The 57,671-nt window shown below is 64.1% G+C and carries 44 protein-coding genes and 1 pseudogene (2 of these 45 only partly in view); 32 read left to right on the forward strand and 13 right to left on the reverse strand.

The window, feature by feature from the left end:
* The 3 genes from LDO22_RS19160 to LDO22_RS19170 form a co-directional block, all read right to left on the reverse strand.
* On the reverse strand, nucleotides 1-218 hold the start of the coding sequence (locus LDO22_RS19160) for an NAD(P)H-binding protein (protein WP_224025297.1). It extends 532 nt beyond the left edge of the window; 218 of the gene's 750 nt are visible here — the first part of the coding sequence; its start codon is at nucleotides 216-218; its stop codon lies beyond the left edge, outside the window.
* A 78-nt stretch (nucleotides 219-296) separates the two neighbouring features.
* Nucleotides 297-1,643 (reverse strand): DnaJ domain-containing protein, encoded by a 1,347-nt coding sequence (locus LDO22_RS19165; protein ID WP_224025298.1) that lies wholly within the window; start codon nucleotides 1,641-1,643, stop codon nucleotides 297-299.
* Nucleotides 1,644-1,853: 210 nt separating this feature from the next.
* A complete protein-coding gene (locus LDO22_RS19170; protein WP_224025299.1) occupies nucleotides 1,854-2,606 on the reverse strand; it encodes an FCD domain-containing protein in 753 nt (250 codons plus the stop codon).
* Between the two features lie 96 nt (nucleotides 2,607-2,702).
* Here LDO22_RS19170 and LDO22_RS19175 point away from each other — a divergent pair, with 96 nt between their 5' ends.
* The 3 genes from LDO22_RS19175 to LDO22_RS19185 are packed head-to-tail and all read left to right on the forward strand — an operon-like array spanning nucleotide 2,703 to nucleotide 5,758.
* Nucleotides 2,703-3,581 carry a carbon-nitrogen hydrolase family protein gene (locus tag LDO22_RS19175; protein ID WP_224025300.1) on the forward strand — a complete coding sequence of 293 codons (879 nt, stop codon included), beginning with the start codon at nucleotides 2,703-2,705 and terminating at the stop codon, nucleotides 3,579-3,581.
* A gap of 9 nt (nucleotides 3,582-3,590) precedes the next feature.
* The gene (locus LDO22_RS19180) at nucleotides 3,591-4,940 is read left to right on the forward strand and encodes an APC family permease (protein ID WP_224025301.1); all 1,350 of its coding nucleotides are present in this window, start codon (nucleotides 3,591-3,593) and stop codon (nucleotides 4,938-4,940) included.
* A 38-nt stretch (nucleotides 4,941-4,978) separates the two neighbouring features.
* Nucleotides 4,979-5,758: a carbon-nitrogen hydrolase family protein gene (locus LDO22_RS19185; protein ID WP_224025302.1), complete on the forward strand. Its 780-nt coding sequence runs from the start codon at nucleotides 4,979-4,981 to the stop codon at nucleotides 5,756-5,758.
* A gap of 198 nt (nucleotides 5,759-5,956) precedes the next feature.
* On the opposite strand, the gene LDO22_RS19190 is transcribed toward LDO22_RS19185, so the two are convergent.
* Nucleotides 5,957-6,106, reverse strand: coding sequence for a hypothetical protein (locus LDO22_RS19190; protein WP_224025303.1), 150 nt, complete (start codon nucleotides 6,104-6,106; stop codon nucleotides 5,957-5,959).
* 339 nt (nucleotides 6,107-6,445) lie between these two features.
* Here LDO22_RS19190 and LDO22_RS19195 point away from each other — a divergent pair, with 339 nt between their 5' ends.
* The 8 genes from LDO22_RS19195 to LDO22_RS19230 all read left to right on the forward strand — a co-directional run bounded on the left by LDO22_RS19195 (nucleotide 6,446) and on the right by LDO22_RS19230 (nucleotide 28,930).
* On the forward strand, nucleotides 6,446-7,147 hold the full coding sequence (locus tag LDO22_RS19195; RefSeq protein WP_224025304.1) for a hypothetical protein: 702 nt from the start codon (nucleotides 6,446-6,448) through the stop codon (nucleotides 7,145-7,147).
* A gap of 229 nt (nucleotides 7,148-7,376) precedes the next feature.
* Nucleotides 7,377-8,027: a hypothetical protein gene (locus LDO22_RS19200; RefSeq protein ID WP_224025305.1), complete on the forward strand. Its 651-nt coding sequence runs from the start codon at nucleotides 7,377-7,379 to the stop codon at nucleotides 8,025-8,027.
* A 103-nt stretch (nucleotides 8,028-8,130) separates the two neighbouring features.
* Nucleotides 8,131-11,286, forward strand: coding sequence for a DEAD/DEAH box helicase (locus LDO22_RS19205; RefSeq protein ID WP_224025306.1), 3,156 nt, complete (start codon nucleotides 8,131-8,133; stop codon nucleotides 11,284-11,286).
* Between the two features lie 133 nt (nucleotides 11,287-11,419).
* On the forward strand, nucleotides 11,420-14,341 hold the full coding sequence (locus tag LDO22_RS19210) for a helicase-related protein (protein WP_224025307.1): 2,922 nt from the start codon (nucleotides 11,420-11,422) through the stop codon (nucleotides 14,339-14,341).
* A 1-nt stretch (nucleotide 14,342) separates the two neighbouring features.
* Complete coding sequence (locus LDO22_RS19215; protein WP_224025308.1) at nucleotides 14,343-18,926, forward strand: DNA methyltransferase; 4,584 nt, start codon at nucleotides 14,343-14,345, stop codon at nucleotides 18,924-18,926.
* Entirely contained in the window at nucleotides 18,926-25,288 is a 6,363-nt protein-coding gene (locus LDO22_RS19220; protein ID WP_224025309.1) for a DEAD/DEAH box helicase, read from the forward strand. The genes LDO22_RS19215 and LDO22_RS19220 overlap by 1 nt, the downstream gene beginning before the upstream one ends.
* Nucleotides 25,288-27,501, forward strand: a complete 2,214-nt coding sequence (locus LDO22_RS19225) for a 3'-5' exonuclease (protein WP_224025310.1) — start codon at nucleotides 25,288-25,290, stop codon at nucleotides 27,499-27,501. Before LDO22_RS19220 ends, LDO22_RS19225 begins: the two co-directional genes overlap by 1 nt.
* A gap of 271 nt (nucleotides 27,502-27,772) precedes the next feature.
* The gene (locus LDO22_RS19230) at nucleotides 27,773-28,930 is read left to right on the forward strand and encodes a hypothetical protein (protein WP_224025311.1); all 1,158 of its coding nucleotides are present in this window, start codon (nucleotides 27,773-27,775) and stop codon (nucleotides 28,928-28,930) included.
* 159 nt (nucleotides 28,931-29,089) lie between these two features.
* Here LDO22_RS19230 and LDO22_RS19235 read toward each other — a convergent pair whose 3' ends face one another.
* The 3 genes and pseudogenes from LDO22_RS19235 to LDO22_RS19245 all read right to left on the reverse strand — a co-directional run bounded on the left by LDO22_RS19235 (nucleotide 29,090) and on the right by LDO22_RS19245 (nucleotide 31,008).
* Nucleotides 29,090-29,419, reverse strand: a complete 330-nt coding sequence (locus tag LDO22_RS19235; RefSeq protein WP_346347076.1) for a hypothetical protein — start codon at nucleotides 29,417-29,419, stop codon at nucleotides 29,090-29,092.
* 49 nt (nucleotides 29,420-29,468) lie between these two features.
* Nucleotides 29,469-29,711, reverse strand: a pseudogene (locus LDO22_RS19240) (DeoR/GlpR transcriptional regulator); the annotation flags it as partial.
* Nucleotides 29,712-29,940: 229 nt separating this feature from the next.
* Nucleotides 29,941-31,008, reverse strand: a complete 1,068-nt coding sequence (locus LDO22_RS19245; RefSeq protein ID WP_224025312.1) for a LacI family DNA-binding transcriptional regulator — start codon at nucleotides 31,006-31,008, stop codon at nucleotides 29,941-29,943.
* Between the two features lie 220 nt (nucleotides 31,009-31,228).
* Here LDO22_RS19245 and LDO22_RS19250 point away from each other — a divergent pair, with 220 nt between their 5' ends.
* From LDO22_RS19250 to LDO22_RS19305, 12 genes are all read left to right on the forward strand, one after another.
* Nucleotides 31,229-31,711: a hypothetical protein gene (locus LDO22_RS19250; protein ID WP_224025313.1), complete on the forward strand. Its 483-nt coding sequence runs from the start codon at nucleotides 31,229-31,231 to the stop codon at nucleotides 31,709-31,711.
* Between the two features lie 54 nt (nucleotides 31,712-31,765).
* Nucleotides 31,766-32,926, forward strand: coding sequence for a substrate-binding domain-containing protein (locus LDO22_RS19255; protein ID WP_224025314.1), 1,161 nt, complete (start codon nucleotides 31,766-31,768; stop codon nucleotides 32,924-32,926).
* Between the two features lie 54 nt (nucleotides 32,927-32,980).
* Nucleotides 32,981-34,489: a sugar ABC transporter ATP-binding protein gene (locus LDO22_RS19260; RefSeq protein ID WP_224025315.1), complete on the forward strand. Its 1,509-nt coding sequence runs from the start codon at nucleotides 32,981-32,983 to the stop codon at nucleotides 34,487-34,489.
* Between the two features lie 2 nt (nucleotides 34,490-34,491).
* On the forward strand, nucleotides 34,492-35,478 hold the full coding sequence (locus LDO22_RS19265) for an ABC transporter permease (RefSeq protein WP_224025316.1): 987 nt from the start codon (nucleotides 34,492-34,494) through the stop codon (nucleotides 35,476-35,478).
* Nucleotides 35,479-35,483: 5 nt separating this feature from the next.
* The gene (locus LDO22_RS19270) at nucleotides 35,484-36,638 is read left to right on the forward strand and encodes a Gfo/Idh/MocA family oxidoreductase (protein ID WP_224025317.1); all 1,155 of its coding nucleotides are present in this window, start codon (nucleotides 35,484-35,486) and stop codon (nucleotides 36,636-36,638) included.
* Nucleotides 36,635-37,456, forward strand: coding sequence for a sugar phosphate isomerase/epimerase (locus LDO22_RS19275; RefSeq protein ID WP_224025318.1), 822 nt, complete (start codon nucleotides 36,635-36,637; stop codon nucleotides 37,454-37,456). The genes LDO22_RS19270 and LDO22_RS19275 overlap by 4 nt, the downstream gene beginning before the upstream one ends.
* Before the next feature lie 65 nt (nucleotides 37,457-37,521).
* Nucleotides 37,522-38,694, forward strand: coding sequence for a Gfo/Idh/MocA family oxidoreductase (locus LDO22_RS19280; protein ID WP_224025319.1), 1,173 nt, complete (start codon nucleotides 37,522-37,524; stop codon nucleotides 38,692-38,694).
* 110 nt (nucleotides 38,695-38,804) lie between these two features.
* Entirely contained in the window at nucleotides 38,805-39,080 is a 276-nt protein-coding gene (locus LDO22_RS19285; RefSeq protein ID WP_224027285.1) for an antibiotic biosynthesis monooxygenase, read from the forward strand.
* 95 nt (nucleotides 39,081-39,175) lie between these two features.
* A complete protein-coding gene (locus LDO22_RS19290) occupies nucleotides 39,176-40,030 on the forward strand; it encodes a class I SAM-dependent methyltransferase (RefSeq protein ID WP_224025320.1) in 855 nt (284 codons plus the stop codon).
* Nucleotides 40,031-40,134: 104 nt separating this feature from the next.
* Complete coding sequence (locus tag LDO22_RS19295; protein ID WP_224025321.1) at nucleotides 40,135-40,872, forward strand: hypothetical protein; 738 nt, start codon at nucleotides 40,135-40,137, stop codon at nucleotides 40,870-40,872.
* Nucleotides 40,873-40,892: 20 nt separating this feature from the next.
* A complete protein-coding gene (locus tag LDO22_RS19300) occupies nucleotides 40,893-41,390 on the forward strand; it encodes an SRPBCC family protein (protein WP_224025322.1) in 498 nt (165 codons plus the stop codon).
* Between the two features lie 157 nt (nucleotides 41,391-41,547).
* Nucleotides 41,548-41,838: a hypothetical protein gene (locus LDO22_RS19305; protein ID WP_224025323.1), complete on the forward strand. Its 291-nt coding sequence runs from the start codon at nucleotides 41,548-41,550 to the stop codon at nucleotides 41,836-41,838.
* Nucleotides 41,839-41,872: 34 nt separating this feature from the next.
* On the opposite strand, the gene LDO22_RS19310 is transcribed toward LDO22_RS19305, so the two are convergent.
* From LDO22_RS19310 to LDO22_RS19330, 5 genes are all read right to left on the reverse strand, one after another.
* Entirely contained in the window at nucleotides 41,873-42,637 is a 765-nt protein-coding gene (locus tag LDO22_RS19310) for an SDR family NAD(P)-dependent oxidoreductase (protein WP_224025324.1), read from the reverse strand.
* Complete coding sequence (locus tag LDO22_RS19315; protein WP_224025325.1) at nucleotides 42,634-44,334, reverse strand: FAD-dependent oxidoreductase; 1,701 nt, start codon at nucleotides 44,332-44,334, stop codon at nucleotides 42,634-42,636. The genes LDO22_RS19310 and LDO22_RS19315 overlap by 4 nt, the downstream gene beginning before the upstream one ends.
* A complete protein-coding gene (locus LDO22_RS19320; RefSeq protein ID WP_224025326.1) occupies nucleotides 44,331-45,413 on the reverse strand; it encodes an alcohol dehydrogenase catalytic domain-containing protein in 1,083 nt (360 codons plus the stop codon). Before LDO22_RS19320 ends, LDO22_RS19315 begins: the two co-directional genes overlap by 4 nt.
* A 6-nt stretch (nucleotides 45,414-45,419) precedes the next feature.
* On the reverse strand, nucleotides 45,420-45,710 hold the full coding sequence (locus LDO22_RS19325; RefSeq protein ID WP_224025327.1) for a YciI family protein: 291 nt from the start codon (nucleotides 45,708-45,710) through the stop codon (nucleotides 45,420-45,422).
* A gap of 177 nt (nucleotides 45,711-45,887) precedes the next feature.
* Nucleotides 45,888-46,784, reverse strand: a complete 897-nt coding sequence (locus LDO22_RS19330; RefSeq protein WP_224025328.1) for a LysR family transcriptional regulator — start codon at nucleotides 46,782-46,784, stop codon at nucleotides 45,888-45,890.
* Between the two features lie 144 nt (nucleotides 46,785-46,928).
* Here LDO22_RS19330 and LDO22_RS19335 point away from each other — a divergent pair, with 144 nt between their 5' ends.
* The 9 genes from LDO22_RS19335 (at nucleotide 46,929) to LDO22_RS19375 (ending at nucleotide 57,483) form a co-directional block, all read left to right on the forward strand.
* On the forward strand, nucleotides 46,929-47,831 hold the full coding sequence (locus tag LDO22_RS19335; protein WP_224025329.1) for a LysR substrate-binding domain-containing protein: 903 nt from the start codon (nucleotides 46,929-46,931) through the stop codon (nucleotides 47,829-47,831).
* Between the two features lie 157 nt (nucleotides 47,832-47,988).
* Nucleotides 47,989-49,350, forward strand: a complete 1,362-nt coding sequence (locus LDO22_RS19340) for an MFS transporter (protein WP_224025330.1) — start codon at nucleotides 47,989-47,991, stop codon at nucleotides 49,348-49,350.
* On the forward strand, nucleotides 49,350-50,291 hold the full coding sequence (locus LDO22_RS19345; RefSeq protein ID WP_224027286.1) for a shikimate dehydrogenase: 942 nt from the start codon (nucleotides 49,350-49,352) through the stop codon (nucleotides 50,289-50,291). Before LDO22_RS19340 ends, LDO22_RS19345 begins: the two co-directional genes overlap by 1 nt.
* Complete coding sequence (locus tag LDO22_RS19350; protein WP_224025331.1) at nucleotides 50,288-51,412, forward strand: Gfo/Idh/MocA family oxidoreductase; 1,125 nt, start codon at nucleotides 50,288-50,290, stop codon at nucleotides 51,410-51,412. Before LDO22_RS19345 ends, LDO22_RS19350 begins: the two co-directional genes overlap by 4 nt.
* A gap of 9 nt (nucleotides 51,413-51,421) precedes the next feature.
* Nucleotides 51,422-53,506 (forward strand): FAD-dependent oxidoreductase, encoded by a 2,085-nt coding sequence (locus LDO22_RS19355; RefSeq protein ID WP_224025332.1) that lies wholly within the window; start codon nucleotides 51,422-51,424, stop codon nucleotides 53,504-53,506.
* Complete coding sequence (locus LDO22_RS19360) at nucleotides 53,503-54,372, forward strand: TIM barrel protein (RefSeq protein ID WP_224025333.1); 870 nt, start codon at nucleotides 53,503-53,505, stop codon at nucleotides 54,370-54,372. Before LDO22_RS19355 ends, LDO22_RS19360 begins: the two co-directional genes overlap by 4 nt.
* Complete coding sequence (locus LDO22_RS19365) at nucleotides 54,369-55,208, forward strand: aldo/keto reductase (protein WP_224025334.1); 840 nt, start codon at nucleotides 54,369-54,371, stop codon at nucleotides 55,206-55,208. The genes LDO22_RS19360 and LDO22_RS19365 overlap by 4 nt, the downstream gene beginning before the upstream one ends.
* Nucleotides 55,209-55,220: 12 nt before the next feature.
* Entirely contained in the window at nucleotides 55,221-56,999 is a 1,779-nt protein-coding gene (locus LDO22_RS19370; protein WP_224025335.1) for an FAD-dependent oxidoreductase, read from the forward strand.
* Nucleotides 57,000-57,003: 4 nt separating this feature from the next.
* Nucleotides 57,004-57,483 (forward strand): nucleoside deaminase, encoded by a 480-nt coding sequence (locus LDO22_RS19375; protein WP_224025336.1) that lies wholly within the window; start codon nucleotides 57,004-57,006, stop codon nucleotides 57,481-57,483.
* 27 nt (nucleotides 57,484-57,510) lie between these two features.
* Here the strand turns inward: LDO22_RS19375 and LDO22_RS19380 are convergent, their stop codons facing one another.
* A protein-coding gene (locus LDO22_RS19380) for a YciI-like protein (RefSeq protein ID WP_224025337.1) crosses the window boundary here: on the reverse strand, nucleotides 57,511-57,671 show its 3' portion. 142 nt of this gene lie beyond the right edge of the window; 161 of the gene's 303 nt are visible here — the last part of the coding sequence; its start codon lies off the right edge, out of view; its stop codon occupies nucleotides 57,511-57,513.

The raw sequence follows: 57,671 nt of genomic DNA on the forward strand, positions 1-57,671 counted from the left end.
GTGAAGAAATCCACGGCTTTCTTGGTGGACGTGGCCTGGATGCCGGAGACGTCGATGACGGTTTCAACATTCTGGAGTGCCTGATCGAGGCCCCGCCCGTTGACCAGGTCCACCCCCTCCGCGCGGCTGAGGCTGACCACTTCGTGCCCGCGTTCTCTGGCGATGGCCACAACGTGGCGGCCCACTGTACCGGTTCCCCCTGCAACGGCAATCCTCATGGAAGAAATCCTAAGCCGGTTCCCCGGCAACTCGGTCCGGGGCTCTCAGCTCGTGAAGGACTTCGTGCCGGTCATGATCTACAACATGGAGCGTAGGAGTCCGGCCAGTCCGGGAACATGGACGACATTGGGTTCATGGGCCTGTAGGAGGAAGGCATGGACCTCGGATGCGAGTTCTAACGGAGTAACGAGCCGGATGGGTGCTCGGCCGGGAAGCGGGAACATGCCCGCACGCTCCACCAATGGCATGGAGAGCCTTCCCGTCCCCGAGTGCAGTACCACCCAACCCTCAACGACGTATCCGGGGTACGCAGCGCGAACGGCCTCCACACCTGCTCCAAGGCCAAAGGCTTTAAGCTCCCGGCCGTTGCGGAAGAGCTGTTTGTTGTCCCACCAATACACGCCGTCCGCCCACATCTTGGAGTCGATCAGGGCGATTCTGTTTCCAGCGACAACTGCATGATCGAGGTCGGCGTGTTCCGATCCCGGCCAACGCAGCCCGTTGATGAGACGGGCCGACGGAATTGCGTGGAGGATGGACGCAGTAATCAGCCGCGCTGTTCGCCGTTCGCCCTCAGCTCCGATCTCTGCTTTGTCCCCGAAGCGCCCCACGGACAAGCTGCGGCCGGGTACGCCGTGGACTCGGCGGTTGAGGACTTCTTCAACCAGAAAAGCGTCAGCGAGGACCTCTGGTGGTGCAGGCCGCTTCCTCGTTGTCCACCACTTTGGGAGCTTTGCCACCACATACCAGAAGCAGACAGTCAGCGCCGTGAGGAGAAGGCCTGGCAACCACTTGGACAGCCAGGTCGGACTGGATTGAGCGGTGAAGAAGTACCACACGGTGGCGAAAAGCGGCAGGAAGGTGAAAACGCTGCCGATTACGAAAAAGACAGTGCGCCAAGTACGTGTCCACGCTGGTGCGGGGCGTCGGATCTTCTCAGGGTCACGGGTTGCCGGTTTAAGCGGAGGCCGGTACTCCACAGGTGGTCCGGTCCAAGGACTTAAGACGGGCGGATCTTCCATTTCAGCAAAAGTTTGTTTTGTCCTTTGCTGAGATGAACTGGAACGGGAATGCCCTTGTTCCTGGTTTCGACTCTGATTGCCGCTATTTGCGGCTCTCCCAAAGTCACTTTCGTTTCCAGCACGGTCATAGACCGCTCTGCGGGCCGGGTCGGACAGGACCTCGTAGGCTTCCTGAACGAGTCTAAAGAGTCCTGTGCTGCCACCCACGTCTGGGTGCGACATTTTGAGTCTGCGTTGGTAGGCCTTTTTGATCTCAGCTGTGTCTGCTGTGGTTGGTACTCCAAGCACCTCATAATGACTGACCGCTGCTTGTGCCATCAGGACTGTTCCTCTCGTTCCCCTCAGGCAGCCTACCTGCGACAATGCCGTATCTGCAGAATTGTTGATGTGAACAATATTCATTCCAGATCTTTTTGTACCGCTCTTCGGAGCCAGCCTGACCGTGTTGATCGCATTGTTGACCTTCAGATGTCAGCAAAAGGCAACCGAAAGGGGCGAGTTGAGCGTTCTATATAACGACTTGGGACGTGTCTGCTTGAAAGATACGACGACATGGCGCAAGCGCTCGTGCAACCCGTATCTCAGGCGGACACTTTGCAGCCGATTCTCGATTTATGACTTGTTTGCAAGGCCGCCGGAATTTTTTAGCCCCATGAACATCGTCCGGTGCAGGATGTCCACGTGCTTCCGCGACACCTCCACAGCTTCCTCAACCTTGCCGGCCCGCAGGGCTGCCACCAGCGCGATGTGGTCAAGGTTCGACTTGTGCAGCTTCTCGATGGGGTAAGGGATGAAGTAGTCGTAGAGCTCCGCCAGGGTCTCGTGGTAAACCTCGACGGCGGTGTCCATGCATGACGCGGTGCCCACCAGTTGGTGGAACTGCTCGTCCATCCGGTGGTAGTAGGACCAGTCGCTCGACTCCGCCATCTCACGGGTCAGCCGTTCCAGCTCGTCCAGCTGCTCCGTGGTGGCATTCACTGCCGCGTAGTGCGTCACCGCGCATTCAAACAAGAGACGCCGGTCCACCAGCCGGTTCACGGCCTGCGACTCGGCGGGGGAGGCCGAAAGTGACGCCAAAACCTCAGCAGGCGGCGCATCCGCGACAAACGTTCCGCCGGCCCGGCCACGCCGGCGCACCACCACGCCCTGTTCCGCCAGGCTCGCCAGTGCGCGGCGCGCGGTGATCGGGCTGACCGACAGGCCCAGGGCCACGTCCTCCTGGTCCGGCAGCCGCTCGCCCGGCTTCAAGAGTCCCAGGGAAATCGCCATGCCGATCCGCATCCGGACCGCGTCCATGGCGCTGCGCCGCTCCATGCCGGTACCCAGGCGTGAGGGCTCGGCGGTGTCCTCCAGCTGATCCGTCATAACCGCTACTTTACGGCGCACACCGGCCCTCTTCCCTTTATTGGATCATTCTGATCTAATATAACCCGGATCACACCCCACAGCGGAGAAAAACCCATGCAACGCATCCTTCCCCTTGTCGCCGCCCAGGCTCGGCCACGGCTCATCGGCGAACCCGTCTCGGCCTTCGCGGACGAGGTCAAAGCAGCCCTCGAAGCCCAGCCGCACAGCAAGCTGGTGGTCTTCCCCGAGCTGCACCTGTTCGGCGACGAAGACCCGGACCTGCAGCGCGCCGAAATGCTTCAGGCAAGTGCCGAGCCGCTGGACGGACCCCGGGTCAAAGAACTCAAGCAGCTCGCGAAAGACCTGAACATCTGGCTGGTCCCCGGCAGCGTCTGCGAGCGCGGTCCGGAAGGGCAGCTGTTCAACACCCAGCTGGTCCTGTCGCCTGAAGGGGAGCTCGCCGGCTACTACCGGAAGATCTTCCCCTGGCGCCCGTTCGAGCCCTACGATCCCGGCGACCGGTTCACCACCGTGGACCTGCCCGGCATCGGCAGTGTGGGCCTGAACATCTGCTACGACGCCTGGTACCCCGAGGTGTCCCGCCAGCTCGCCTGGATGGGCGCGGAGGTGATCCTCAACGTCGTCAAAACCACGACCCCGGACCGCAGGCAGGAACTGATCCTCGCCAAGGCCAACGCCATCGTCAACCAGGTGTTCATGGTCAGTGTCAACTGCGCCGGGCCCAGCGGCAAGGGCCAAAGCATCATCGTGGACCCGGAGGGCAACACCCTCACCGAAGCAACGGACGAGAAACCCCAGCTGCTCACCGCGGAACTGGACCTGGCCGCCGTCGAGCATGTCCGCACGCACGGCACGGAGAACCTCAACCGCCCCTGGTCGCAGTTCCGCGAGGGGGAGCCCGCCGTCGAACTTTCCGTCTACCAAGGCCGGATCAATCCGGCCACCTGGACACCGCCGTCCTACAAGCCGTAAGGAAACCCCGTGACAACAACCCTCACCCGCACGCTGAAGCTGCCCTCGCTGGTCCTGTTCGGGCTGGCGTACCTCACCCCGCTGATCGTCCTGGGGATCTTCGGGATCATCGCCGAAGCCACCGGCGGCGCCTCGCCGGCCGCCTACCTGGTGGCGCTGGTGGCCATGCTGTTCACCGCGCACAGCTACGGCCGGATGGCCATCGCCTACCCCGTGGCCGGTTCCGCCTACACCTACGTCCGCCGCTCCATCGACCCCCGGGTGGGCTTCCTGGTGGGCTGGGCCATCCTGCTGGACTACCTGTTCCTGCCCATGGTCATCTGGCTGATCGGCGGCTCGTACCTGAGCGCTCAGTTCCCCGGCATCCCCATCGGGCTCTGGATCGTGGGCTTCATCGTGATCACCACGCTGCTGAACATCCTGGGCATCAAGGTGGCGGACAAGGCCAACTACGTGCTGATGGCGTTCCAGCTGCTGGTCATCGTGTTCTTCGTGGCGCTGTCCATCGGCAACGTGGTGTCCACCGCCGGCGCCGGGGGACTGGTGAGCAGCCAGCCGTTCGTCAACGACACCTCCAGCTTCGCCACCATCTCCGCCGGCGCGGCCATCGCCGCCTACTCCTTCCTGGGGTTCGACGCCGTCACCACCCTCACCGAGGAAACCGTCAACCCGCGCAAGACCATGCCGCGCGCCATCATGCTCGTGGCCCTGATCGGCGGCGGCATCTTCGTGGCCGTCTCCTACGTGACCCAGCTGGTCCACCCGGGCGGCGTGTTCGAGGACTCGGCCTCCGCGGCCAGCTCCATCGCCCTGCAGATCGGCGGGCAGCTGTTCGGCGCCGTGTTCCTGGCCGGCCTGGTGGTGGCGCAGTTCGCCTCCGGCCTCGCCGCGCAGGCCAGCGCGTCCCGGCTGATGTACGCGATGGGCCGCGACTCCGTCCTGCCCAAGGCCGTCTTCGGCAAGCTCAGCGAGAAGTTCCACACCCCGGTGGTGAACCTGGTGATCACGGGCATCATCGGCCTGATCGCGATCTTCCTGGACGTGGCGACGTCGACGTCGTTCATCAACTTCGGTGCCTTCACCGCCTTCACGCTGGTGAACGCCTCGGTGGTGTTCCACTATGTGCGCCAGCGCCGGGCCGGGCAGCAGCTGAACCCGGTGTCCTACGTGGTGGTCCCGGTGATCGGCGCGATCATCTGCGCGTACCTGCTCTCCCAGCTGGACAGCAACGCCATTACGCTGGGGGTGTCCTGGCTGGTGCTGGGCGTGCTGGTTCTGGCCTTGATCACGCGGGGCTTCAAGGCGGCGCCGCCGGAGATGACGGCCACGGAGAAGGCCACGGTCGAGGCCGCCGCCTGAGCCTGTCTTGTGGCTCTTGGGCCAAGGGAAGGAACATCGTGAGGATAGCGCTGGGGCAGCTGGAGTCGGGCGCCGACATCCAGGCCAACCTCGCCGCGATCGACAGGTTCGCCGCCGAGGCAGCGCGCGACGGCGCCGCGCTGGTCGCCTTCCCGGAGTATGCCACCTACGAGAAGAAGAAGGTGGACGCCACGTTCCCCCAGGTGGCCGAGCCGCTGGACGGGGCCGTCTGCCGGGAGCTTGCCGCCATAGCCCGCCGCCACCGCATCGCGCTGGTGGCGGGCGTGGTGGAAACCTCCGACGAGCTGGGCCGGGCGTACAACACGCTGGTGGCGTTCAGGCCCGACGGCGGCCGGCTGGCCTCCTACCGGAAGATCCACCTGTTCGACGCACAGGGGTTCGGGGAATCGGAGTTCATCAAGCCCGGCCCGTCCACGGCGCCCGTGGTGTTCGAGCATGGGGGAGTGCGGTTCGGGCTGATGACCTGCTACGACCTGCGGTTCCCCGAGCTGGCAAGGTCACTGGCCGACGCCGGCGCGCAGGTTTTGTTGGTCTGCTCGTCGTGGGTGCCGGGCGAGCACAAGACGAAACAGTGGCTGGCGCTTAACACGGCACGGGCCATCGAGAACAGCGTCTACGTGGCCGGGGTATGCCAGGCGCCGCCGGTGTCTGTCGGGCGGAGCGTGCTGGTGGACCCGATGGGGGTGGTTGAGGCTGACCTTGGGCTGTTGCCGGGGGTGCACGCAGTTGAGGTATCGCTGGACACGGTAGACCGGGTGCGGGAGTCGTTCCCTATGTTCCGGCAGCGGCGGTTGTAGGGGCAACTCGGCGGCCGAGAGCAAGCCTGAGGGACACTGATCCAGAACCTAGGGAATTTGATTTGGGTCTGGGAGAGCTCCGCCAGGCGTCGGGGACGTAGAGGAGCTCGGGATTGCGGGAAGCGGCGGATGCTGTTTCGATGCACCTGGCGGCCAGGATTGGTCGTCGTATCCGACTATGACCGAGCTGTCCTCCGATCAGTGAATTTCCGACTTGAGGGCGGTCAGGCTCAGCGCCAGTGGGTCCAGAAGGCCGCCCGGATACATCGGTGCTTCGCCGCGGCAGCCAAGTAGCTTCAACGCGGAGGCAGCGGAACCGGCAGCGTTGCGACGGTGTTTCAGCTCCATTCTCTGGGCTCCCTTGCGGCTGGGCCTGCCATGCAGACGCGGCGGCGGCCAGGATTGTGCGGATGGGAGGTTCCCCCCACTGGCAAACGGCGGCCGGTGGACGGGGTACCTGTTCATTCATGCTGGGACAGGTTCGTTGCTCATCGGGGTTGACACAAAGTCCAAATTGACTTCGGCTTGCTCATGTGGATAGTGCTGGCCATCTGGCGCGCCCATAATTTAACTTTATGGAGGATGTATATAGAATTTTGACAGGCGAATTTCTTGACAGTCGATAACATATAATAGTTTTATGCGCGGAGGATAGCTCCGGCATTGTATGATCCAGGGGGAAGTGTCATGAATCGAATCAGTAATAACAAACGCAGCCAGAGGGTTAAGCGACCACGCCGGTACCAACAGCTGACGCTATTCGCTTTTATGGCCCTTCTGATACTCACCATCCCGGCGATACTCATTTTTACCGGCAACCCTGATGCTGCCCTTGGCGTCCTGCTGCTCTTCCCGTCGTTGGCTTACACAAGTCAACTCGCGTCAGCCAGTATGCGATCAGCGCGCTTCCGACACTGGTTCCGATGGCTCTGCTTACTCGGAGGAATTGGCTACTTGTTTCTATGGGTGATTGGTCTCCAAGGAACGAAGTACTTCACTGACGCTTTGCTTGCTGCAACGCTTGGTGGGGTCGGTCTGCTCTATTGCTTCATCGTTGACCTTCTAACGCCCTCTTCGAATGAAGGGAGAGTACAGGAAGCGGACCGCCCCGACTGGATTGCCTCACACGAAACAGGAAAGTTACCCCAAGGTGTGCAATTTGATCCCCTGTACGGAATTTCGGGTATGCCGGCTTCCCCGGGCATCGTCACTGTCATCTTTCACGAGGCCAAGACAGGGATGCGGGTGAGGAAGCTCATCTACAGCGTTTACGACCTGTCGAAGCAGGCTCCACAAGATACAACACTGAGCCTCTCAACCTCTGCTTCTAATGCAGCCGCTGCTGTAGAGCCTTCCCAAGATGACGAATCGCTATCAAACCTGCGTTAAATGCTATTCGCCACACATCTCTTGGATCAGCAGACCAGCCTGAGATGGTCCGAGTGACTCCCGCGCCGGTGGTTGCCCACCTCGGGAAATGGGCAAACAGCGGAGAAGAGGTGGAACGAACTGACTTCAAGTTCGGTGGACACGCATACCCGTGGATCGGACACTGTTCCAAGTTCCCGGAGGGCGATGGCATTTTGCTTGTCTGCTGGACTTGTATCAGAGTTGTTCTGTGCCGCAAACAAAGGGAAAAGTACCCCAAGCAACCCAACAAGGTAACTCCACGAAACAATGGATTGGCAATTTGTCCAATCCTTTGCTAATTGCCCTAATCAGCGCCCTTGTCGGTGCGTCCAGTGCTCTACTTGTTGCTGGCATCGGGGCGGTTGTGACAACGCAGACGGTTCAGCAACAGCTTCAGGCAGAAAAGGAGAAAGAGCATCGGGAGAAAACGCCGGCGGTCTACACTTCCTACCTTGACTCCGCGAAACGCTACCGTGCGGCCCAAATGAACCTTGCTACCTATTCACGTTCAAGGGGCATTCAGAACCCTGACTCTACACAAGGGAGAGCCATGTCGCTCTCGGACCCAGCAGTTAAGGACCTACTTCTGGCGCGCGATGCTGCCGCAACAGATTACGAGTCTGCGATCGACAATCTCGCCGTGTATGGCTCTGATGAGGCGTGGAATATCCACAAGAAAATTGCTGCCGGGTTAACCCCAAGTAAAGTTATTGATGCTGATGGGGATGGCGTAGACGAAACAGGCTTTGGTAACTATATGGACGATTTGCGCATTGAGTTTTGTGAAACTGTCTCATTGAAAGGCGAGGCATGCCATACACGTCGTCTGGCCCCGGAATTTGTGCAGGCCTTTCGGTAAGTTAGCTACCGGCCGAAGTCACTCCTCTCACATCCAGGCTGGGTTCAGCAGCTTCTCCTCGTCGTTGACCGCAAGCTCGCTTAGGTTGCCGTACTCTAGCGCAGTGATCAACTTCATTGGGGGTAAAGCACCAGAATCCTTTCCAGAGGGGCTCTATGAGCTGCTCCGCACGGAGGAACTCGACAAGAAGCTTCGAGAGAGGCCGGATATTACGGCGCAGTTCGCGTCGACTGAAGCAGACAATGTGCCAGCCTTTCTGGCGCGGCATGTGGCACGTGCGGTTGAAATAGCTGTCTCAGACGCAAGCCCTGAGGATCGTGTTGGGCTGGTAAATAGGGTCTTGCGGCAACTAAACGTCACGGACACGGTCGCACCGGGCCCCACTGTGCTCCACTCGCTCCACCGCCCGGACGCACTCAAGCGGCGCCAACTTCGCCGCCCCACCACTAGGCTGAGCGATTCGGCACTCCTCACCAACAGCAAAGACGACCCGAACCTCGCGGCAGAGCTCCGGGCCGAGATGGAGTCCGCTGACACCGTCGATCTCCTTTGCGCCTTCGTTCGCTGGACCGGCCTGAGGCTCCTGCAGCCCGCGCTTGAGCAGCTCAAGGAGCGGGGCGCGAAGCTCCGAGTGATCACCACCACTTACATGGGCGCCACCGAACGCCGCGCCGTTGACGAGCTCGTCAACAGGTATGAGGCCGAGGTGAAGATCAGCTACGAAACGCAGGCAACCCGGCTCCACGCCAAAGCCTGGCTGTTCCGTCGCAACACCGGCTTCGACACCGCATATGTCGGCAGCTCCAACCTGAGCCAAGCTGCGCTCCTGGACGGACTGGAATGGAACGTCCGGCTCAGTTCCGTAGCCACGCCCGCCCTCCTGCAAAAGTTCGAGGTTACCTTCGACAGCTACTGGGAGCAGCGTGCCTTCCAGAGCTACGAGCCGGAGCGTGACGGAGAAAAGCTGGACGCAGCACTGGAACGGAACGGCGGCCGTCGCACCGCGGCGCCGGATGCAGCCACCGGCCTTGAAGTGCAGCCGTTCCTCCACCAGGAGGAGATGCTGGAGGAGCTGGAAGCGGAGCGGCTCAAGGGTTTCAATCACAACCTCCTGGTCGCCGCCACCGGCACAGGCAAAACAGTTATCGCCGCGCTGGACTACAAACGGCTAAGCGAAACTGCCGGCAGAGACCTAAAGCTGCTCTTCGTCGCCCACAGACAGGAGATTCTGAAACAAGCCATGCGCACCTACCGCGACGTCATGCAGGACGGCGCCTTCGGTGAACTTTACGTGGGGGACCACAAGCCGCAAGAGTGGAAGCATATCTTCGCCTCGGTCCAGTCACTGTCCTCCCTCGGTATCGAGCAACTGGAGCCGGATTTCTTCGACGTCGTCGTCATTGATGAGTTCCACCACGCGATGGCGCCCACCTACCGCCGCCTGATTGACCACCTGCAGCCGCAGCAGCTCCTTGGGCTCACGGCGACACCGGAACGCGGCGACGGCGTCGACGTCGCCAAGCAGTTCTTCGATGGCCGCACAGCCGGCGAACTAAGGCTTTGGGACGCCCTAGACGCTGACCTGCTGGTGCCCTTCCACTACTTCGGCGTCTCGGATGACGTCGATCTGAGCCCGTTGGAATGGAAACGCGGCAACTATGACACCACCCAGCTGAGCGCCCTGTACACCGGAAACGACGCGCGGGCCGCCAAGGTGATCCGCGAACTGCGGGACAAGGTCACCAGTACGGACCAGATGCGCGCCATCGGTTTCTGCGTCTCCGTGCAGCACGCCCGATACATGGCCGAGGTATTCAACCGCGCCGGCGTTGCGGCCGTCGCCGTCGACGGCACCACGGACAATGCTGACCGCGAGAAAGCCCTCAGGCGTCTGGGGAAGCGGGAGATCAACTGCATCTTCGCCGTCGACCTCTTCAACGAAGGACTGGACCTGCCGCAGGTGGACACCATCCTGCTGCTCCGGCCCACTCAGAGCGCCACGGTCTTCCTCCAGCAGCTGGGACGCGGGCTGCGCCGTGCGGAGGGCAAAGCGGTGCTGACGGTCCTGGACTTCATCGGCCAGCAGCGCCGGGAGTTCCGCTTTGATCTGCGCTACCGGGCGTTGACCGGCTACGGCCGTAAGGAGCTGGAGAAGGCTGTCGAGGACGAGTTCCCGTACCTGCCGTCCGGCTCGCAGATCGTGCTGGACCGGGTGGCGCAGAAGGTGGTGCTGGACAACATCAAGGCACAGCTGCGGTTCAACCGGGCACAGCTGGTCCGGGACATCGCCTCGTACGCCGAGACCGAGCTCGAAGCCTATCTCGCGCGGTCCGGGAACGACGTGAAGACGATCTACCGCTCCACCAGGGACTCGTGGACCGGCTACCTCCGGCAGGCAGGACTTATTGAGGGGTTATCACCTCTGGAGACCGTGTTGCGGGGAAAACTCGAGGAGCTGTCGGACGCGGAGGAAAAGAAGCTGCTGGGCCGCATGGCCGCGCTGATTCACGTGGACGATCCGGAACGTGCCGCAGCCTATTCGATGCTGGTTGCTCCCGACGCGCCACGCTATGCGGAGCTTGGCATGCGCGAGCAGGCTTTCGCGCGCATGCTTTTTTATACCCTGTGGGATGACGGCGCAGGCTTCACAACGTACGACGACGGGCTGGACCACCTGCGCGGCTACCAGTTTGTGTGCCGCGAGATCCGCCAGGTCGTGAAGCTTGGAGTGGTGACGTCTAAGCACGCGGCAAAGAGTCTCGGCGCGGGACTGCAGCACATTCCTCTGCTGTCGCACGGCGCTTACCGGCGCGAAGAGGTCCTGGCGGCGCTGCAGTACGGCTCGCTGGAGCAGGGAAAGAACGTCCAGCACCGCGAGGGCGTTGCGTGGTGTCCAGCGACGTCTACCGACGCTTTCTTTGTCACCCTGAACAAGGACGACAAGAAACACTCGGCGACGACGATGTACAGGGACTACGCAATCAGCCCGGAGCTGTTCCACTGGGAGTCGCAGAATGCGACGTCACCAAGCAGCCCGACGGGACGGCGCTACCTGGACCGGGCTTCGCAGGATTCGAGAATTCTGATCTTCACGAGGGACACAGCGGACGACGAGACAGGGCTGACGGTTCCGTACACGTGCCTCGGCCAGGTGGACTACGTCCAGCACTCGGGAGAGAAGCCGATCGCGATCACTTGGAAGCTGCACAGGCCAATGCCTGCGGACGTCTTTGCCTCAGCTGCCGCCGTTGCACGATAACGTTCCCGGCCGCGGGCGACATGGCTTGCTTTGTCCCCTTCGCACTTATAGATGATTAGATGTGTCTTGACCCTCGGGTCACTGCTGCCTAGGCCAAACCGGCAGCTATGGGGACAGAAGAAAGCAAGGATTAGTGTCAGCTCCAGTTACCGAGAAGACCGAGCTCAACGTCGCACCCGGTTCAGTCGTCCACGTCCGAGACGAGGAGTGGCTCGTTACAGGCGTGGAGCAAACGGGTGACGGACTCCTCATCAGGGTCCGCGGACTCAGCGAGCTGGTCCGCGACACGACAGCCGCCTTTTATAAGAGCCTGGATGACATCGAAGTCGTCGACCCGGCAGAAGCCATCCCTGTGGCTGATGCCAGCCCCAACTACCGCCGTGCCCGCCTGTGGCTCGAGTCCACCCTCCGCAAGACGCCCATCCCGCAGGACCATGAAGGCCTCACCGTCTCCACGCGCATGCTTGCTGACAAGCTCGAGTACCAGCGCATCGCCGTCGCCCGCGCTCTGGATCCCCAGAACGTCCGCCCCAGAATTCTCATCGCAGACGCTGTCGGCCTCGGCAAGACCCTTGAAATCGGCATGATTCTGAGCGAACTGGCCCGGCGCGGAAGGGCAGAGCGAGTCTTGGTCGTCACGCCAAGGCACGTCCTAGAACAGATGCAGCACGAGCTCTGGTGCCGCTTCGCCCTCCCGTTTGTCCGACTGGACTCCGCCGGCATCCAGAAGGTTCGTCAGACGCTCCCGGCGACGCGCAATCCGTTCACCTACTTCAAACGCGCCATCATCTCGATCGACACTCTCAAGTCAGCCCGCTATAAAGCGCACTTGCAGAAGATCCGCTGGGACGCCGTCGTCATCGACGAATCCCATAACCTCACCAACGCAGGAACGCTCAACAACGAGCTCGCGAGGATCCTTGCCCCCAACACCGAGGCCCTCATCCTGGCGTCCGCAACCCCTCACAACGGCAAAGCGGAGTCCTTCGCCGAGTTAATCCGGCTCCTCGACCCCACTGCCATCCGCCCTGATGGCACCTTTGACGCCGAAGACATTCAGCGCCTCATCATCCGCCGTCACCGCCACAGCCCGGAAGTAGCGGCTGAGGTGGGCGCCAACTGGATGGAGCGCCTCGAACCAGACAACCGTCTTATCACGGCAAGCCCTGCCGAGAACGCCGTCGCCCAGGAAATCGCAGATACTTGGCTCTACCCCCAAGACGGTTCCAGCCCCTACTCCGGCGCGAACAGCTCCCTCTTTCCCTGGACCCTCGCGAAAGCCTTCCTCTCAAGCCCTGCGGCGCTTCTCGAAACGGTCAAGGAGCGCCTCCGCAAGGTCGCGGACCCGAAGCTGCCAGCGGAGCACCGGGAGCACGAAGCTCTTGAACACCTCAGGGTCTTCGCCGAGGAGTCGCTCAAGAAGCCTTCAGCCAAGTACCAGGAGCTCGCGCAGTACCTGAAGGAAATCGGGATCGGTCCCAAGTCGGGCATGCGCGCAGTCGTCTTTGCCGAGCGGGTCCCCACGCTCATGTGGCTTGAGCGCCACCTGCCCAAGGACCTCGGCCTCAAGCCGGAGAATGTCCGCATCCTGCACGGTGGCCTCAGCGATGTTGAACAGCAGGAGATTGTCGAAAGCTTCAAGCAGGAGTCCTCACCCATCCGCGTGCTTGTCACGGGGGACGTCGCCTCCGAAGGCGTGAACCTGCACAGCCAGTGCCATCACCTCATCCACTTTGACATCCCGTGGTCGCTTATTCGCATTGAGCAGCGCAACGGCCGTATCGATCGGTACGGCCAGAAGAAGAATCCCCAAATCACGACGCTCCTCCTGCACCCGAACCACGAGAAGTTTGCCGGAGACCTTAAGATCATCACCCGCCTCATGGAGCGCGAGCACGAAGCCCATGGCGCCCTCAACGATGTCGGCTCTCTTCTGGGCGAGCACAGCGTTAAGGCCGAGGAAGACGCTATCCTCGCCGTCCTCGCAGGCAAGAAGTCGGAGGACCAGGTCGTGCGGACCGTCGAGGACGTCCTTGACCCGGCCCACACCGACGACGGTGCCTTCGACGATTTCGACAGCTTCTTCGAGCAGCTCACCGCGGACGACGGCGGCGGCTCGCCCCGGGTGCCGACGGACGCCGGCGGAGGGCTTTATTCCAGCGAGCTGGACTATCTCGACGACGCCCTCCACGAGGCCTTCGGTAATCCCGAGGAGCCACCCGCCAACAGCGCCGGGGGAGGGGTGAACTGGAGGATCCACGCCCAGCACCAAGTCGCCGAACTCGAACCGCCCCGCGACCTCCAGCAGCGGCTCGCCCACCTGCCGCAGGGCTACCTCGCCGACCGCAAGGTCACTGAAAAGCTCAAACTGGCCACAACCCTGGACAAGGGCCAGAACGAGCTCGACGCCGCCAAGAAGGCCGTCCCCGCGAAGGGAGAGAAGGCCACGACGTGGCCTGAGGCCCACTTCCTCGGTCCGCTGCACCCTGTCCTCGAATGGGCCAGCGACCGTGCCCTCGCATCGATGGCGGGCAACGAGGTTCCCGTGGTCCGCGCTGACGTCGAGGAGCCGAGCATTCTCCTCATGGGCACACTGATGAACCGCCGGGGACAGGTCATCTCTCAGGCGTTCTTCGCGACCCAGGGCGGCGAGCTGTGCATCCCGGAACAGATCGGAAGCCTCGCCGAGTACGTCCGTGAGATCGGCCTCACCGACAAATCGATCAACACAGGTCCCGTCGCTGACGCCGCCGCATTCCAGCCTTTCATCGCCCGGGCCGTCAAAAACACCACCGGCTCGCTCGACATAACGTTCGAGGCCGCCGCCAAAGCCGCCGATCATCGGCTCGATGAATGGCACGGCCGGGCGGACGCGTGGAGCGAAGTTCACGGACAGGCACAGCTCCCCGGCATGAGTACGAGGCGCCTCAAAGAGAACAAAGCACGCGTGGAGCAGGAACAGGAGATCGTCTCCTCACTTGCCCCGGACCGCCGTCTCGTACGTCCGCTGCTCGTCGTGGTGCCTCTCAACACCCCTGCGGAAGGAGAGCACTGAGATGCCCTCGTTCGATTCATTCGTCGTCGGCGAGGACTTCGTCAGCGAGCATTTCTTCACCACGGACACCACCAAGGCCGGAGAGTCCTTCCAGTCCGAAGTCCTCAAGCTCCGCAAGCAATGGGATGACACGGCCAAAGAGGGTCACGAGTCCCCGATGGACCGACTCCGGAAGGCACGCGGCCAACTCCAGATCGACCTCGGCACCCTCGCCGAGGAACCCGCCACCGCCTCTCGCGTCTACCGGGACCTGCGCCAAGCGCTCGGCTTCCAAGGCTCGAGCACCACGTTCAAGGCCGAACGAAGCGGTGCCGAACTCCTGGCCCACAACGTCTGGTCTACCCCGAACAACGACGTCCTCTTCGTTGAAGCCCAGCCCGCCGACTCCCTCGAAGACGCCCTCGCCAAGGACCGCGGCGAACTCCTCCAGAAGCCTCTCGTGGACGACAAGGAAGCGAACTACACGGCCAGCAAGCTCATCTCCGAGCTCTACCAGACCGACGAGGCTCCGCATTTCATCGTCCTCATGGCCGGCCGCTGGCTCATCCTGACCGAGCGCGAGCGGTGGCCCGAAGGCCGATACCTCGCCGCTGACGCCCTGCTCGCTGTCGAACGGAACGACACCAAACGCGGAGGCGAACTGGACCGCTTCCTCGCCGTCTTCGGGCGCGACTCGCTCCACCCGGACGCTAGCGAGCAGATCTGGTGGAACGGCGTTATCGAGTCCTCGGTCAAGCACACCGTCGGCGTCTCGAAGGACCTCCGCGAGGGCATCCGCCTGTCCATCGAAATCATCGCCAACGACGTCCTCACCCGCCGTACCGCGGCCGGGATGTCGAACGACGACGTCGATGGCCAGTCGCTTGCGCGGCAGTCACTGCGCTTCCTCTACCGGATCCTGTTTCTCCTCTACGCTGAGGCGTCGCCGGAGATGGGTGTCATCCCCGTTGGCGACGAGCAGTACGACCAGGGCTACGGCCTGGACCGTATCCGCGAGCTCGTCCTCAACCCGATCACTTCGGAGAAGGCCAAGCGCGGCACCCACCTCTACGACTCCCTGAACCTCCTCTTCACCCTGGTGAACACGGGCCACCGGCCAACGGAGACCGACGACGCGCTGACCTTCGAGAACCTCGAAGCTGATCTCTTTTCGCCGTCCCGGACTGCGGACATCGATGGGGTCAAGCTCGGCAACGCCCCGCTCCAGAAAGTCCTCGAGCACCTCCTGCTGAGCAAGGAGGCCCGCGGCAAGGATCGCGGCTTCATCTCATACGCCGAGCTCGGCGTTAACCAGCTCGGAGCTGTGTACGAGGGCCTCATGTCCTACACGGGCTTCATCGCGCAGGAGGACCTTCACGAGGTCGCGAAGGACGGCGACTCGTCCAAGGGCTCATGGGTTGTTCCGGTGACACGTTCTGCGGAAATTGATGCCAAGCATTTCGTCATGACGCAGGACGAGATTACCGGACAACCGAAGCCCGTCCTGCACCAGAAGGGCACCTTCGTCTTCCGGCTTGCGGGGCGCGAACGCCAGCAGTCGGCCTCGTACTACACACCCGAGGTGCTGACCAAGTTCGTCGTCTCCCAGGCGCTCGAAGAGCTGCTCGACCAGGACGGTGCGACCACAGCCGCGGACGACATCCTCACGCTCACTATCTGCGAGCCCGCCCTTGGATCGGGAGCGTTCGCCATCGAGGCCGTACGCCAGCTCGCTGCACAGTACCTCGAGCGCAAGCAGAAGGAGCTCGAGGTCCGCATCCCCGCCGACGAGTACCCACTCGAGCTGCAGAAGGTGAAAGCGCAGATCGCCTTGCACCAGGTGCACGGCGTGGACCTCAATGCAACGGCGGTCGAGCTCGCCGAGGTCTCCCTGTGGCTGGACACCATGGTGGCAGGTTTGCAGGCGCCGTGGTTTGGCCTCCGGCTTCGCCGCGGCAACTCGCTTATTGGGGCTCGCCGCGCGACATACTCTGCGGGTCAGGTCAGGGACAAGTCCTGGCTCACCTCGACTCCGCAGGACGCCCCCGTTAGCGGGTTGGTTGCCGGACTGGGGACGGACGACGACGATCCTGCCGTGGTCGGACGGGTCCACCACTTCCTCCTCCCCGCTCAGGGGTGGGGCGCAGCCTCGGACGCCAAGGAGGTTAAGGACCTCGCCGGCGACGCGCAGAAGGCCCTCGGGGTGTGGCGCAAATCTCTGCGCGCGAAGCCCACAAAACAGCAGGTCGACCGCCTCCTCAACCTTTCCCGACGCGTTGAATCGCTGTGGAAGCTCACGCTGCGCCGCTTTGAGATCGCAGATCAGGAAGCCCGCAGGGAGATCGATTACTTTGGCAAACCGGCGGCGCCTAAGCCTGTCGAAAATACGCGAGCGGTTACCCGTGCCGAGATCGAAGAGGCAATCAACGACCCAAACAGTGCCTACCAGCGCCTCCGTCGCGTGATGGACGCCTGGAATGCACTCTGGTTCTGGCCGCTGACTGAGCAAGCGACCAAGGGAGCCGTCCCGCCGAGCCTCGACCAATGGCTCGACGCTCTAGAAGCCCTGCTCGGACGAACCGGTAAAGAATCCCGTATGGCGGGCCAGCGCGCCCTCAGTGCGGGGGCAAACTGGGACGAGCTAAACGACGCCGAGCACGCAGATCTCCAGCTCGCATTGGCGAGGGACGTGGAGGATCTGCTCTCAGAGCATCAGTGGTTGTCTGTGTGCGACCGCCTGGCCCGAGACCAAGGCTTCTTCCACTGGGAGCTGGACTTCGCATCCGTCTTCGGACGTGGAGGATTTGATCTGCAGGTGGGAAATCCGCCATGGGTCAGGCCGCGTTCTGATGAGGCTGCCCTCCTTGCAGAGGGCGATCCATGGTGGCAGCTCGCCGAGAAGCCCACCCAGGCGCAGGTGCGTGAGAAGCGTCAGGCAACGTTGGCCCTGGATGGGATGCTAGATCTATTCGTGGACGGGACCACCAGTGTCTCCCAAACCGCGGACTTCATCGGTGACGCTGCCACGTATTCCGTCCTTCGTGGCCTACAACCTGACCTCTATCGTGCCTTCATGGTTCGATCCTGGACTTCTTCCTCGAGCGGCGGCGTCGTTGCTCTTGTCCATCCCGAGTCGCACTTTAAGGAAGACAAGGCTCGGCATCTCCGGGCTGCGGCCTACCGACGACTTAGGAGGCACTGGCAGTTCATTAACGAGCTGCAACTATTCGAGATCGGTCATACACGTACCTATGGCGTGCATGTCTACGGTAAACCTGAGGATGAGCCGGTGTTCATTATGGCAGCCTCTTTGTATCACCCAGAGACAGTTAGTCGTTCTTTGGTTCACGACGGCAGTGGTGCGGTTCCGGGGCTAAAAGACGACGAGGATGGATGGGATCTGCGGCCGCACTCAGGCCGAATCATCGAAGTCAACACCTCGGTTCTCACCGTCTGGGCGGATATTCTGGATGAACCCGGCACGCCGCCGATTCAGGCGCGAATGGTCTACCCAGTGAACCGTGCAAGCTCACGCGTTCTTGAGAAGCTCAGCAGGGCGCCACGTGTCCGAGAGCTTGGACTTCAGTACTCCCGTGGTTGGGACGAGTCTATCGACAGGAAGAAGGGCTACTTCGAAGTAGGGTCCATCCTTCCTGAGTCTTGGGATGAGGTCATCCTTCAAGGGCCGCACTTCACGGTGGCCAAACCATTCTTCAAGCAACCGAACCCAACGATGCGGTCAATTCAAGACTGGACTGAGGTGGATTTAGAGGCTCTTCCTACCGATTTCATTCCGCGGTGCAGCTATAGGCGCTCGGCAGACTTAGCCAACTATTCTCGGGATTATGATCACTGGGTGGCATCTGATGGCGAACCAGTTTCTGCCAGAAATTATTACAGAATCTGTTGGCGGTCGATGGCGGCTCCAGTAGGGCTTCGAACGCTTCATGTTTCTCTGATACCGCCAGGAGCGGCACACGTTCATGCTGTTCGGTCGGCCGGGAGCCCTGCTGACGGCTCGGAGCGCTTGCTCGCAGGAGTGTTGGGTGTACTGTCCTCCGTGGTAGTCGACTTCATGGTGAAGGTTTCAACGGGTTCGGAAATTTCAGCAAATTCGATTGAAAGAATTCCCATTATTCTTAATCCTGTGATTCGAGACTTGATTGGAATTCGTGCCGCTGGTTTGGTGGGTTTGACCTCCGACTATCTAAAATTCGTTGAGCATGCTGTTGACGACGGCGAGGTCGTCCGGCTTACTCGTTCAGTTGAACGGCGCCGCGCAGAGATTGAGATCGATGCCCTAGTTGCGATTGGGTTTGGACTTACAGCTGAAGAGCTGTGTGCCATCTACCGCACTCAGTTCTCGGTCATGCGTGCCGCCGATGCCAGCCAAACTTTCGATGCAAATGGTCGAAGAGTTCCCTTCGAGATGAGCAGACTTTTCTCTCAAAGAGGGGAGGACCTGTCGCTGGAGGAACGAACTTGGACCCATCCGCAAAGCCAGGTCCAGTATGTCTTCGAGTTCCCATTCGCCTCGTACGACCGTGAAGAGGACATGCGCAAGGCCTACTCCCACTTCGAGAAGCTTCTGGCGGAGAAGGGCTGATGGCAGTCCTCCTGCCAACGCATCAGGTCGAGGAACTTCAGGTTGGGCTGATCGACTACCTGTCCACAACGTTCGCTCTAACCGACCGGGACGCGCGCAACGGTCTGCAAGGGTTCCTGGAGGATTCGCAGGATGGAATCTTTAAAGGTCCCTTCGTGCGGCTGAGGCTTCCGTTCGAGCCAGCGGCCGATGGATGGCGCCAGAGCCTCGACTGGTACAAGAGATTCGCGCCCTACGGCCATCAGGCTCTTGCCTTTCAAAGACTGACGTCGAAGGTTCGGACAACCTCAGCCACAACCGCCCTCAGCGGCGCATTCCGCCGCCCGGAACCGACGCTGGTCACTACCGGCACGGGTTCGGGCAAGACGGAGTCGTTCCTGTACCCGATCATCGACCACGTACTTCGGGCCAAGACCGCGGGCATAACTGGCATCAAGGCGCTCATCCTTTACCCGATGAACGCCCTGGCCAACGACCAGGCCCAGCGTCTCGCCGGCCTGCTCACCGAGAACCCCGAACTCGGGGGCATCACCGCAGGCATCTACACAGGCCAAAAGGATGGCCAGAAGCACACGAAAGTCTCAGCGGCAGGGCTCATCAATACCCGCGAGATCTTCCGCAGCGAGGCCCCGGACATCCTCCTGACCAACTACAAAATGCTGGACATGCTCCTGCTCCGCAGCGAGGACGCATCGATCTGGGAGCAGTCCGCCACCTCCTTGCAGTACGTGGTCCTCGATGAGTTCCACACCTACGACGGCGCCCAGGGCACCGACGTCGCCATGCTGCTGCGCCGCCTCGGCCTCACCCTGAAGAGCTACTGGCCGGAGGACCTCAGCACTATCCCTCACGGACCAAGCGAGGAGGACCGGGCACGCCCGCTCGGCCGCATCACTCCCGTCGCTACGTCCGCCACGCTCGGCGCCAAGGGTGAATCCGAGCCGATGCTCCGCTTCGCCCAGACTGTCTTCGGAGAAACCTTCCCTGACGACGCGGTCGTTACCGAATCCCGCCTCAGCATCGATGCTTGGTGCGAGGCCTGGGCCGGTGATCCTGCCGCTGAGCTGGCCCGCGTTGCCGAAGGTATCGAGGACACCGGCAAGGCCATCGAGGCGGTCCTCGGCGCAGGAGCCGAAGACACTAACGCCGTCATCATTGAGCATGTCTCCCAGCTCCTCTTCGGCGAACAGCCGGCGGACCTCCTCGGCGCCATCCGCAAGCATCCACTCACCCGCGCAGTGCTCCATGAGGCCAGCGACGGCGTCGTCCTCTCCGACCTGGCCGAAAGCGTCTTCGGCGAGTTCAACACCTCAGGCGGGCCCCGCCGCCGCGTCACTCTGGCCGAGCGGCACACCGAGTTCATGGCCCACTTCCTCGCCCTCCTCAGTCACACCCGCGCGGTCCCCGAACCCAACCGCAACGCCATCTCCGTTGAGACGCACCTCTGGGTCCGTGAGCTGTCCCGCCTCGACAAGTCGGTGGACAATGAGCACCATTACCGCTGGGGCGACGACGGCCCCCACACCGACCGGACCCTCTACCTCCCTGCAGTCTTCTGCCGCCACTGCGGCCGCTCAGGATGGGGCGCCGTCCTTGGCCCGACGGGCACGGACCTTGAGAACGACGACTCGAAGATCCGTCGCGAGCAGGCCACCGGCAACCCGCGCTTCCGCGCGCTAATCCACGCGCCCAACGAGGACGCCCTCCGCGCCGAAAAGGGCGAGATCGCCGACAGCCTCGTCTGGCTCGATACGGTCAACCGCAGCATCCTGCACGAGCCGCCCGCCGAGGACACCGCGGAGGCCCACGAGGGCCACATCGTCCCGGTCCTCATGCTCCGTGGCCAGCACGCGGACGACGACTCCAAGCGCGAGGTCTGCCCGGCCTGCCAAACCGGGGACGGCATCCGCTTCCTGGGCAGCGCCATCGCCACCATGCTCTCCGTGAGCATCTCAAACCTCTTCGGCGCTGATGGCCTCGACCCGGGGGAGAAGAAGGCTCTCGTCTTCACCGACAGCGTCCAGGACGCCGCCCACCGTGCCGGCTTCGTTCAAGCCCGGTCGCACATCCTCACTCTGCGAGCCGCCTTCCGCAACGCGCTCGAGGCTGCTGCACCCGACGGGGGAGCCGTCACCCTCAAGCAGCTGGTCGACAGGGCAATTGCGGACGCCACCACCCCCGTCCGCAAGTACCAGCTCATCGCCCCCGACTACGCCGACAGGCCTCAGTTTCGCGCCTACTGGGACCCGGAGGCCAACGCCCAGGAAAAGCGCAACGCGACACGCAACGCGGAGAAGCGCGTCCTTTTCGACGCCTCCCTCGAGTTCGGCCTCCAGTCCCGCCTCGGCCGCACCCTCGAGCTCACCGGCAGCATTGTGGCCGAAACTGACGCCGGGTCACCCCCCGCGATGCTCGCAGCCGCCCGCACTGCGCTCGAGGCGGTGCCCGGCACCTTCGGTCTCGAGGACCAGCTCACAGACGACGGCGCGCTGCTCGCGTGGGTGCGCGGCGTCGTCGAACGCGTCCGCACCCAAGGCGGCATCCGCCACCAGTGGCTTAACGACTACATGATTGAGGCGGGGGAGAAGGCCCAGCGCTGGAAAGTGTGGGGCGGCCGGCGCCGCAGCGAGGGTATGCCCGCCTTCCCTTCCGGGCGATCCAAGCCAGCCTTCCCGCGGCTCGGCGGCGGCGACTCCGGCTACATGGACCCAATAGCCCAGGCCCAAAGCTGGTACACGCGATGGACCGCGCTGTGCCTCAACATCCCGAAGGCGGACGCCACCTTTGTGGCCAAGGCTCTGTTCGGGCAGCTCGCCGGCCAAGGCGTGCTCGAGACCGTGCAGGCCAAGGACGGCGCCACGATCTTTGCGCTTCCCACCGACCGGATCCTCCTGCAGGCACCCACCGGCGAGGGCCTCGGCGCGGGCGGCCACTTCCTCGCGTGCTCTGTGTGCCGCGCGGTTACACCAGGCTCCACTACCGTGGTGGACCAGCTCGACGGTGCGCACTGTCTGTATGTTCGGTGCCCCGGCCGGCTCGCGCGCCAGCCTGAGGAGGAGAACTTCTATCTCAAGCTGTACGGAGCGCGGGAGCCGAAGCGCGTCGTCGCCAAGGAGCACACTTCACTGCTGCCTGATGAGGAGCGGGTGCGCGCTGAGAATGAGTTCAAAGCCTCAGTACAGACGCCGCAGGCGCCCAACGTACTGGTCGCGACACCCACTCTGGAGATGGGCATCGACATCGGTGACCTCTCCTGCGTCATACTGGCCTCCCTGCCCACGTCCGTTTCTTCCTACCTGCAGCGAGTGGGGCGCGCAGGCCGCCTCACTGGAAACTCACTCGTCCTCGCCTACGCGCGCGGACGTGGAGAGCACCTGCCCAAGCTTCACGACCCCTTGTCTGTGATCAACGGGCAGGTCCGTCCGCCTGCCACCTTTCTCGACGCCGAGGAGATCCTGCAAAGGCAGTACCTCGCCCACCTGGTGGACAGGTTCGCGCGCGACGCCGGCCGTCCTCACCCGCGCAAGGCCGCCGGCGCACTCGCAGGGGACGGACCGGGGACATTCCTTGCCGATCTGATCGAGACAGCGCACTCCAAAGCGGAGGAATATATCAGCGAGTTCCTCGGCCAGTTCGGGGACCTTCTCGCTCCCGCCAGCGCCGCTACGCTCCGGGAATGGGCTGCCCCGCGTGCTGACGGTTCGAGCGAGCTCGCCGAGCACGTGGTCCGGGCCGCCAGGCTGTGGGCCGACGACTGCGACGAACTCAAGGCCCGCATCGACGATATCGAGAAACAGATGCCCGAGCTTAGGGCCATGGCTGAGTCCAACGCCGCCACGGACGAGGACAAGCGTGCCCCCAAATCCGCCGAGGCCACACAGCGCATGCTGCGGGGACAGCTCTTCGCCCTACGCGACGAATATTGGATCTCCGTGCTCGAGAAGTACGGCCTGCTGCCGAACTACACGCTCCTCGACGACTCGGTGAATCTCGACATCGGTGTGACCTGGCAGGAAGTCGAAACCCAGGACTACATCACCGAGACGATCTCGCTGCAGCGCGGCGCTGCCATCGCGATCAACGAGCTTGCCCCGGGTGCCACGTTCTACTCGCGTGGCCTCGAGGTAAAGATCGACGCCGTGGACCTCGGCCCACAGCAGAGCCACATCCAGCGCTGGCAGGCATGCCCGGAGTGCGGGTGGATACACACTGACGTGGACGCCGCAGGTCCGGTTAAGTCGTGTGGCCGGTGCCATCTCGGCGGTATCGCCGACGTAAGCCAGCAATTCGACGTTGTGGTCATGAAAAACGTCTCAGCAGAGGTGCGCCGCGACGAGGTGGCCATCGGCGATCGCAGCGACCAGCGCGTCAAAGAACGCTTTAACACCGTTCTCGCAGCGGATATCGATCCTGAGCATGTCACCGAGGAATGGTTCCTCGATGATTTCGAGTTCGGCGCCAAGTACGCGAACCGGGTACAGCTCAGGTGGCTCAACCTGGGGCGAGCCTCTGCCAATGCCGCGCCGCGGATCATCGCCGGCAACGAGTCCAAGGCGCCGCTGTTCCGTGTCTGCTCGTACTGCGGCAAGCTGGACTCAGCCGGGCGTGCGAACAACCCTGATGAGCACCGCTTCTGGTGCAAGTACCGGAAGTCCGGTGACGAGCACGTCGCCGAGGTGGCACTCGCACGTGTTCTCGCGACGCAGGGGGTTGCCCTTCGCCTCCCGGCCGGCCGCGTCTTGGGGGATGATTTTGCCCTCCCCAGCCTGACCGCTGCGTTACTCCTCGGCCTCCGCGAAGTGATCGGTGGCTCTCCGGACCACATCGCCGCAGTGCCGATTAACGAGCCTGCCGACGGTGGCACCGCCGTCTCTCTGCTCCTGCACGACAAAGTTCCCGGCGGCACCGGCTACCTCGCCGAATTCGCCAAACCTGAGAAGGTATGGAACCTCCTGCGGGCCGCATGGGATGTGGTGCGGAACTGCGCTTGCCGTGCCGAGGAGCGCCTCGCCTGCCATCGCTGCCTCCTTCCCTTCGCGTCCCCCTGGAACGTGGATAAGGTGGCCCGCGTGACCGCGGAGCGTCTCCTGCGCAGCATCCTGGCCGGGCAAGACGAAGTTCCCGACGACGGTGAGCCCACCTTCGAGGGCTGGACCGTCACGAAGGTGACGCCGCCAGCGCCGGCCCTAGAATCACACCTCGAGGTCAAGTTCCGCAAGGCACTCGTGGACAGGCTTTCCGCCGTCGGAGCCAACGTTAAGGTCACCCCCGGTGTTCGCGCCGACAAGGTGGAGTTCCGCTTACCGGGCGCCAAACACATCTGGCGGCTCGAACCCCAGGTCGACATTCACGGCACCCGCCCTGACTTCGTCCTTTCAACGGCGGACCCGAACATTCCGAAGATCGCGATCTACACCGACGGCTACGTGTTTCACGCGGCCCCTGGGCACAACCGCGTGGCCGACGATGCGGCCAAGCGGGAGGCTCTTCGGGCCGCTGGTGTAATTCCGTGGGCCATCACATGGGAGGACATCGATGCCTTCTCCGGCGACGGGCAGTCGGTGCCCCCGTGGTTCACTGACAAGGCGGCCACCATCGTACAAAAGGGGACTGTACCCCTTCAGCCCGCGCTGCTTGCCGCCGTCAAGTCCGACGCCATGAGCCAACTGTGGCAGTGGATCCGGGAACCAAACAGCGACGCATGGGCGGACCTGTCCGATGCCATCCCTCTGCTCATGCTGGCCAAGTGCACCAGGTTCGATGGATCCGTTGTGGATCTTCCAAACTTTGTGCAGGCCACTTTGGATAAGCCGGAAGCGGCGCCGGATTTGGGTATTGGGCGCGCTTGGATGTATGCGGAAGGCCCTCTCCGGTGCGCTGCTAACCTGACGTCGCCACTCATGGTGAGCGCCGACGTCGTGCTCGTCCTTGATGGACGGGACGAAGCAGTGGCGCAGCCGGGATACAAAAACGTGTGGCGGGAATGGCTGCGTCTAAGCAACCTGCTCGGATTCAGGCGGACAGCCACGGCCATCGGCGCGGTCACTCTGGCCTTGCCCTCGGTCCCGGTCATTGTGGAACAGGGAGCACTGGGTAAGCACCTCCGGCCGGAATGGCAGGACGTCATCGACATGGCGACGCCTGCAGAGCGCAAACTGTTGGAAGTGCTCGCCGAAGTCGACGAGTTGCCGCTGCCGGAGCTCGGGTACGAGCTTGATGATGGGACACCACTGGACATTGCATGGCCGGAGCACAAACTAGCTGTCGTCTTCGAATCGGCGGGCGAGTATGAAGGTTGGACACTTGTGGCCGGCGACGCTGCACAAGTTTTGAAAGCATTTAAGTTAAAGGAGAACGACTGATGGCATCGGTAACCCTGATGAAGGGTGCCAACAAGGTCGACGGATCCCTCAAAGGCAAGGTCCTGGACTTTCTCTACAAGCTCCAGGAAGACGACACTGCGCCCGGCCTCCACATTGAGCCGATGAAGACCTACAAGGACTCCCGGGCGCGCACAGGCCGCGTCGACCAGCAGTTCCGGGCGGTGCTTTTCAAGCTGAATGCTGGGACTGAACCGCACTACGTCTATGCGGGCACCTTCAACCACGATGAGGCGATCAAGAAGGCGCAGACAAGCATCCTCACCGTCAACCCTGTCAGTGGTATTGCGGAACTCATCAGTGCACCGGCTGAGGGATCAGCGCCCTCTCAGCCCACCGCCGTTGTTCCCCCTACAGCCACGGGTCCCACATATGAGAACGGGCTCCAAAAAGCCGGCTACACGCCGTCGTACCTCCTCGAGGAGCTGGGCATCCCTGAACGGACAGGTGCAGCTGCGATCAGTGCAGCTTCTGTGGAAGCGTTCGAACTGGTGGTCACTGACGAAGCAGTCCCCGAATGGCAGGGCCTTGCCCTCATTGACCTTGAGGCAGGAAAGTCCCTCCAGGAAGTCAAAGAAGGCCTGGGGATTGGCGACTACGTCGATGATCCAACGAAGTCCGAGGATGAGAAGCTTGCCGAAGCACTCAAGCACCCTGCCTCGAAGCTCGAGTTCACGTACGCAGAGGGGTCCGAAGACCTCGAGTACGTCATCAACAACGAGAGCTTTCAGGACTGGCTCGTGTTCCTGCACCCGGCCCAAGCCCAGTATGCGGTCAAGGACCGCAACGGAGCCTTTCGGCTTTCCGGCGGGGCGGGTACGGGCAAGACTGTGGTGGCGATCCATCGCGCCAAACACTTGGCAGACCAGTACCCAAACTCGCGCATCCTGCTGACTACCTTCACTAAGACGCTGGCCGAGAGCCTGGCTCAAAACGTGGGGCGTCTGGATCCGGGGCTGAAACAGAGCGACAAGCTCGCTGAAGCCCCGGTGACTGTAGCCGGCATTGACTCTGTTGCCGCCCAGGTCTGGTCAAAGGCGACACCTGAAGAACAAACTGGCGCTTTTGGTGCTGTGCTGGGTACTCCCGATGCCGCGGCGACGAGCAGATCGAATGACAAGGAATGGGCCGAGGCCCTCGAGCAAGTGGAGCACAAGCTCGAGCCCGCTCTGGCGAACCCCACATTCCTCGGGCAGGAGTACCTGTCCATCGTCCTTGCGAATTCAATGACTGACAGGGACGGGTACCTGACCGTGCCGCGAGGAGGTCGCGGCACGGCCTTGAACCGAATGAAACGGATCGAGGTTTGGAAGGTCATTGAGGCTTATCGGCGGATCTGCCGGAGCAAGGGAGCCGTGAGCTACCCCGAACTCGCAGCACTGGCCGCTGCCGTCCTCGATCAGCGGGCCGCTGGGGGAGGGGACCGACCCTTCAACCACGTCATTGTCGATGAGGCTCAAGATTTTCACGCCGGCCACTGGCTCTTGCTACGTGCACTAGTGGCTCCTGGTGCGAACGACTTGTTCATAGCGGAGGACTCCCACCAGCGGATCTATGGGCAGAAGGTGCCCCTCAGCCGGTTCGGCATCCAGATCGTTGGGCGCTCACGGCGTCTGACGCTCAACTACCGGACGACGGCCCAGAACCTCGCTTTCGCCGTCGGGCTCCTCTCCGGAATTCCGTTCACTGACATTGAGGACACCGCAGAGGAATCCTCAGACTACCGGTCCGCTAGAAGCGGGCCGCACCCCCAGCTCGAGGGTAAGGAGTCGCTCTCCAAGGAGCTCGATAACGCCGCTGATTGGGTCAAGGCGTGGACAGCCGATCCAGAATTCGCGCCGGAAACCATCGGCGTACTTGTGCGCTCGGGCAAGCAGGTGGACTTCGTCGTCAGCGGCCTGCTGGAGCGCGGAGTCTCTGCCCAAAAAGTCTCCGGTGATAAAGAGGTACATCCCGGCGAGCCCGTTGTGATGACCATGCACCGGGCAAAGGGAATGGAGTTCTCCAAAATCATCCTTTTCGGCGTGGGGGAGGCGAACATGCCTTTGCAGTGGGCGCTCAAAGACCTCGGCGACGCCGAGAAGTCTGACGCCCTTTTGCAGGAGCGATCATTGCTATATGTTGCTGCGACGCGGGCGCGGGATGAACTAGTGGTCTCGTGGAGCGGTAGACCGTCAGAGCTATTGGGTATCTAATTGGCACAGCACCGCAAGCGTAGGCGATGGCGTCCTCTGACTGCGGATCGTATGGGGGAACTCCTGGCATCCACTAGCCAAGCTCAGCTGGCCAAAGGTAGTGGCCACCTTGTTATTAGCTTGATTCGTAGCGATACCGGGAAAGTAAAGCAAATATTTCCATGCCCGAGCTGATACCATCAAGCCGATGGTAAGAAAAATGGGGAACAGTAGCACCAAGAGCAGAAACCTCAAATGGGGCTTGATAATACTCTGCGTTACAATCACCGTATTGGTGTTTCTGCTGTTCGCATCTCTATTTAGCTTCTCCCTTCGAAGCGATCCTTTTCCTTGGAACCTTCAACAAAAGATGTCGGCGGACGACTTAAGTAAGGTTATTCAGTCGGCCCTGGCGGCAACGGCAGGGCTTGGATTCGGAGTAACCCTGTTCTTGTCTGTGAGACGACAGCGCACGACGGAGGACGCACAAGCTACGGCGGAGAAAAATTACGGTGAAACGCTAAATCTAGTCCGGCTCCAAGTCGAGCAGCAACGATCTGCCGAACTGACGGCTTTGCGTACAAGGTATAAAGATGCTGCCGAGCAGATGGGCAGTACTGCAGTTGCTGTCCAGGTCGCTGGCGTCTATGCCATGGCCTTTTTAGCCGACGAGTGGGAAGTCCCTGCGCGTACAAGGGAAAGACAGATGAGCATCGACGTCCTTACCTCATCCTTCCCCTCCGACCGTGACGCCGACACGCGTCAGGCCCTTAGCGTCGAGAATCCACTTACAGCTGGCGGCTTGACGAAAGCAATCTGGAAAAGCATATTTCAGCGCGCTTACAGTAATAATACATTTGGCCAACGTTGGACCGGGGCGGACGTGGACCTAAGGAGGAAGAATTTCGCAGATATCGATCTTCCTAGATCGTTGTCGCATCGGACTTTCGACTTTGGGAGTCTCCACTTCGGTGAATCTACTATCTCATCCCTAACGTTCAATGACTGTGAATTTCGCGATGGAAAAATTTCTTTTGCAAAGACGCAAATACTCGGGGAGTTGAAATTTGTAGGCTGCACTTTTTCCGGAGGCGAACTGGACCTTTCCGTCTGCTTAGGGGCCGAGAAATTAGCATGGAGCATTACGTTTGTTGAGTGTGAGTTCAGTGGTACAGGAATTACGTTCAACGGAATTGGAACCAGTGATTCTGGCGTGTTATTCCATGACTGCACCTTTCTGCCGAGCGCGAAGGTACTCACCGGCCTCCCTGACTGCGGCTCCTTCGATTTTGATGAGTGCCAGTTCCATGACAAAGAACGCGTCCTACAAGATTTGGCCCCCATGCGAACGAAGCTGTCTTTCAGCCGCGAAAAGCCCCCATCTCTCACCGCCTACAGAGTAGAAGACTTAGCGGCAGAGCTTTGGGGAAGTGGTCCAATTGCCCAGTAAGGCCAGGGCACCCATTGAGCAGAAATCGGCCGTATCCCACCGTGCAGGAACCATCGCCACTGCCGGCGTCCTGCGTAACACCAGGTAGCGGGGCAACTTCATGCGCAACGCGCTTGTGACGCTGCTCGACCCGATTTTAGAGTTCTCGGGTGAGTGCGCTTAATACGTTCTAGGGGCGAACGGGAGTGCCGCTTCATTTCCGAGCACGCTGGTCCATGGATTGGCGGTCCACGACGTCACGACGCCGTTGATGACGTAGAAGTCCGCGGATGCGAACGCTTGGGCCGCCTCAAGTGGGTTCTCGCCGGTTAAGATCACCAACCCTTTGAAGGATCCTTCACCGATTGCACCTCCGAGCAGGAGCTCGCCGCCTTCGACTGCTTCCCATCCCGCGCGGAGTTGGTCTGAGCGGTACTGCTCGCGGGACTCGAGGTAGTCGTCGGGCGTAGGTGTATTCGAGGACAGCGTGCATCGGAGACTCCATTTCATTCAGGGCTACTTCGCTGTAAAAAGTAGCTTAGGCAGGGTTTCGACAGGCTTAATCACCGCTGACGGCGGCCACCTCAACCTCAACTCCCGCGTCCCGGAACTTCTGCACTTGGGCGGGGTCGGCGCCGTGGTCCGTCACCAGTGTCCACGGCAACGCCAGCCGCGCCCATGCGTGGAAGGGCGGCAGCCCCAGCTTGGACGAATCCGCCAGGACATAAACCGACCGCCCGCGTCGGGCCATGAGCTCCTTGAGCCGGGTCTGGGCCTGGTCGGCCTCGTAGATGCCGTCCTCGTGGTCACGGCAAGGTGGTACATTTCCTCACGCCACGTTTGCGCTGAGCATTCCCGATCTCCTTCCCGGCCCTTAGCCCTGAATCGTGCCAGGCGGACGCGTCAAGCTAACAACGTCGGCGTCGGCGCCTTTCACGCGGCGGTGAAGGTGATGCTGCATCTGTAGGTGTTGACCGGCGCGCCCGGTGGAAGCACGACTGCGGGACGCGAGTGGCGCCGTTGTCCCCTTCCTACTTGGAGGAGTTGGCCTGGCGGGTGCTGCTGCGGACCACAAGGGTGGGCGCGATGGGGGTGCGGTCCACGTCCCGCCCTTCCATCGCACCAAGAAGCACTTCCATGCTCATGAGCGCCAAGGCGGTGAAGTCCTGCCGCACAGTGGTCAGGGGAGGCAGGAAGTAGTCTGAGCCTTCAATGTCGTCGAAACCGACCACGCTCACATCCTCCGGCACCCGGATCCCATGTTCGGCGAAGGCGCGTATCAGCCCGAGAGCGGTGTGGTCGCTGGCGGCGAAGATCGCCTGGGGTACCTTTTGGTCTTTGACGAGCTGGAGTGCAGTCTCGTAAGCCCATCCGGGGCTCCAGTCGCCTTCGAGGCACAGCCCTGGTGTCAGCCCGGCGTCGCGCAGCGCGGCCTCCCACCCGCGTTTGCGCACCCGGCCGTCGAACCACTCCATGGAGCCGGCGAAGTGGGCGATGTCGGTGTGGCCCAGGTCGATCAGGTGCTGGGTGGCCAGCCGTGCCCCCAGTTCCTGGTTCTCCGAATAGGTGAAGACGTTTGGGGTCGATGATGCTCCCGCCGCAATCATCTCCACGGGAATTCGGCAGGAAGCGTTCCATACGGCTGCTGCCATGTCCACCACCGGGGCAATGACGATGATTCCGCCAACGCCGGTATCGTCCAGGGTGTCGAGGGCGGTCTGGACCGACTCCTCGTAAGGCCGTTCGACGCTGATGACGGTAGTGGCGTACCCCTTTTTGCGCGCAATGTTCTCGAGGGCCATGAGCGTCCCAACCGGGCCGAACCGCGGGGAGCCGTCCGACAATATGCCGATGGACGTGGACCGGCTGGTGACCAGCGCCGTGGCTGCCCGGTTCCTGCGGTACCCGATGTCCTTGATCACCTGGAGAACCCGCTGCCGCGTTGCCGCACTCACGTCCGGCGCGTCATTGAGTACCCGCGAGACCGTGCCAAAGGAGACGCCTGCGATGCTGGCCACGTCATTGATGGTGGGCTTCCGGCGCCGTGAGGCACCGGGCAGTTCCTCGGTCGCCTTATGCGGAACAGTTATGCCGGCCACGCTTTCTCCTGTCTTGCACAGCGCGAACGGAACCCCCTTGATCCCGTTTGGTTCCGTGCGTTTTGATCTTACGTCGGCCGGGATTTCCCCGTCCCCAAACCAGCTCTCAATGTGATGCTTGACACGTATCTCCGTAAACGTTTACGATGATGTCCGTAAACGTTTACGGTCATCTCGTAATCGTTTACGGAGAAGATATTTCGATGAAGAAAGGCGCGGGATGACCAGCCGTATCGTGGACGAACTCGCGCTCGAACCGAACTCCGGGCCCCGGGACATCGACCAGAACCAGTGGGCAAATCTCGAAGCGTTCCTGAGGGACACCCCGGCCGGCGATCTGGCACTCGCAGTCCGCACCTTTGTCCCGGCCGGCTCCTCGGCGGTCATCGGAATCTTTGATGAAAATCGTCTCTGGGCAAGCCTGGTGGTCTCCGTCGACAACTCAGGCAAACCCGCATCAGTGTCCACCATTGAACGCCCGGCCGCGGAAGCGGACGGCGACATGGCGAAGGCGGCCAACGAGGCAGTGAAGTGGGTTCAAGCCCACCACGGTCCGTGCTCCATGGGCTTCTTCGTCGACAAAGTACATGCAGAGGCGCTGCTGAGAGCTTCAGACAAGGCCACTGCCATCCGCACAGCCTCGGCCTCCGGCGGGCTCGTCCTGTCCCCGGTCCCGCCGGCCCTGGCCATTGCCCTCGCCTGAATCCCAGGCATCCACCCCCACCCTCCCCCCACCCACCCCAAGCACTGGAGAACAATGATGATCCGCAGGCTTCCCTTTGTGGCCCTTGCCGCAGTCCTGTCCTTTTCCGTCGCGTCCTGCAGCAGTTCGACCACGGGCACGTCCAATGCGCCCGACGCCGGTGTGTCCAGCAAGGCCCAGCAGGCCCTTGACCAGATCAAGGGACAGGTCCTGAGCAAGGGGCCCAACGGCGAGACGCCCTCCCCGGCGTCCGCGGCAGACCTCACTCCTGACGAGATTCAAAAGGTCAAGGCACTCAACGCCAAGGCAGCCATCGTGATGCACTACGGCGGCAACGACTGGGCCACCGCCCAGATCAACGGACTTAAATCCGAGTTCGAAAAGCTCGGTGTCAAGGTCATTGCCACCACTGATGCGAACTTCAAGCCGGACAAGCAGGTCTCGGACATCGAGACGGTCATGTCGCAGAACCCGAACATTATCGTCTCCATCCCCACGGATCCCGTGGCTACGGCCTCCGCCTACAAGAAAGCCGCAGCCGCCGGCACCAAGCTCGTCTTCATGGACAACATCCCCCAGGGACTGACGGCCGGCCAGGACTATGTCTCTGTTGTTTCCGCTGACAACTACGGCAACGGCGTGGTCTCCGCCCATCAAATGGCCAAAGCCCTCGGCGGCAAGGGGAAGACCGGGGTCGTCTTCCACCAGGCCGATTTCTTCGTGACCAAGCAGCGCTACCAGGGATTCAAGGAAACGATTACCAAGGAATACCCGGATATCAAGATCGTCGAGGAAAAGGGAATTGCCGGGCCCGACTTCGCTGGTGATGCCCAGGCTGCCGCGAACGCAATGCTCAGCAAGTACGCCGACCTGTCGGGAATCTGGGCGGTCTGGGATGTTCCTGCAGAAGGCGTCATGGCCGCAGCCAGGGCCGCGGGGCGGCCGGACCTGAAGATCGCCACGGAGGACCTCGGCAAGAATGTTGCGATTGCCCTGGCCAAAGACGAACTTGTCGTCGGCCTTGGAGCGCAGGTTCCGTTCGACCAGGGTGTCACGGAAGCACGGCTGGCCGCGGGGGCGCTCATCGGCAAGCAGGCGCCCGCCTATGTGGCTCTTAGTGCGCTCCCGGTTGACCACTCCAACGTCCTGGATGCCTGGAAGCAGGTCTACCACGAGGACGCCCCGAAGGACATCCAGGACTCCTACAAGAAGTAGCCAAAAACCGGCGGTGCGGGGGTCCCGTCCCCGCACCGCGCCGAAAGGGCAACGATGAATACCGCAGACAATGTCGTCGAGATGCGCTCGATTTCCAAGAGCTTCAACGGCGTTCCCGTATTGAAGGATGTCAGTTTCGACGTCCGCAAGGGTGAAGTCCATGCGCTCGCAGGAGGAAACGGCGCAGGGAAGTCCACGCTCATGAAGATCCTTCAGGGGGTCTACCAAGCGGACGCCGGCGAGATCCTTATCGGAGGCAAGCCCACCGCCATCAACTCGATCCAGGACGCAAAGGCCGCCGGGATCGGCATGGTCTTCCAGGAGTTCAGCCTCGTACCGAGCCTGACCGTTGCGCAGAACATTTTCCTCGCCGCCGAACCGCTCGGCACCGGCGGCCTCATCGACGACCGTGCCTCGGTGCGCCGGGCCCGGGAAGTCTTCAGTGAGATGGAGGTCGACGTCGACCCGCGCGCCGGAGTCGCGCGGCTCGGCACTGCATACTGGCAGTTGACCGAGATCGCCAAGGCACTCGCGCAGAATGCCCAGGTGCTCATCATGGATGAGCCCACGGCCAGCCTTGCCCGGCATGAGTCCGAAGCGCTCTTCGAACTGATTGACCGCCTTAAACAGCGCGGCATCTCCATCATCTACATATCCCACCGCATGGATGAGGTGTACAGGCTCGCGGACCGGATCACCATCCTCCGCGACGGCCACCACCTCCTCACCGCGCCACTGACGGACGTCACTCCCGAACAGATCGTGGAAGGCATTGTTGGCAAGAAGATCGAGGGCCAGCTTTCCTATCGTGCGCGTGATCATGTGGCCCACGAGGGGGCGCCGCTTCTGGAAGTCCGCGGGCTTAACGCGGGGCAGCGGGTGAGGGATGTTTCGTTCACGGTCCGGCCTGGCGAAATCCTCGGCCTGGCAGGGCTGATGGGCAGCGGACGAACCGAGCTCGCCCGTGCTCTCTTTGGCATTGACAAGTTGGACAGCGGTGAAGTCCTCCTGCGGGGCAAAAGGGTCAACCTTAGCTCGCCGCAACAGGCCATCAACGCGGGAGTTGCCCTCATCCCGGAGGACCGCAGGGCCCAAGGCCTCGTCTTGGAGCACTCCGTCCAGGACAACCTGCTGCTTCCCCTCCTCGGCCAGATCCAGCGTGGACCCTTTCTGGACGGCGGAAAGGGTAAGGAATTGTCCGCATCACTGATCAAAAGGTTCGCAGTGAAGGTGGCCCATCCCCACCGCCCGGTGCGGCTTCTCTCGGGCGGAAACCAACAAAAAGTGGTTATCGCCAAGTGGCTGGGCACCGATCCGGACATCCTGATCCTTGACGAGCCAACGGCTGGCGTCGACATCGGCACGAAAAGCGAAATTCTCGACATGATCCGGGAGCTTGCCAGTGCCGGCAAGGCCGTCATCGTTATCTCCTCTGAGTACCCCGAACTACTCGCGGTCAGTGACCGCGTCCTCGTCCTCAAGGACGGCTCCATCATCCGTGACATCCCCCGCAGCGAGATCGCTGACGAGGAATATCTCCAACTTGCAGTCCAGGGAGTCTGAAAGTGAGCAACGCAAAAACCATCGCGCCCCGGGACACCGCGGCCCCCCGAAATTTCGGCACCATCCTCAAGGAACTCGACTGGCGGCGCTACGTCATCTACATCGGCTTCGTCGTTGTTTTCCTCTTCTTCGCCGTTCTGCTCCGCGACCAGGGCTTCCTGTCGCCCAACAACCTGCTGAACATCTTCCGGCAGACGGCCACCATCACCGTCATCGCCGTCGGAATGACCTACGTGATCGCCTGCGCAGAGATTGACCTCAGCGTTGGATCCGTGGCCGGCCTCTCCAGCGTGTGCACCGCGATGGCGCTCTCCCAGTGGGGCCTGGTCCCCGGCATCCTCGCCGGCCTCGCCGTCGGGCTCGTCGTCGGATCGGTCAACGGTGCCCTGGTCAGCCTCCTTGGCATCCCATCCTTCCTGGTGACACTAGGCATGCTGGGAATCGCCGTCGGCGTTGCCCAGTGGATCACGGCGTCCGCGCCCCAGCCCATCCTGAACGACACGTTCAACACGCTGTTTGGATCCGGCAACTTCGGTCCTGTTCCGGGCCTGGTGGTCTGGAGCGCCATCTTCGTGGCCATCGGCGCCGTCGTGCTGAACCGCACCAGGTTTGGCCGCCAGGTCCTGGCCACAGGTGGCAACCGCAACGCCGCTGAGTTCACCGGCATCAATACCAAGCGCATTAAGTTCCAGGTGCTCCTCATCTCGGGCATGGTGGCAAGCGTCGCCGGCATGCTCTACGCCGGCCGGCTGCAGTCCGGACGGTTCCAGTGGGGATCGGGAGACGAACTCTCCGCCATCGCCGCCGTCATCCTGGGTGGAACCAGCCTCTTCGGCGGGTTCGGCTCCATCATCGGCACCCTCTTCGGCGCCCTGTTGATCGGCCTGATCAACAACGGGCTGATCCTCGCAGGGCTCGACAGCAGCCAGCAGCAGGTGGTCCGCGGCGCGATCATCATCCTGGCCGTCGCCCTCGCCCGAAAGAAGTAGCACCCGTGACCTTCCAACTACGCGCCGGAATTATCGGAACAGGATTCATGGGTTCTGTCCACGCCCATGCGGTACGCGCGGCAGGCGCTGAAGTCATCGCAGTCGCCGGCAGCAGCAAGGCGTCTGCCGAAGCCGCAGCCCCCGCGCTCGGCGCCCGCACCGCAGCCGAGTCCCCTGAAGCACTGATCGCACGGGCTGACGTGGATGTCATCCACATCTGCACCCCGAATGCCACCCACGCCGACCTCGCCCGCAAAGCCATTGCGGCAGGAAAAGCAGTCATCTGCGAAAAGCCACTGGCGACGAGCGTTGAGGATGCCCGGGAATTGACAGCCCTCGCGGACCAAGCGGGAGTCGTTACCGGAGTGCCCTTCGTCTACCGGTTCTATCCGGCCGTCCGCGAAGCCCGGGACCGTATCCTCCGCGGCGACGCCGGCCGCCTCTGGATGCTGCACGGTTCCTACCTGCAGGATTGGCTGGTTGGCGCGGAAGCCACGAACTGGCGGGTCGATTCAAAGCTCGGGGGAGCCTCCAGGGCGTTCGGTGACATCGGCGTGCACTGGTGCGACCTGATGGAGTTCACCACCGGGCACAGAATCACCAGGCTTGTGGCGAAGACCAGCCGGGCATACGACGAACGGGAAACCGGCGGCCAGCTGTCCTCCGTAGCTACCGAGGACGGCGCCACGCTCCTGTTCGAGACGGACAAGGGCGCCACCGGATCCCTGGTGGTCAGCCAAGTCAGTCCCGGCAGGAAAAACCGCCTCTGGTTCTCCTTTGACGGAACCGAAGCGTCATTCAGCTTTAACCAGGAGCGGCCGGACACCCTGCACGTCGGCCGCATTGACTCAAGTTCCGAAGTCCCGGTCGGCCCGCAAACGCTGACAACCCCGGGCGGCCGGCGGTACGCCAAACTCCCACCGGGGCACCCCCAGGGATACCAGGACAGCTTCAACTCATTCGTCGCCGACGTATACGCAGCTATCCAGGGGCACACACCTGAAGGCCTGCCCACGTTCCGGGACGGACTACGGGCAGCCCTCATTACCGATGCAGTGGTCACCTCCGCTGCACAACGGTCATGGGTTGATGTTCCCGGCACTGAGGCCCCACTCGAATTACTCAAGTCTTCCTCCACAGTTGAAAGGCAGAAGCAATGAAACTCGGTTACTGTTCCATCACCTGGGGCGGCGTCGTCGGCCACCCGCAAGGTGTGACCAGCGTGAAGGACCTCTTCTATCTGACCCACGGGTCTATGCGGCAAGCAGTCCAGGACATCGCATCCGTCGGCTACCAGGGTGTTGAAATGTTTGACGGCAACCTCGCGGACTATGCAGACAAGCCCGAAGAACTCAAGGAAATCCTGGCTACCGCCGGAGTCGAACTCACAAGCGTCTACACCGGCGCGAACTTCATCTACGCCGACATACTCCCGGACGAAATGCACCGCATTCACCGCGCCGCCGAACTGGCCGCAAGCTTCGGAGCGGAACGGCTCGTGGTGGGTGGCGGGGCACGGCGCGCCGCCGGAACCACTGACCAGGACTACCAACGGCTCGGTGAGGCGCTGGACAGCGTCACGGACATCGCGGAAGGCTTCGGGTTGTCGGCAAGCTACCATCCGCACCTGAGCACCATCGTCGAAAGCCCGGCGGAACTGGACAGGCTCATGCCTCTCACCCGGATCGGTTTTTGCCCGGACACCGCCCACCTCGCGGCCGGCGGTGCCGACCCGGCCGCGGTCATCCGGAAGTACGCCGGCAGGATCCAGCACGTCCACCTGAAGGACTTCCAGAAGGACCCCTTCAATTTCCTGCCCCTGGGACAGGGCGAGCTCGACTTCCCGGACATCATCGCCGCGATCCGGGAAAGCGGATATGACAGCTGGCTCATGGTCGAACTCGACAACTACGACGGTGACCCCCGCGAAGCCGCAGCCCTCAGCAAGAAGTACCTGGAAAAGCTCCTCTCTAACTAATTAGTCAACCGCAGGGACTGCCACCAACGGCAACTGCCCTGCCTTCCGGAAGGAACAAGATTCATATGCAGAACCTCAACGTCGGCCTCATCGGAGGCGGCTTCATGGGCAAGGCCCACTCACTGGCTTACGCCGCCATGCCTATGTTTTTCTGGCCCGCACCAGCACTCCCAGTCCGCAAGGTCATCGCCGAAGCCAACCCGGATCTCGCCGCCGAGGCGGCCCGCCGCTTCGGGTTCGAGAACTCCACCGCGGACTGGCGCAGCATCATCGACGATCCAGATATCCACGTTGTAGACATCGCCACGCCCAACCATCTCCACGCCGAAATCGCCATCGCCGCCGCCGAAGCAGGCAAGCACATCATCTGCGAAAAGCCGCTGGCCCGCACCGGCGAAGAATCCAAGGCCATGTACGACGCGGTTAAAGACAAGAACCTCGTCCACATGGTGGCGTTCAACTACCGGCGGACCCCTGCCGTGGCACTGGCAAAGAAATACATCGAGGAAGGGGCAATCGGACAAATCCTCAACTTCCGTGGCACCTACCTGCAGGACTGGAGCGCCGACCCCAACTCGCCGCTGTCCTGGCGCTTCCAGAAATCCATCGCAGGTTCCGGTGCGCTCGGCGACATCGCGACGCACGTCATCGACATGGCCCGCTATCTTGTCGGCGAGTTCAGCGCCGTCAATGCCCTCATGTCCACCTGGATCCCCGAGCGGCCGCTCCAAACCGGAGGTGCTGACGCGCTCGGCACGGTACGGGGCGGAGAAGGCCCCCGGGGTCAGGTTGACGTGGACGACGAAGTCATGACCATGATCCGCTTTGCCAACGGTGCCGTGGGTTCCGTGGAAGCAACACGCAACGCCCACGGAAGGAACAACTTCATCACCTTCGAAATCCACGGAACCGAAGGAAGCATTGTGTTCAACTACGAGCGGCGCGACGAACTGCAGGTCTGCTTCGCTTCGGACCCCGGTGACCGCCGGGGATTCCGAACCGTTTACACCGGGCCCGCGCACCCCTACGGAGACGCACTCTGGCCTATCCCTGCCCTCGGCATCGGATACGGCGAAACAAAGATCATCGAGGCCTACGACTTCTTCAAGGCCATCGCAGAAGGCGGCAGCGTAAGCCCTAACTTCGCAGACGGCTACCAGGTGGCCCTCATCGACGACGCAATCGTCGAGTCGGCTGCAAAAGAATCCTGGGTCGACGTTCCGCAAATCAACGCATGACCCACAGGGAGGGGCGGCGACCAATCCGCCCCTCCCGCAGGCCCAGGAGCACCCGAGGACGAAAAATGCCACACACAACAGTCAAGCAAGAAGAAGCGCAAGTCTGGTTAATGCCCGTGTTCATCGCAAAGGCTGGGCACGAAGCAACGCTTCATGAAGCACTCATCGGACTGCAATCCCTAAGCCGAAAAGACACCGGATGCTTGGAATACACCGTCTTCTCTGACGATCAAAGGCCAGGTACGTTCGTCCTCATTGAGGGATGGGCCCGCAACGAGGACCTCAAGGCCCACAACGAAGAAGTCCATGTAAAGGAATTCGTGAACGTGGTGCAGTCAATGCTGGCCGCACCCTTCTCCGTAACCCCCATTACGCCTCTCGGCTGATACCTGCCAGGGTGGGGGAGGACGACGGCGGGAGGCGAGTCCCGCCGTCGTCCTTCCCCTTCCTTCGCCCTGGAGCGCCGTTGTAGGGTCAGGGCGTGATCGTCCCTGATATTTCGCAGAACGCCGTGGCGGTGGCGGATCACTACGATGAGCTCGATCCCATGTACCGCCGGGTGTGGGGCGAGCATGTCCATCACGGGCTGTGGGCAACGGGCCGCGAGACACCCGCCGAGGCTGTTGAGACGCTGGTGGACACTGTTGGCGACAGGCTGGGCCTCCTGCCCGGCCAGGCGTGCGTCGACATCGGCTGCGGCTATGGCGCCACCGCAAGGCGCCTGGCCATGACGCGCGGGGTCCGGGTCACGGGCGTCACGCTGTCCGCCGAGCAGGCGCGCTACGCCGCCGCGCATCCCGTGCCGGGCGTGGACGTCCAGGTCCGCGACTGGCTCGACAACGGGCTGGCCGATGCCTCGGCCGACGCCGCCTGGGCGATCGAGTCGAGCGAGCACATGGTGGACAAGCCCGGGTTCTTCGCCGAGGCGCACCGCGTGCTGGCGCCGGGCGGCCGCTTCGTCATCTGCGCGTGGCTCGCCGGGACCGACGCCAGCGGGTGGAAGGTCCGCCACCTGCTCGAGCCGATCTGCCGCGAAGGGCGCCTGCCCTCGATGGGCGCGCTCGAAGAATATGAGGCCATGGCGGAGGCGGCGGGCTTTGTGGTCACCGGCTATGAGGATGTCAGCCGCCGGGTCGCCCGCACGTGGATGATTTGCGCTCGCCGGCTCCTGAAGGCCCTCTTCGTTGACCGCGAAGCCCGCCAACTCGCCCTGGGCGCACGCAATCGCGGTGCCATTCTGAGCATTCCCCGCCTGATCCTGGCCTACCGCACCGGGGCGATGCACTACGGAATTTTCACGCTGTCCAAGGCAGGGGAGCACCGGGCGCCCAGGTGAAGCGCCGTGACGCCTACGCTGCGGCCACGGGGCGTGAGCGTCAACCTGCCTGGGCCGGGCTTGTTGATTAGACGTACGTCACTATCAGGTGCAAGGGTGGTCGGATGGATGCCGACATCAACTTCTACTTTGATCCCGTCTGCCCTTTCGCCTGGATGACCAGCAAATGGGTGCGGCAGGTCCAGGCGCAGCGCGACTACACCGTGGACTGGCGGTTCATCTCGCTGCGGCTGATCAACTCCAATGTGGACTACGACGCGCATTTCCCGCCGGAGTACGAGGCCGGCCACACCGCCGGTCTCAGGCTTCTGCGGGTGGCAGCCCGGGCCCGCGCGGAGCATGGCCGTGAGTCGATAGCCAGGCTCTATGAGGCGTTCGGCATACACATCTTCGACACCGCCCCGGACCCGGCCGAACAGCGCACCGAGGGCGAAATCCGTGAGCGGCGCGGGACACGTGAGTTCGTGGAGCCTATCCTCGCCGACGCAGGCTTGCCCCTGGTACTGGCGGAGGCTCTCGACGACGAGTCCTGGGACCGCGAGATCCGCCAGGAGACGGACGAGGCACTGGCCCTCACGGGCAAGGACGTGGGCACGCCCATCATCCACTTTGAGCCGCCCGCCGGAGTGGCCTTCTTCGGCCCGGTGATCAGCCGGCTCCCGGACGAGGATTCGGCTCCCGAGCTGTGGGACCACGTGGTGGGGCTGGCACGCTTCCCTGGTTTTGCTGAACTCAAGCGGAGCCTGCGCGAGCAGCCGCAGCTTGCTGCCTTCGGTGTCAATGCCGATGCCGTCGGCCGGCAGGAGGACTGGCACGGCGGCAGCCGGCGGCAGAAGAAATGACGACAGTAGAGGATGGATCGATGAAGACAAACACCCGCCAACACCAGGAATCCGTCACGGTCCAGGTCTCAGCCGAGACGCTCTACGACCTGGTCTCCGATGTCACCCGCACCGGCGAGTGGAGCCCGGTCTGTACATCGTGCTGGTGGGACGACGAGGCCAGCGCCGGCCAGACCGGCGCCTGGTTCACCGGCCGCAACGAGATCCCGGGGCGGACCTGGAAGACCCGGTCGCAGGTGGTGGCTGCCGAGCGCGGCCGCGAGTTCGCCTGGGTGGTGGGCGGCCGCTTTGTACGTTGGGGTTTCACGCTCACCCCAGCGGATAACGGGACGACGCTGACCGAGTCGTGGGAGTTCCTGCCCGAGGGGATCGCGATGTTCAGGGAGAAATACGGCGACGAGGCCGACGCCCAGATCGCCGAGCGCACCCAGCAAGCCCTCGACGGCATCCCGAAGACGCTCGCCGCGATCAAGCGGATCGCGGAGTCCATCGATGCCAACGGGGACGTGCGCGCCTAGGCGAGTCCCGCCGTCGTCCGTCCCGGTGATTGGACGCGCCGTTCGGCGGCCCTGAAACAGGCCTGACTTTTGGCACTTGTCTGTGCCCCGGCGAAGGTTCATTACTGATGGAGGAATGGAACCCGCCGCCCCATTGACGCCCTGAGGGAGAAAGACCATGTTCGCCAGAATCAGCACCTACAAGACCGGCCCCGATACCCGCACGGATAACCCCACCGACGACGTGGTCAACAGCGTTCTCGAGCTTCCGGGATGCAAAGGCGTCTACTACCTGAACGGGACGGAGACGGACAACGCCATCTCCATCACGCTCTGGGATACCGAGGACGCGATGCTGGCAAGCCGGCAGGCGGCCACCAGGATCCGTGAGGAGAGCAGCCAGGCCGACAGGACCCAGATCGTCGCCGTGGAGGAATTCGAAGTGATGGCCAGCAGCCTTAAGGATTGAGCCGCCGTCGTTCGCCTTTGTTCCCCTCCGAAGGCTACGCCGTGTTCCGCCCGCCGCTGAGGTCCAGCACCTGCCCGGTGGTGTAGCTCGCCTCCGGGGACAGCAGCCAGGCAGCGAGCGACGCGAATTCGGCCGGTTCGCCCACCCTGCCCATCGGCACCCTGGCGAGTAGCTCGGCGTTGCGCTCCGGCGAAAGGTCCTCCAGGAGGCGTGTCCGGAACATCGACGGCGCCACCGAATTCACCGTGACTCCGTCCGGCGCGGCTTCCTTGGCGGCCGTCTTCACCAGCGCCACCACGGCCGCCTTGGACGCCGAGTAGGCAGCCATGTTGGCGTTGCCTTCACGCGCGGCGATGGAAGCCAGCACGGCGATGCGGCCGTAGCCGGCGGCCCGCATGACGGGAAGCAGCGCGGCAAGGCCGTGGAAGCACCCGTCGAGGTTGATGGCGAACGTCCGCGACCAACCCGCAAACGGCATGTCCTGCACCGCGGTTTCAGGTCCCTGCACTCCGTGGGCGAAGAGCGCCCCGTCGATGCGGCCGTGCTGCCCCAGCACGCCGGCCACTACCGCATCCCAGTCCTGGCGTTGCGTGACATCCAGGCGCAGGGACATTCCAGGAGCCTCGCCGTTGCCCGTGCCGAGTGCATCGGTGTTGACCACCGTCGCCCCCTCGGCCCGGAGGCGGTCGCTTGCTGCGGACCCCAGGCCTCCGGCCGCCCCGGTCACCAGGACCACCTGGCCCTGGAAGCGGCCGGGCCAAACGGGCGAGGGCTGGGCCGTTTCACTAGCGCGGGTCATCGGAGCTCCTGCGTCATGGCGGGACCGGACGCGGCAGCCGCCGCAAGCGGTGCAAGGGCCTGAGCCAGGTGCTCGCCGACGGCGAAGGCCCGGGTGATCGCCGAGCCGAGGGTCGCGCCGCCGCCGGGGTAGTTGTTGCGGAAGACGCTGGCGGAGACGTTGCCGGCGGCGTAGAGCCGAGGGATCGGCTGGCGGTGGCGGTCCAGAACCCGCCCGTCGAGGTCGGTGTCCAGGCCGCCTGAGGTGCCCAGGGTCCCGGCCGACACCGGCACCGCAAAGAACGGTCCCGCCGTGAGCGGCGCCAGGCAGGGGTTGGGTGCCACTCCGGCGTCGCCCAGGAAGCGGTCCTGCGGGGTGGAGCCGCGGTGGAACTCAGTATCGACACCGGCCGCTGCGTCCGTGTTGAACCTGGCCACAGTCCGCTTCAGCCCGGCCGGATCGATGCCGGTCTTTCGAGCCAGTTCACGGAGCGTGTCCGCCCGCACCATCCAGTCCGCGGGCTTCCCGGGCGTGGAGCCGGCCACCGGGTACTTCGCCATGTAGGTGGAGTCGAAGACAAGCCAGGCCGGGTTGTTCTGCTGGCCCAGGGAGTGCGGGTCGATGGACGCGAACAGCCGGGAGACGTCATGGTAGTTCAGGGCCTCGTTGACGAAGCGCTTCCCTGCGGCGTTGACCGTGATGGACCCGGGCAGCGTCATTTCCACGTTGCCCATCCGTCCGGACTGGACGCCGTCGTACAAGTGCGCCGGGGTGCTGATGACCGGCACGCCCCACACCGTGGTCATGTCCGCCACGGCGGCGCCGGCCTTGAGGCCCAGTTCCAGCCCGTCCCCCTCGTTGGAGGGCGCGCTGATGGGGGTGATGGGGAAAGGCAGGAATGCCTTCCGCAGGCGCGGGTTCCATTCGAATCCGCCGGAGGCAAGGACGACGGCGGCCGCTTCCATCGTCCTGCTGCCTCCGCCCTCGCCGATGGTCACCCTCCAGCCGTTGCCGGGGCCGCCGTCGGGCCCGTTGCCCAGCGGGAGCAGGTCCTGGAGCGGCGCCGACGCGGCGATGTGCACGCCGCGGTCCAGTGCGCTCGCGAGGAGCCTGCCCACCAGGGCCCCGCCCATGGTCCGCACGCCGGCGGCGGCCCGGCGCACCAGGAGCGCGGGGTCGGCCGCCCGGCCGTTCAGTTCATCCCGTTCGGTCATGGTCAGCAGCGGAAAGTACGAGGACGGGCGGATCAACTCCGCCATGCCGGGATAGTCCGCGGGATCGAACGCATCATTGTCCAGGCCCCTGCCACCATCGGTGGCCCCCGCCCACTCCATGTGGTAATCCGGCCGGGCGATCGGCGTCATGGACACCCTGGTGTTGCTGACCAGATATTCGACGGCGCGCGGGGCCGTGCTGACGTACCATTCAATGTCCTGATCCTTCAGCACGCCCCGGCCCGCCTCGGTGAGGTAGGCGACGGCGCCGGAATGGCTGTCAGCGAACCCCGCCTTCCGGGCCAGATGGTTGTTCGGTGCCCACATCACGCCGCCGCCGGCTGCCGTGGTGCCGCCCAGTTGCGGGGCCTTTTCGACCACCAGGACGGAGAGGCCGGCGTCGGCGGCGCGTACCGCTGCGACCAGGCCCGCGGCACCGCTGCCCGCCACCACTACGTCGTAGGAGCCGGCCAGATCCTCCACGGGAGTGGTCACGGAGTTCATGCCGTGACCGCTTCCCGCGCAGCGGCGGCCGCTCCGGCAGACTGCGCAGCGGGCATGTCGATGACGATCTTGCCCACCTTTTCGGTCCGGTTGCCCATCAGCGCATAGGCCTCCGGCAGCTCCCTGAAGCCAAAGCGGTGCGTCATGAGCGCCCGCGCCTGGCCGCGGTGCCGGGCCAGCAGTGCCAAACCGTCGGGAATCAGGTTCAGGCTGTTGCGGCTGCCCAGAATGTCGAGCTCTTTGAAGGGGATGTCTTTCATGGAAAGCGTGACAGCGCGCGGCGAGATGCCCACCTGGACAATGCGGCCGGCGCTGGCCACGACCCGAATGGCGTTTTCGAGCGAGGACGGCACGCCCGTGGCCTCGATGACCAGGATGGGGCCGTTGCCGTCCGTCAGGGCATCCAGCCGCTCGCTTTGCCCGGCGTCGGGAAAGGATTTGGAGGGATCCACCAGGAGGGTGTCGGCGGCGCCGAAGGCAGTGGCGAGCTCCAAGCGGTCCGGTTCCGTGTCGGCGGCAACGACCTGCACTCCCAGGTCGGCCAGGTACAGGGTGGCAAGGAGTCCGATAGGTCCGCTGCCCAGCACCAGTGCAGTTTCCCCGGCCGTTGCCCGGCCGCGGTTCACGGCCTGCATGGCGATCGACGCCGGTTCCCCCATCGCGGCGATCTCCAGCGGCAGCCCGTCGGGCACAGGGCACAGCTTTTCCACGGGGACGCTGAGCAGTTCCACCAGGGCGCCGTCGGAGTAGCAGCCGATGCAGCCGATGCTGCGGCAGACGTTGGGCCGGCCCAGCTTGCACGGCTGGCATTGCCCGCAGTACGTCACGGGGCTGACGGCCACCGGGTCGCCGACGCTGATGTTGGCGCTGTTGTCCCCGATGGCCTCCACGACGCCGGAGAATTCGTGGCCCTGCACGATGGGCAGCTCGGTGGGGTAGTCGTCCTCCCAGATGTGCAGGTCCGTCCCGCAGAGGGCGACATGGTGGACTCGGACCAAGGCATGGCCTGCTTCCAGGGAGGGCTCGGCCACTTCCTCGTAGCTGATGGTTTCCTTGGCGATGGTGCGTGCGGTCAGCATCCTTCCCTACTTCCCGTCCGCGCCGAAGAAGATGTTCCACTGCCGGATGCTGCGTTCTTCGACCAGGTTGTTCCGGAAGAAGGGGTCCTGGTCCATCAGGGCCTCAACATCGGCCTTGGACTCACCTTCAATGACCAACAGCGCGCCAGGTGCCTCCTCCGGGCCGAACGGGCCGCTCTTGAGGAGCCGGCCACCGTCGAACTGCGACTGGAGGAACTCCACGTGGCTGGGACGGTGCGTGTCGCGGGCAGCGGCAGTCCCGTTCGCGTAGGAGTAGGTGACGGCAAAAGTGGCCATGGAAAGTTCCTCTTCATTGAGTCGGGAGGTGTGCCGGCTTGTCGGGCCGGTCCGGGTGATTCCATGGTGCTGACCCGATTGAGACAAGTCCAATACTTATTCAGTCAATGACTATGTGCAGGAACTGCATAGTCGGGGGCCCTGTGCGAGAAGAGTTCCTGGGCCCCGGGCCGGGCTTTAGGCTGAGGGCGTGGGGAGGACTTCCTCCGCCACCTGCAGCGCCAGCTTAAGGGCAGGGGAGACGAGGACTGGATTCCAGGCAATGCCGGATTCCAGCCGCGGCGCATTGCCCGAGAGCGGAATGAACACCGTGCCGCCGGGCATGATCCCGGCGACCGACTGGGGCATGAGGCTTACCCCCACGCCGCCGGCCACCAGGGACAGCGCGGTGTAGGGATCCGACACTTCCTGCGCCACGCGCGTGCGGAACCCTGCAGCGGTGCACGCGGAAAAGATGGCCTCACGCAGGGTGGACCCCTGGGCCTCGGGCATGGTGACGAAGCCGTCCGCGGCCAGTTCGTGCAACGCGATGGTGGACCGCCCGGCCAGCGGGTGGTCCACCGGGACCGTGGCTCCCAGCGGTTCCACCGCGATGCGCCTGGTGGCAAGGGCCGGCGCGTCCACCGGCAGGCCGATGAAGGCCAGGTCCATCGAGCCATTGTGCAGATGGCCCAGGGCGTCCTGCGTCAACAGCCCGCCGCTGAGGGTCAGGTCCAGTCCGGGGTAGCGCTGCCGGAGGGCGCGGGTCAGCGGCGGCAACGTGGTGTGGTTGAGCGCGCCGGAGAACCCGATGGCCAGGCGGCCGTAAACCGTCCCCGTGTCAGCGGTGGCGGCCCGCCGGGCGAGGTCCAGCTCCTCGAGGATCTTCCGGGCGTGGGGCAGGAACGACAGTCCCGCCGTGGTCAGCGAAACGGCCCGGGTATTGCGCTCGAACAGCTCCGCACCCAGGCTCTTTTCCAGCTTCTTGATGGTCTGGCTCAGCGGTGACTGTGCCATGCGCAGGCGGCTGGCCGCCCGTCCGAAGTGAAGCTCTTCGGCGACCGCCAGGAATGCCTCAATCTGCCGCAGTTCCATGTGCCTCCCGGTGGGCCGAAGTCCTGGCCCGATTGAGCGCTGATTCAACCTAGTTGCCCCGTTACTATAATCCCAGTGCACTTGATGCATTCCCATGGATCCGGGCGGCCCGCTGCACGCGGGCTGCCAGCAAGGGGCGCGTGAATGACCGAAATCCGGTGGCTTGAAGCCTTCGTCGCCGTTGCCGAAGAACTCCACTTTGGCCGCGCAGCGCTCCGCCTGCATACCTCACAGTCGCCGTTGAGCCAGACGATCCGGAAGCTCGAGAACGACCTGGGCACACGCCTTTTCGAACGGAACACCAGGAGCGTCGCGCTCACGCCGGCCGGCCACGCCCTCCTTCCGCGGGCCTACCGCGTGCTCCAGGACATGCGCCTGGCGCGCGAGGCTGCCTTGGCAGAAGTGGAGGGTGTCCGCGGAAAGATCCTGATCGGATTTTCAGGGGCCGTGAACCATTTGACCCTGCCGCCGCTCACGCGCGCAGTGCGGCGGCGCCACCCCGACATTGAACTGGACCTCACCAGCAGGGTGCGCACCAGGGACGGCCTGGCAAGCGTTGCCAACGGAACCCTTGACCTGGCCTTCGTCGGCGTTGCCGAATCCCCGGATCCGTCAGTAGTGGCCCGGCTCGTTGCCCGGGAAGAAATTGGGGCAGTGCTTCCGCTGGACCATCCGTTGGCCCGGGAGAAGTCAATACCGTTGCAGAGCCTGGCGGGCGACGACTTCATTTCGCCGCCTACGGACGGTTCGTCCTCCATGACGGAAGTGCTGCTGGCGTCCTGCATGGCGGCGGGGTTCCGGCCGCGCATCGTCCAGGAGTTGTCGGACCCCTACATGGTGCTGACGTTCGTGGCCGCCGGGGTCGGAGTCACGTTGATGAGCAGCGGAATCTCGAGCATCATCCCTTCCGGCGCAACCTATGTGCCGCTGGACGCGCCGCATCACTACATGAACCACGCGATTGCCTGGTCCGCCGACAACGATTCGGCCGTGCTGAAGGCCGTGCTCGACGTCGTCGAGGATATCTTCCCGCCTGTCGCCAGCTAACGAATATAGTTCGATCGCAGCATAGTGCTAGATCAATTTAGTCGTGGACTAACTAAGTGATGGCACCCACACTGGAGTGAGAAGCCGCCTTATGCGGCCACCCGGTTGCAGCGCAAGCACTGCCTGCACGACCGTTCCAGTCCATGAAGGGAAGACCATGTCAGTGTCGACATCGGTGCCAGCACACCCAAAGAACAACGCCAAGATCGCAGCCGTCTCCGGATTCGTGGGCAGCGCGCTCGAATACTACGACTTCTTCATTTTCGGCTCGGCCGCAGCCCTGATCTTCGGAAAGCTCTTCTTCGCGCCCGGCCCGTCCGCCGTGCTGCTGTCCTTCGCCACGGTCGGTGTAGCGTACGTTGCCCGCCCGTTGGGCGCCGTCATCTGCGGACACCTCGGCGACAAGTTCGGCCGCAAGAAGGTCCTCCTGCTCACGCTCCTGCTGATGGGAACCTCCACCTTCCTGATCGGCTGCCTGCCCACCTACAACCAGATCGGCATGACGGCGCCGGTCCTCATCGTGGCGCTGCGGCTCCTCCAGGGGCTCTCCGCCGGCGGCGAATCGCCGGGCTCGAGCTCCCTGACCCTCGAGCACGCCCCCGACAGGAAACGGGCCTTCTACACCAGCTGGACCATGAGCGGGATCATGTTCGGCATCGTGCTCTCCACCCTTGTCTTCATCCCCGTGGCCTCCATGCCCGAGGACCAGCTCCTGGCCTGGGGCTGGCGCATCCCGTTCCTGGCCAGCGCCGTGGTCACCGTCATCGCCTTCGTGCTCCGCAGGCTCCTCGAAGAGCCCGCGGTGTTCAAGGAAGTCAAAGCCCACGATGAAGTGGTCAAAGTACCGCTGGTCACGCTCTTCCGGCACCACTGGGTGACTGTCCTCCGCGTCACCGCAATGTCGCTGTTCACCATCATCAACACCATCATCAACGTCTTCGCCCTCAGCTACGCAACCTCCGTCGTCGGCGTGGAAAAGGGGCTGATGCTGACCGTGATCGCCGTGGCCAACCTCGCCGCCGTCGGCATGGGCCCGCTGGCAGGCATCCTGTCCGACCGGGTCGGCCGCAAGCCCGTCTTCCTGTCCGGACTGGTGCTGCAGATGGCCATGATCTTCGTGTTCTTCGCGGCGCTGACGGCCGCGAACGTACCCCTGATCTTCCTCACCGGCATCGTGCTGATCGGCCTTGCCTACACCGCAACGAACGCCATCTACCCCGCCTACTTCCCGGAGCAGTTCCCTGTGAAGGTCCGCTACTCCGGAATGGCCGTGAGCCTGATGTTCGGCCTTCTCCTGGCGGGGTTCGCCCCGGTGATTTCCGAACTGCTGATCGGCGGCGACAAGGCCAACTGGGTTCCGGTCGCCATCTTCGCCGCAGCAGCCTGCGCCGTCTCCGCGATCGCGGCGCTCACGGCACCCGAGACGGCCAGGACTCCCACGCCGCTGCTGGGACTGAAGGCGGCCGGCTCCCGGCACCACGCGCCGTCGGCCCTGGCAGCAGACAAGGTCCAGGCGTGATGCTGCAAACCCTGGCGGGGCCGCAGCCGCTCCAGCCGCGTAAACGCGATGTCCGCCACCGGTTCGTCGTGGGGCTGCTCGGCGCCGGCATCGCCGGCTCACTCACCCCCGGCCTGCATGAAGCGGAAGCGGACAGGCTGGGCCTGGCCTACACCTACCGCATCATCGACCTGGACGCCCTGGGCGGGCAGGCCGGACGGTCCGCGGAGCTGGTCAGGAGCGCAGCGGAGCTCGGATACGACGGGCTCAACGTCACCCACCCGAGCAAGCAGCTGGTGCAGGACGGCCTGGACGAGTTCTCGCCCGATGCCCGCATCCTCGGCGCCGTGAACACCATCACCTTTCACGGCGGCAGGGCAATGGGCCACAACACCGACCACACCGGCTTCATCGGCGGCTTTCGCGCCGGCCTCCCCTCGGCGCCCATCAACTCCGTCGTGCAGGTCGGCGCCGGGGGAGCCGGGGCGGCCGTGGCCTACGCCCTCCTCAACGCCGGTGCCGGCCACCTGGTGATCGCGGACATCGAACCCGCCCGGGCCGAAAGCCTCGCCGCCCGGCTGGCCCCCCACTTTCCTAACAGCGAGGTGGTGGCTGCCCGCACCGATGCCATCGCCGGAACCATCCGGGCCGCGGACGGCCTGGTCAACACCACGCCCATCGGCATGACCGGCCATCCCGGAATCCCGGTGGATCCCCACCTGCTGCACCCGGGGCTGTGGGTGGCGGACGTCATCTACCGTCCGCTCGAGACCGCGCTGGTCACAGCCGCCCGGGAGAAGGGCTGCGCGGTCCTGGACGGCGGACGGATGGTGGTGGGGCAGGCCGCCGCTGCATTCGAACTCTTCACCGGCATCCCCGCGGACCCGGACCACATGCTGGCCGCCTTCCACCAGGCAGCATCCGCCACCCACTCCGACCAGAAAGATGGCATTCGCCGATGACCACCCCCTCACCCGCCACTTCCCGCCCGCTGCGCGTTGGAATCGCAGGATGCGGAGCGATCTGCCACAACCACCTGGCCGCCTTCCGTTCCCTCGACGGCGTCGAGGTCGTTGGCGTCTGCGACATCGACCCCCACCGTGCGGAGGCCACGGCACGGAAGTGGGGGATTCCCCACGCCGCCGGCACCGTGGACGCACTCCTGGCACTGGATCTGGATATCGTCTCCGTCTGCACGCCGCACCCCACCCATGAACAGGTGGTGCTGCAGGCGGCCGCAGCGGGAGTGCACGTGCTCTGCGAGAAGCCGATCGCCGTCGAACTGGAATCCGCTGAACGCATGGTGCAGGCCTGCGACGCGGCGGGAGTAAAGCTGGGCGTCCTCTTCCAGCGGCGGTTCTGGCCGGCAGCCCAGCGCATCCGCGCCGCAATCGACGACGGGACCCTGGGCCGGCCCATCCTGGGCCAATGCTCGGTGATGCTGCACCGCGACCCGGAATACTACTCCCGGGACGCCTGGCGCGGGACCTGGGCGAACGACGGCGGCGGGGTCCTGATGACCCAGGCCATCCACTACATCGACCTGCTGCAGTGGTTCATGGGCGATGTTGCCGAGGTGTACGGCAGGATCAACACCTACAAACACGGCGAGCACATCGAGGTGGAGGATTCGGCGGCGGCCGTCATCACCTTCACCTCCGGCGCCATGGCCACGCTGGAAGCGTCGACGGCGGTGTCCCCCAGCCTGGGCGTGCAGGTCCGCATCACGGGGGAGACGGGTGCCTCCGCGTCCCTGACCGAATTCCCGGAAGGCAGCGACGGCCGCGTGGACCTGTGGGCGGTATCCGGGAAGGTCAGCACCGAGCAGGCCCACCCCGGGGACGCTGAACCCAACGTCGACCTGGCCACCATCAACGGCCAGCTCATCCCGCACCACACCACCCAGGTCCGCGACTTTGTCCGGGCCCTGCGCGAAGGCGGCGAACCGGCCATCACCGGCCGCGATGCCACCCAGGCGCTGCGGATCCTGCTGGCCGTCTACGAATCATCCCGGACAGGCAGCCCGGTCCGCTTCACCCCGCTGGCCGAAAGCGCACAATCCCTCGCACAGGTTGGGGGCTAAGGAAGAACAATGGAACAGAACACGCGCTACGCCGCCCGCCCCCTGACACTGGGGCGCAACGGCCGCACCCCCAAGCCCCTCCGCAACCGGCTTTCCTCCGCTCCGATGGAACGCAACTACGGCACCACCGACGGGCGCATCACCGGGCAGTACATCGACTACCTCGTGACCCGGGCCAAAGCCGGCCTGGGCATGGTCACCACGGAAGCCACCTACGTCCGTGCCGACGGCAAGGGCCGCACCCACCAGCTGGGCCTGCACACTGACGCCATGATCCCGGGCCTGCGGAAACTCACGGACGCGCTGCACCAGGAAGGCGCGCTGGCCGCCGTCGAACTCAACCATGGCGGCCGCACCGCCCAGGCCGCCGTGTCCGGGTTCAAGAATGTGGCGCCGTCGCCCGTACCGTGCGAGGTGGCAGGCGGCGAAGTTCCGCGCGAGCTCACCAGCGACGAATGCGAAGGGCTCGTCGAAGCCTACGCGCAGGCCGCCCGCCGGGCGGTGCTGGCCGGCTTCGACGTCATCAACCTCCACGGCGCCCACGGCTACCTGATCCACCAGTTCATGTCGCCCATCTCCAACCACCGCACGGACCGGTTCGGCGCGCCCGAGTACTTCATGAACAGGGTCATCGACGCGGTCCGGGCCGCAGTTCCGGACACCATCGTGGGCATGCGGGTCTCCGTGCTGGAAGGCCCCGCCAACGGTATTTCCGCCGAAGGGCAGGTGGCCATCATCGCCAAGGCCCACCTGGACAAGCTGGACTTCCTGGACATCTCGGCCGGCAGCTACGAAGCGGGTGAGTGGATCGTCCAGTCGGGGGAGTGGAAGCCCGGCATCCTCGCCGGCTACGCCCAGGCCTACCGCCAGTTCGGCATCCCCTTGGGGATGGCCGGCCGGCTCAACTCGCCCGCCATCATCGAAGAAGTCCTCGCCGCGGGGACCTGCGATTTCGTCAGCCTCGCCCGTGCCATCCACGCCGACCCGGCCTTTGTGGGCGGTGTCCTCCGCGGCGACCGCTACCGCCCCTGCATCGCCTGCAACGTCTGCATCGACAACCTCGGCCTCGGCCAGGTGACCTGCACCGTCAACCCCGCGGTGGGCCGCTCCCGAGTCCCGGTCCCGACGCCGGCCGTCCGCGAGGGCGCCCGCGTGGCGGTCGTGGGCGCCGGCCCCGCCGGCCTCACCGCCGCCCGGGAACTCGCCGAAGCAGGGGCGAAAGTGACAGTGCTCGACGACGGCGGGCGGCCGGGCGGCCAGTTCGCCTTCGCGGAGCGGATGAAGTCGACCCCCGACTTCCACCGCTTCACCGACTGGTCGGCCGCAGAAAACGCCCGGCTGGGCATCGACCTTAGGCTGGGATCGCACGTGGATACCACCCGCCTGGACGCCCTGGTCCGCGAAACCGCGGCAGACGCCGTCGTGCTTGCCACCGGTGGTCTCCGGCCCGGCGCCGGCTTCCCTGGCGCAGACTCCGCGGACGTCCTGGACATCCGGGACTGGCTGGCCGGCCACCCGGAAGTGCTCGCCGAACCGGTGGACGGCGCCGCCATGCCCGAGGCCGTGACAATCTGGGGCGCCGATTCCGTCGCCATGAGCGTTGCCGACACCCTGGCCGCCAGGGGAACAGCGGTCCTGCTGGTCGGGCCGCAGGACGCGATCGCCCCGGAATCCGGCCGCAGGGCCAAGATCCTGGCCGTTCCCCGGCTCCAGGCCAACCCCCGGGTCCGGATCCGGCTGGACACCGTCATCGAGGAATACGACGGAACACGGGTCCGGGTGTCCGGCCCCGGTTGCCCGCCCGAGGGGGAATGGCTGGACGCGCCGGGACCGCTCCTGGTCTCGCGCTCCGTGGTTCCGCTTGACGGCTCCGTCGCAGCCGGGGCCCGCGACGCGGAACTGAGCCTGATGGCCGGAGTGCCCGTGACCCTGGCCGGAACAGTAGTGGACAAGACGCCGGCGATCGCCTCCAACGCGGTCAAGAGCGGCTACGACGCGGCACAGCGGATCGCCGCCCGCCTGGCCCCCGGCCCGGTGGATACCACGGACGCTATGGACACCACGGACTACAGCTTGAACGGAGCACCCCGATGACGCACACCCCGCCCCGGCCCGTCGGGCTGGCCCAACTCTCCCTGCTCAACACCGCCCCGCCGGACCTCGTTGGCATCGCCGCCCAGGCGGGATTCGACTTCATTGGCGTGCGGGTCCGTCCGGTAACCCCCACGGAACGGCCCTATGACCTGCAGCCGGGCTCGCCGATGCTGACGGAAACCCTGGCACGCATGCAGGACACCGGCGTCACCGTACGGGACATCGAATTCCTGCTGCTGGACGGCAGCGACCAGCGGGACGCCTGGCTGCGGATGATGGAAGCCGGCCAGGCACTGGGCGCCAGCTCCATCACTGTTGCAGGAGGGGATCCCGACGCCGGGCGGCTGCTCACCACGTTGTCGGCCATGACCGAGGACGGCCGCGATTTTGGCATCACCCCCACCCTCGAAGCCATCTCGTACCAGCCGGTTGCGTCCATTGCCCAGGCAGCCGATCTCGCCGGCCGGGCAGGCTGCAACATCGTGGTGGACACGCTGCACTTCAACCGCTTCGTGGGTGCCGGCGCCGGCGGCCAGTGGGATGCGCTGCGCGCCCACGCAGCCCTTGTGCCGTTGCTTCAACTGTGTGACGGCCCGGTGGCACGGCCGGCCAGCCGGGACGCGCTCATCGCCGAATCCCGGTCGGAACGGGAGGTCCCCGGCGAGGGCGGGTTTGACCTTGCCGGGGTGGTGGCGGCACTTCCGGCCGGCCTTCCGGTCAGTGCGGAGGCGCCGTCGGACCGGCGCGTCGCCGAACTGGGTGAGCTGGAGTGGGCGCGGCGGCTTAAGTCCGGCGTGGACACGGTGCTGGCGAAGGCCGACGCGCTGCGCGAATCAGGGACGCCCACGAAGGCGGGTGTCCAATGAGCACCACCACCGCAGGCGGAACCTCCACCGAGCTGGTGCCGGGCGTGCAGATCCCGCTCATCGGCCTGGGGACCTGGCCGCTGATGGGTGAGGATGCGTCCGCAGCCGTTTCGCAGGCCATCGCCAGCGGCTACCGCCACATCGACACCGCCGAAAACTACGGCAACGAGGAAGCCGTGGGTGAAGGAATCCGCCGCAGCGGAATTGACCGGGGCCGGCTCTTCCTCACCACCAAGTTCAACACCCGGTGGCACAGCCGGACCGGCGTCCAGGAAGCCTTCGCGGAAGCAACCCGGCGGCTCGGCACGGACTACCTCGACCTGTTCCTGGTCCACTGGCCCAACCCCGCCCAGGGACGGTTCGTGGAAGCCTGCGAGGGACTCCAGCAGCTGATGGATGACGGGTGCATCCGCGCATGGGGTGTCTCCAACTTCAAGCCCGCCCACCTGCAGCGTGTGCAGGCCGCGGGGCTGCGGGTCCCCCTGAACCAGATACAGGTTGACCCCGAACACGGCCAACCGGCACAGCTGGGCTGGCACGCCGGGCACGGGATCCTGACCGCTGCCTACAGCCCGCTGGGCCGCAACGGCAGCTTCCTCAGCCACCCGGCCATCAGCGGCCCGGCTCGGGAACTTGGGAAAACACCGGCACAGATCGTCCTGCGATGGCATGTCCAGCACGGCCGCGTCGCCATCCCCAAGTCGGCACACCGGGAACGCCAGCGCGAAAACCTGGACGTATTCAATTTCACCCTGACGCCACCGCAGCTCGCCGCCATTGACGCGCTCGAAACCGGTGCGCCGCCGCGCCTCGACTCCGACACCTACTTCCACTAAGAAAGCTTTGGCATGATGTCCCCTTCACAAACTCCTTCCCGGCTCCCGGACCTGGACTGCGACGTCCTGGTGATTGGTTCCGGCGCGGGCGGCCTGTCCGCCGCCGTGACCGCCGCCTACCACGGACTGAAAGTCGTCGTCGTCGAGAAAGCCGCCGTCTGCGGCGGTGCCACCTCCTGGTCCGGCGGCTGGGCCTGGACGCCCGGAAACCCGCTGGCCAAAGCCGCCGGCGTCAACGAAGACCGTGAACTCTTCCGGACCTATCTGCGCCACCGCCTCGGCCGGCACTACCAGGAAGACCGGGTGGACGCGTTCCTGGAAGCCGTTCCCCACATGGTGGGTTTCTTCCACAACAAGACCAGCCTGCAGTTCGTGCCCGGAGCCAAGATCAAGGACATTTACGGGGACACCCCGGGCGCCGGAACCGGGCACCGCTCCGTGGGTCCAAAACCGATCAATGCACGCCGGATCAAGCCCGCGCTCCGGGCCAGGATGCGCCACCAGCTCTACGAAACCTCATTCCTGGGCATGGGCATCATGGCGGGACCGGACCTGTCCAAGTTCCTCTCCGCCTCGCAGGGGGACATCCGGGGGATCTTCCACGCCGGCTGGCGGGTGGGATTCCACCTCCTGGATCTCCTTGCCTACCGGCGCAACATGCAGCTGGTCAACGGCACCGCGCTCACCGGCCGGCTGCTCAAATCGGCGGACGACCTGGGCGTGGACATCCGCGTCTCCACCCCGGCCCGGCACCTGCTCACCGATGAGTCCGGGAAGGTGACGGGCGCCGTCGTAAGCTCCCCGCACGGCGAACTCCGGATCAATGCCTCCCGCGGCGTCGTCCTGGCCGCCGGGGGCTTTCCCAACGACGTCGGCCGCCGCCAAGCCCTTTTCCCCAAAACACCGACCGGCCGGGAGCACTGGACCCTGGCGCCGAAGGAAACCACGGGGGACGGCATCACCATGGCCCAAGAGGTGGGTGCCCGCTTCGAGACCGGGGTGGCGTCCCCGGCCGCGTGGTGCCCGGTGTCGCTGGTCCCGTACCGGAACGGACGCACCGGCACCTTCCCGCACATCATGGACCGGGCCAAGCCGGGCAGCATCGGGGTGCGGCGGGACGGCAAGCGGTTCGTCAACGAGGCCAACGGCTACTACGACTATGTGGAAGGCCTGCTGGCTGCCACCCCGGACGGCGAACCCGCAGAAGCATGGCAGATCGCCGACGCCGCGTTCGTGCGCAAGTACCCGCTGGGCATGGCCAAACCGCTGCCGGTGCCGCTCTTCCCGTATCTCCGCAGCGGATACCTGAAAAGGGGCAAGACCATCGAGGAACTTGCCGTGGCCTGTGGCATCGACCCGCAGGCCCTGGCCAGGACCGTTGCGGACTTCAACGACAACGCACGCAGAGGGGTCGACCCCGACTTCAACCGCGGCGCCACCGAGTTCAACAAGTACGGCGGTGACTCCGGGAACACCCCCAACCCCTCGCTGCGTCCCCTGGAGAAGGGGCCGTTCTACGCGGTGAAAATCCTCCCGGGATCTTTCGGAACCTTTGCGGGGCTGGCGGCCGATGCCCGGGCGCGCGTCCTGGATACCGACGGGCACCCCATCGAGGGCCTCTATGTCGCCGGCAACGACCAGGCCTCGGTCATGGGCGGACACTACCCGGCCGGCGGGATCAACCTTGGCCCTGCCCTGACGTTCGGTTACATCGCCGGCCGCGACCTTGCCCGCGCCACCCACTATGAGGACGACGGCGCGCCCGCGCAGAATCAGCCCGTGCAACAATGACGCCATGACCCACGAGCAGCCACATCTCCTTGCGCCGGAACTGGACAGCGCCGACCTTCCCGCATTCGAAGCCGCCTACCAGGCAGCGCAAAAAGGCCTGGCCGAAGGTGGCATCCCCATCGGGGCTTCGATCGCGCGGGGCGGCGTGGTGTTTGCGAGCGGACACAACCAACGGGTCCAGAACGCGGATCCGATCGCGCACGGGGAAATGTCCGCACTGCGCAGCGCCGGACGGCAGAGGAGCTACCGGGACACCACGCTGTACACCACCCTGGCCCCGTGTGCCATGTGCGCCGGAACCATCATCCAGTTCAAGATTCCCCGCGTTGTGGTGGGGGAGGCGAGGACGTTCGACGGCGAACTGGAGCTTTTGCGGTCACGCGGGGTCGAGGTGGTGGTCCTGGATGATCAGCGTTGCGTGGACATGATGGCTGCGTTCCAGGCCGACAAGCCGGAGCTGTGGGCGGAGGACATCGCCGAGTAGCGCCGGTCCCGCGCTGGTGTGCGGTGGCTACGGGTGAACCGGTGTGGCGGCCTCGTTGCCCAGCACCGTGGTCCACGGGCTGGCACTCCAGGACGTCACCACGCCGTTGATGACGTAGGGGTCTGCGGCTGCGAAGGCTTTTGCGGCCTCGAGCGGGTTCTCGCCGGTGAAGATCAGCAACCCTTTGA

Origin of the sequence: Arthrobacter sp. NicSoilC5 (genome assembly GCF_019977395.1) — a bacterium.
Lineage (GTDB): Bacteria > Actinomycetota > Actinomycetes > Actinomycetales > Micrococcaceae > Arthrobacter.

Bases quoted from the DNA above. Each gene is read 5' to 3' on its own strand.
- LDO22_RS19235 (WP_346347076.1), bottom strand. From the start codon at position 29,419: ATGAAATGGAGTCTCCGATGCACGCTGTCCTCGAATACACCTACGCCC.
- LDO22_RS19360 (WP_224025333.1), top strand. From the start codon at position 53,503: ATGACGCACACCCCGCCCCGGCCCGTCGGGCTGGCCCAACTCTCCCTG.
- LDO22_RS19300 (WP_224025322.1), top strand. From the start codon at position 40,893: ATGAAGACAAACACCCGCCAACACCAGGAATCCGTCACGGTCCAGGTC.
- LDO22_RS19250 (WP_224025313.1), top strand. From the start codon at position 31,229: ATGACCAGCCGTATCGTGGACGAACTCGCGCTCGAACCGAACTCCGGG.
- LDO22_RS19255 (WP_224025314.1), top strand. From the start codon at position 31,766: ATGATGATCCGCAGGCTTCCCTTTGTGGCCCTTGCCGCAGTCCTGTCC.
- LDO22_RS19335 (WP_224025329.1), top strand. From the start codon at position 46,929: ATGACCGAAATCCGGTGGCTTGAAGCCTTCGTCGCCGTTGCCGAAGAA.
- LDO22_RS19190 (WP_224025303.1), bottom strand. From the start codon at position 6,106: ATGGAGCTGAAACACCGTCGCAACGCTGCCGGTTCCGCTGCCTCCGCG.
- LDO22_RS19320 (WP_224025326.1), bottom strand. From the start codon at position 45,413: ATGCTGACCGCACGCACCATCGCCAAGGAAACCATCAGCTACGAGGAA.
- LDO22_RS19225 (WP_224025310.1), top strand. From the start codon at position 25,288: ATGGCATCGGTAACCCTGATGAAGGGTGCCAACAAGGTCGACGGATCC.
- LDO22_RS19285 (WP_224027285.1), top strand. From the start codon at position 38,805: ATGCCCGTGTTCATCGCAAAGGCTGGGCACGAAGCAACGCTTCATGAA.
- LDO22_RS19165 (WP_224025298.1), bottom strand. From the start codon at position 1,643: ATGAATATTGTTCACATCAACAATTCTGCAGATACGGCATTGTCGCAG.
- LDO22_RS19170 (WP_224025299.1), bottom strand. From the start codon at position 2,606: ATGACGGATCAGCTGGAGGACACCGCCGAGCCCTCACGCCTGGGTACC.
- LDO22_RS19275 (WP_224025318.1), top strand. From the start codon at position 36,635: ATGAAACTCGGTTACTGTTCCATCACCTGGGGCGGCGTCGTCGGCCAC.
- LDO22_RS19195 (WP_224025304.1), top strand. From the start codon at position 6,446: ATGAATCGAATCAGTAATAACAAACGCAGCCAGAGGGTTAAGCGACCA.
- LDO22_RS19260 (WP_224025315.1), top strand. From the start codon at position 32,981: ATGAATACCGCAGACAATGTCGTCGAGATGCGCTCGATTTCCAAGAGC.
- LDO22_RS19315 (WP_224025325.1), bottom strand. From the start codon at position 44,334: ATGAACTCCGTGACCACTCCCGTGGAGGATCTGGCCGGCTCCTACGAC.
- LDO22_RS19295 (WP_224025321.1), top strand. From the start codon at position 40,135: ATGGATGCCGACATCAACTTCTACTTTGATCCCGTCTGCCCTTTCGCC.
- LDO22_RS19175 (WP_224025300.1), top strand. From the start codon at position 2,703: ATGCAACGCATCCTTCCCCTTGTCGCCGCCCAGGCTCGGCCACGGCTC.
- LDO22_RS19375 (WP_224025336.1), top strand. From the start codon at position 57,004: ATGACCCACGAGCAGCCACATCTCCTTGCGCCGGAACTGGACAGCGCC.
- LDO22_RS19365 (WP_224025334.1), top strand. From the start codon at position 54,369: ATGAGCACCACCACCGCAGGCGGAACCTCCACCGAGCTGGTGCCGGGC.
- LDO22_RS19280 (WP_224025319.1), top strand. From the start codon at position 37,522: ATGCAGAACCTCAACGTCGGCCTCATCGGAGGCGGCTTCATGGGCAAG.
- LDO22_RS19330 (WP_224025328.1), bottom strand. From the start codon at position 46,784: ATGGAACTGCGGCAGATTGAGGCATTCCTGGCGGTCGCCGAAGAGCTT.
- LDO22_RS19350 (WP_224025331.1), top strand. From the start codon at position 50,288: ATGACCACCCCCTCACCCGCCACTTCCCGCCCGCTGCGCGTTGGAATC.
- LDO22_RS19345 (WP_224027286.1), top strand. From the start codon at position 49,350: ATGCTGCAAACCCTGGCGGGGCCGCAGCCGCTCCAGCCGCGTAAACGC.
- LDO22_RS19305 (WP_224025323.1), top strand. From the start codon at position 41,548: ATGTTCGCCAGAATCAGCACCTACAAGACCGGCCCCGATACCCGCACG.
- LDO22_RS19310 (WP_224025324.1), bottom strand. From the start codon at position 42,637: ATGACCCGCGCTAGTGAAACGGCCCAGCCCTCGCCCGTTTGGCCCGGC.
- LDO22_RS19355 (WP_224025332.1), top strand. From the start codon at position 51,422: ATGGAACAGAACACGCGCTACGCCGCCCGCCCCCTGACACTGGGGCGC.
- LDO22_RS19340 (WP_224025330.1), top strand. From the start codon at position 47,989: ATGTCAGTGTCGACATCGGTGCCAGCACACCCAAAGAACAACGCCAAG.
- LDO22_RS19215 (WP_224025308.1), top strand. From the start codon at position 14,343: ATGCCCTCGTTCGATTCATTCGTCGTCGGCGAGGACTTCGTCAGCGAG.
- LDO22_RS19325 (WP_224025327.1), bottom strand. From the start codon at position 45,710: ATGGCCACTTTTGCCGTCACCTACTCCTACGCGAACGGGACTGCCGCT.
- LDO22_RS19370 (WP_224025335.1), top strand. From the start codon at position 55,221: ATGATGTCCCCTTCACAAACTCCTTCCCGGCTCCCGGACCTGGACTGC.
- LDO22_RS19220 (WP_224025309.1), top strand. From the start codon at position 18,926: ATGGCAGTCCTCCTGCCAACGCATCAGGTCGAGGAACTTCAGGTTGGG.